The sequence below is a fragment of the Streptomyces sporangiiformans genome (genome assembly GCF_005768555.2).
GTDB classification, from domain to species: domain Bacteria; phylum Actinomycetota; class Actinomycetes; order Streptomycetales; family Streptomycetaceae; genus Streptomyces; species Streptomyces sporangiiformans.
The window spans coordinates 1-56,877 of sequence record NZ_VCHX02000168.1 but is presented as its reverse complement, the minus strand read 5'-3'; the positions used below and the strand labels follow the sequence as shown (position 1 = coordinate 56,877).

General features: G+C 70.6%; 48 protein-coding genes, 1 tRNA gene and 1 pseudogene (1 of these 50 only partly in view). 24 read left to right on the top strand and 26 right to left on the bottom strand.

Annotated features, from left to right (window positions below; translation table 11 throughout):
- The 3 genes from FGD71_RS28960 to FGD71_RS28950 all read left to right on the top strand — a co-directional run.
- A protein-coding gene (locus FGD71_RS28960) for an ArnT family glycosyltransferase (protein ID WP_119103488.1) crosses the window boundary here: on the top strand, nucleotides 1-2,061 show its 3' portion. It extends 135 nt beyond the left edge of the window; 2,061 of the gene's 2,196 nt are visible here — the last part of the coding sequence; its start codon lies beyond the left edge, outside the window; it ends in the stop codon at nucleotides 2,059-2,061.
- Nucleotides 2,062-2,194: 133 nt separating this feature from the next.
- Nucleotides 2,195-3,703, top strand: coding sequence for an MFS transporter (locus FGD71_RS28955; protein ID WP_119103487.1), 1,509 nt, complete (start codon nucleotides 2,195-2,197; stop codon nucleotides 3,701-3,703).
- 94 nt (nucleotides 3,704-3,797) lie between these two features.
- Complete coding sequence (locus tag FGD71_RS28950; protein ID WP_119103486.1) at nucleotides 3,798-4,571, top strand: TetR/AcrR family transcriptional regulator; 774 nt, start codon at nucleotides 3,798-3,800, stop codon at nucleotides 4,569-4,571.
- A gap of 184 nt (nucleotides 4,572-4,755) precedes the next feature.
- Here FGD71_RS28950 and FGD71_RS28945 read toward each other — a convergent pair whose 3' ends face one another.
- The 4 genes from FGD71_RS28945 to FGD71_RS28930 all read right to left on the bottom strand — a co-directional run bounded on the left by FGD71_RS28945 (nucleotide 4,756) and on the right by FGD71_RS28930 (nucleotide 9,198).
- Entirely contained in the window at nucleotides 4,756-5,226 is a 471-nt protein-coding gene (locus FGD71_RS28945) for a PPOX class F420-dependent oxidoreductase (RefSeq protein ID WP_119103485.1), read from the bottom strand.
- Between the two features lie 48 nt (nucleotides 5,227-5,274).
- On the bottom strand, nucleotides 5,275-6,096 hold the full coding sequence (locus FGD71_RS28940) for a YceI family protein (RefSeq protein ID WP_119103484.1): 822 nt from the start codon (nucleotides 6,094-6,096) through the stop codon (nucleotides 5,275-5,277).
- Nucleotides 6,097-6,175: 79 nt separating this feature from the next.
- Nucleotides 6,176-8,581 carry an MFS transporter gene (locus tag FGD71_RS28935; protein ID WP_478131569.1) on the bottom strand — a complete coding sequence of 802 codons (2,406 nt, stop codon included), beginning with the start codon at nucleotides 8,579-8,581 and terminating at the stop codon, nucleotides 6,176-6,178.
- 98 nt (nucleotides 8,582-8,679) lie between these two features.
- A complete protein-coding gene (locus FGD71_RS28930; protein WP_119103482.1) occupies nucleotides 8,680-9,198 on the bottom strand; it encodes a MarR family winged helix-turn-helix transcriptional regulator in 519 nt (172 codons plus the stop codon).
- A gap of 224 nt (nucleotides 9,199-9,422) precedes the next feature.
- On the opposite strand from FGD71_RS28930, the gene FGD71_RS28925 reads away from it, so the two are divergent.
- Nucleotides 9,423-9,620: a hypothetical protein gene (locus FGD71_RS28925; RefSeq protein ID WP_119103481.1), complete on the top strand. Its 198-nt coding sequence runs from the start codon at nucleotides 9,423-9,425 to the stop codon at nucleotides 9,618-9,620.
- Nucleotides 9,621-9,636: 16 nt separating this feature from the next.
- Here FGD71_RS28925 and FGD71_RS28920 read toward each other — a convergent pair whose 3' ends face one another.
- From FGD71_RS28920 to FGD71_RS28885, 8 genes are all read right to left on the bottom strand, one after another.
- Entirely contained in the window at nucleotides 9,637-10,425 is a 789-nt protein-coding gene (locus FGD71_RS28920; protein ID WP_119103480.1) for a hypothetical protein, read from the bottom strand.
- Between the two features lie 38 nt (nucleotides 10,426-10,463).
- Nucleotides 10,464-11,354, bottom strand: coding sequence for an RNA polymerase sigma factor SigF (locus tag FGD71_RS28915; protein WP_119103479.1), 891 nt, complete (start codon nucleotides 11,352-11,354; stop codon nucleotides 10,464-10,466).
- 244 nt (nucleotides 11,355-11,598) lie between these two features.
- Nucleotides 11,599-12,594 carry an RNA polymerase sigma factor SigF gene (locus tag FGD71_RS28910; RefSeq protein ID WP_119103512.1) on the bottom strand — a complete coding sequence of 332 codons (996 nt, stop codon included), beginning with the start codon at nucleotides 12,592-12,594 and terminating at the stop codon, nucleotides 11,599-11,601.
- Nucleotides 12,595-12,747: 153 nt separating this feature from the next.
- Entirely contained in the window at nucleotides 12,748-13,041 is a 294-nt protein-coding gene (locus FGD71_RS28905; protein ID WP_119103478.1) for a Dabb family protein, read from the bottom strand.
- A gap of 31 nt (nucleotides 13,042-13,072) precedes the next feature.
- Complete coding sequence (locus FGD71_RS28900; protein WP_119103477.1) at nucleotides 13,073-13,252, bottom strand: hypothetical protein; 180 nt, start codon at nucleotides 13,250-13,252, stop codon at nucleotides 13,073-13,075.
- A gap of 156 nt (nucleotides 13,253-13,408) precedes the next feature.
- Nucleotides 13,409-13,493 (bottom strand) — tRNA-Ser (locus FGD71_RS28895).
- A gap of 106 nt (nucleotides 13,494-13,599) precedes the next feature.
- Complete coding sequence (gene tadA / locus FGD71_RS28890) at nucleotides 13,600-14,031, bottom strand: tRNA adenosine(34) deaminase TadA (protein ID WP_119103476.1); 432 nt, start codon at nucleotides 14,029-14,031, stop codon at nucleotides 13,600-13,602.
- Between the two features lie 47 nt (nucleotides 14,032-14,078).
- Nucleotides 14,079-14,621 (bottom strand): tRNA adenosine deaminase-associated protein, encoded by a 543-nt coding sequence (locus FGD71_RS28885; protein WP_119103475.1) that lies wholly within the window; start codon nucleotides 14,619-14,621, stop codon nucleotides 14,079-14,081.
- 822 nt (nucleotides 14,622-15,443) lie between these two features.
- On the opposite strand from FGD71_RS28885, the gene upp reads away from it, so the two are divergent.
- The gene (upp, locus tag FGD71_RS28875) at nucleotides 15,444-16,079 is read left to right on the top strand and encodes a uracil phosphoribosyltransferase (protein ID WP_119103510.1); all 636 of its coding nucleotides are present in this window, start codon (nucleotides 15,444-15,446) and stop codon (nucleotides 16,077-16,079) included.
- A 14-nt stretch (nucleotides 16,080-16,093) separates the two neighbouring features.
- Here the strand turns inward: upp and FGD71_RS28870 are convergent, their stop codons facing one another.
- The 4 genes from FGD71_RS28870 to FGD71_RS28855 form a co-directional block, all read right to left on the bottom strand.
- Nucleotides 16,094-16,741, bottom strand: a complete 648-nt coding sequence (locus FGD71_RS28870; protein ID WP_240436821.1) for a LytR C-terminal domain-containing protein — start codon at nucleotides 16,739-16,741, stop codon at nucleotides 16,094-16,096.
- 102 nt (nucleotides 16,742-16,843) lie between these two features.
- Nucleotides 16,844-17,140 (bottom strand): type II toxin-antitoxin system VapB family antitoxin, encoded by a 297-nt coding sequence (locus FGD71_RS28865; protein WP_003949502.1) that lies wholly within the window; start codon nucleotides 17,138-17,140, stop codon nucleotides 16,844-16,846.
- A gap of 267 nt (nucleotides 17,141-17,407) precedes the next feature.
- Nucleotides 17,408-18,070 (bottom strand): HdeD family acid-resistance protein, encoded by a 663-nt coding sequence (locus FGD71_RS28860; RefSeq protein WP_119103473.1) that lies wholly within the window; start codon nucleotides 18,068-18,070, stop codon nucleotides 17,408-17,410.
- A gap of 96 nt (nucleotides 18,071-18,166) precedes the next feature.
- Nucleotides 18,167-18,787 carry an HhH-GPD-type base excision DNA repair protein gene (locus FGD71_RS28855; RefSeq protein ID WP_119103472.1) on the bottom strand — a complete coding sequence of 207 codons (621 nt, stop codon included), beginning with the start codon at nucleotides 18,785-18,787 and terminating at the stop codon, nucleotides 18,167-18,169.
- A gap of 111 nt (nucleotides 18,788-18,898) precedes the next feature.
- Between FGD71_RS28855 and FGD71_RS28850 the strand changes: the two are divergent.
- The 4 genes and pseudogenes from FGD71_RS28850 to FGD71_RS28835 all read left to right on the top strand — a co-directional run.
- Nucleotides 18,899-19,522, top strand: a pseudogene (locus FGD71_RS28850) (penicillin acylase family protein); the annotation flags it as partial.
- A gap of 142 nt (nucleotides 19,523-19,664) precedes the next feature.
- Nucleotides 19,665-20,147: a cupin domain-containing protein gene (locus tag FGD71_RS28845; RefSeq protein WP_240436824.1), complete on the top strand. Its 483-nt coding sequence runs from the start codon at nucleotides 19,665-19,667 to the stop codon at nucleotides 20,145-20,147.
- A gap of 56 nt (nucleotides 20,148-20,203) precedes the next feature.
- On the top strand, nucleotides 20,204-21,007 hold the full coding sequence (locus FGD71_RS28840; protein WP_119103509.1) for an SDR family NAD(P)-dependent oxidoreductase: 804 nt from the start codon (nucleotides 20,204-20,206) through the stop codon (nucleotides 21,005-21,007).
- Nucleotides 21,008-21,121: 114 nt separating this feature from the next.
- On the top strand, nucleotides 21,122-22,966 hold the full coding sequence (locus FGD71_RS28835; protein WP_119103470.1) for a copper resistance CopC/CopD family protein: 1,845 nt from the start codon (nucleotides 21,122-21,124) through the stop codon (nucleotides 22,964-22,966).
- Between the two features lie 78 nt (nucleotides 22,967-23,044).
- On the opposite strand, the gene FGD71_RS28830 is transcribed toward FGD71_RS28835, so the two are convergent.
- A complete protein-coding gene (locus tag FGD71_RS28830) occupies nucleotides 23,045-23,791 on the bottom strand; it encodes a TetR/AcrR family transcriptional regulator (RefSeq protein ID WP_119103469.1) in 747 nt (248 codons plus the stop codon).
- A gap of 93 nt (nucleotides 23,792-23,884) precedes the next feature.
- Nucleotides 23,885-24,610, bottom strand: coding sequence for a GntR family transcriptional regulator (locus FGD71_RS28825; RefSeq protein WP_119103468.1), 726 nt, complete (start codon nucleotides 24,608-24,610; stop codon nucleotides 23,885-23,887).
- Nucleotides 24,611-24,760: 150 nt separating this feature from the next.
- Between FGD71_RS28825 and manD the strand changes: the two genes are divergently transcribed.
- The 7 genes from manD (at nucleotide 24,761) to FGD71_RS28785 (ending at nucleotide 33,484) form a co-directional block, all read left to right on the top strand.
- Nucleotides 24,761-25,969 carry a D-mannonate dehydratase ManD gene (gene manD, locus FGD71_RS28820; RefSeq protein WP_119103467.1) on the top strand — a complete coding sequence of 403 codons (1,209 nt, stop codon included), beginning with the start codon at nucleotides 24,761-24,763 and terminating at the stop codon, nucleotides 25,967-25,969.
- A gap of 5 nt (nucleotides 25,970-25,974) precedes the next feature.
- Entirely contained in the window at nucleotides 25,975-27,522 is a 1,548-nt protein-coding gene (locus FGD71_RS28815; protein WP_119103466.1) for a mannitol dehydrogenase family protein, read from the top strand.
- Between the two features lie 86 nt (nucleotides 27,523-27,608).
- Nucleotides 27,609-29,027 carry an MFS transporter gene (locus FGD71_RS28810; RefSeq protein WP_119103465.1) on the top strand — a complete coding sequence of 473 codons (1,419 nt, stop codon included), beginning with the start codon at nucleotides 27,609-27,611 and terminating at the stop codon, nucleotides 29,025-29,027.
- The gene (locus tag FGD71_RS28805; protein WP_240436820.1) at nucleotides 29,024-30,082 is read left to right on the top strand and encodes an L-idonate 5-dehydrogenase; all 1,059 of its coding nucleotides are present in this window, start codon (nucleotides 29,024-29,026) and stop codon (nucleotides 30,080-30,082) included. The genes FGD71_RS28810 and FGD71_RS28805 overlap by 4 nt, the downstream gene beginning before the upstream one ends.
- A gap of 177 nt (nucleotides 30,083-30,259) precedes the next feature.
- Nucleotides 30,260-31,219 (top strand): SMP-30/gluconolactonase/LRE family protein, encoded by a 960-nt coding sequence (locus FGD71_RS28800; RefSeq protein WP_119103464.1) that lies wholly within the window; start codon nucleotides 30,260-30,262, stop codon nucleotides 31,217-31,219.
- Between the two features lie 200 nt (nucleotides 31,220-31,419).
- Nucleotides 31,420-32,190 (top strand): carbonic anhydrase, encoded by a 771-nt coding sequence (locus FGD71_RS28790; protein WP_181359297.1) that lies wholly within the window; start codon nucleotides 31,420-31,422, stop codon nucleotides 32,188-32,190.
- Nucleotides 32,191-32,377: 187 nt separating this feature from the next.
- The gene (locus tag FGD71_RS28785) at nucleotides 32,378-33,484 is read left to right on the top strand and encodes an NAD(P)/FAD-dependent oxidoreductase (protein WP_119103461.1); all 1,107 of its coding nucleotides are present in this window, start codon (nucleotides 32,378-32,380) and stop codon (nucleotides 33,482-33,484) included.
- 79 nt (nucleotides 33,485-33,563) lie between these two features.
- Here the strand turns inward: FGD71_RS28785 and FGD71_RS28780 are convergent, their stop codons facing one another.
- Together FGD71_RS28780 and rutA are read right to left on the bottom strand one after the other, a co-directional pair.
- Complete coding sequence (locus FGD71_RS28780; protein ID WP_119103460.1) at nucleotides 33,564-35,213, bottom strand: hypothetical protein; 1,650 nt, start codon at nucleotides 35,211-35,213, stop codon at nucleotides 33,564-33,566.
- Between the two features lie 241 nt (nucleotides 35,214-35,454).
- Nucleotides 35,455-36,537 carry a pyrimidine utilization protein A gene (gene rutA / locus FGD71_RS28775; protein WP_119103459.1) on the bottom strand — a complete coding sequence of 361 codons (1,083 nt, stop codon included), beginning with the start codon at nucleotides 36,535-36,537 and terminating at the stop codon, nucleotides 35,455-35,457.
- A gap of 212 nt (nucleotides 36,538-36,749) precedes the next feature.
- On the opposite strand from rutA, the gene FGD71_RS28770 reads away from it, so the two are divergent.
- The 5 genes from FGD71_RS28770 (at nucleotide 36,750) to FGD71_RS28750 (ending at nucleotide 45,616) form a co-directional block, all read left to right on the top strand.
- Nucleotides 36,750-39,767 carry a SpoIIE family protein phosphatase gene (locus FGD71_RS28770; protein ID WP_119103458.1) on the top strand — a complete coding sequence of 1,006 codons (3,018 nt, stop codon included), beginning with the start codon at nucleotides 36,750-36,752 and terminating at the stop codon, nucleotides 39,765-39,767.
- A gap of 602 nt (nucleotides 39,768-40,369) precedes the next feature.
- Nucleotides 40,370-41,695, top strand: a complete 1,326-nt coding sequence (locus tag FGD71_RS28765) for an NAD-binding protein (protein WP_240436819.1) — start codon at nucleotides 40,370-40,372, stop codon at nucleotides 41,693-41,695.
- A 58-nt stretch (nucleotides 41,696-41,753) separates the two neighbouring features.
- The gene (locus FGD71_RS28760) at nucleotides 41,754-42,827 is read left to right on the top strand and encodes a medium chain dehydrogenase/reductase family protein (RefSeq protein ID WP_119103456.1); all 1,074 of its coding nucleotides are present in this window, start codon (nucleotides 41,754-41,756) and stop codon (nucleotides 42,825-42,827) included.
- Nucleotides 42,828-42,847: 20 nt separating this feature from the next.
- Nucleotides 42,848-44,755, top strand: a complete 1,908-nt coding sequence (locus FGD71_RS28755; RefSeq protein ID WP_119103455.1) for a glycoside hydrolase family 15 protein — start codon at nucleotides 42,848-42,850, stop codon at nucleotides 44,753-44,755.
- Between the two features lie 72 nt (nucleotides 44,756-44,827).
- Nucleotides 44,828-45,616 (top strand): Fpg/Nei family DNA glycosylase, encoded by a 789-nt coding sequence (locus FGD71_RS28750; protein ID WP_119103454.1) that lies wholly within the window; start codon nucleotides 44,828-44,830, stop codon nucleotides 45,614-45,616.
- Nucleotides 45,617-45,666: 50 nt separating this feature from the next.
- Here FGD71_RS28750 and FGD71_RS28745 read toward each other — a convergent pair whose 3' ends face one another.
- Together FGD71_RS28745 and FGD71_RS28740 are read right to left on the bottom strand one after the other, a co-directional pair.
- On the bottom strand, nucleotides 45,667-46,560 hold the full coding sequence (locus tag FGD71_RS28745) for a phosphorothioated DNA-binding restriction endonuclease (RefSeq protein ID WP_119103453.1): 894 nt from the start codon (nucleotides 46,558-46,560) through the stop codon (nucleotides 45,667-45,669).
- 41 nt (nucleotides 46,561-46,601) lie between these two features.
- The gene (locus FGD71_RS28740; RefSeq protein ID WP_119103452.1) at nucleotides 46,602-49,964 is read right to left on the bottom strand and encodes an AfsR/SARP family transcriptional regulator; all 3,363 of its coding nucleotides are present in this window, start codon (nucleotides 49,962-49,964) and stop codon (nucleotides 46,602-46,604) included.
- Nucleotides 49,965-50,074: 110 nt separating this feature from the next.
- Here FGD71_RS28740 and FGD71_RS28735 point away from each other — a divergent pair, with 110 nt between their 5' ends.
- Both FGD71_RS28735 and FGD71_RS28730 read left to right on the top strand, forming a co-directional pair.
- Nucleotides 50,075-51,097 (top strand): NADP-dependent oxidoreductase, encoded by a 1,023-nt coding sequence (locus FGD71_RS28735; protein ID WP_205571153.1) that lies wholly within the window; start codon nucleotides 50,075-50,077, stop codon nucleotides 51,095-51,097.
- The gene (locus FGD71_RS28730; RefSeq protein ID WP_276147163.1) at nucleotides 51,094-51,801 is read left to right on the top strand and encodes an NAD(P)H oxidoreductase; all 708 of its coding nucleotides are present in this window, start codon (nucleotides 51,094-51,096) and stop codon (nucleotides 51,799-51,801) included. Before FGD71_RS28735 ends, FGD71_RS28730 begins: the two co-directional genes overlap by 4 nt.
- Here the strand turns inward: FGD71_RS28730 and FGD71_RS28725 are convergent.
- From FGD71_RS28725 to FGD71_RS28715, 3 genes are all read right to left on the bottom strand, one after another.
- A complete protein-coding gene (locus tag FGD71_RS28725) occupies nucleotides 51,775-53,196 on the bottom strand; it encodes an ATP-binding protein (protein ID WP_119103451.1) in 1,422 nt (473 codons plus the stop codon). The genes FGD71_RS28730 and FGD71_RS28725 overlap by 27 nt on opposite strands.
- Nucleotides 53,197-53,315: 119 nt before the next feature.
- Nucleotides 53,316-53,525 (bottom strand): hypothetical protein, encoded by a 210-nt coding sequence (locus FGD71_RS28720; RefSeq protein WP_140935964.1) that lies wholly within the window; start codon nucleotides 53,523-53,525, stop codon nucleotides 53,316-53,318.
- 320 nt (nucleotides 53,526-53,845) lie between these two features.
- Nucleotides 53,846-54,808, bottom strand: coding sequence for an NAD(P)H-dependent flavin oxidoreductase (locus FGD71_RS28715; RefSeq protein ID WP_119103505.1), 963 nt, complete (start codon nucleotides 54,806-54,808; stop codon nucleotides 53,846-53,848).
- 235 nt (nucleotides 54,809-55,043) lie between these two features.
- Between FGD71_RS28715 and FGD71_RS28710 the strand changes: the two genes are divergently transcribed.
- A complete protein-coding gene (locus tag FGD71_RS28710; protein ID WP_140935963.1) occupies nucleotides 55,044-55,376 on the top strand; it encodes a hypothetical protein in 333 nt (110 codons plus the stop codon).
- A gap of 679 nt (nucleotides 55,377-56,055) precedes the next feature.
- Here FGD71_RS28710 and FGD71_RS28705 read toward each other — a convergent pair.
- Nucleotides 56,056-56,736, bottom strand: coding sequence for a GOLPH3/VPS74 family protein (locus FGD71_RS28705; RefSeq protein WP_162931245.1), 681 nt, complete (start codon nucleotides 56,734-56,736; stop codon nucleotides 56,056-56,058).
- Nucleotides 56,737-56,877 lie beyond the last annotated feature (141 nt).

The following is a 56,877-nucleotide window of genomic DNA, read 5'->3' as shown; positions in this document are numbered from 1 at the left end:
GGCAGCCCCAAGCAGCCCTTCGTGCGCCGCGCCTGGCGCGGGCGGCCCGAGGACCACCGCTGGGTGCGCCCCGCGTTCCTCGGCACGCTGCTGCTGATCGGCGCGCTGTACACCTGGAACCTCACGGCCTCCGGGTACGCGAACTCCTTCTACTCCGCGGCCGCCCAGGCCGGCTCCCAGAGCTGGAAGGCCTTCTTCTTCGGCTCTCTGGACTCGGCCAACGCCATCACCGTCGACAAGCCTCCGGCCTCGCTGTGGCCGATGGCGCTGTCGGTCAGGGTCTTCGGCCTCAACTCCTTCGCGATCCTTTTCCCGCAGGTGCTGATGGCCGTGGCCACGGCCGGTGTGCTGTACGCGGCTGTACGGCGCCGGTTCTCCGCCTCGGCCGGCTTCATCACCATGGCGGTCTTCGCGCTCACGCCCGTCGCCGCTCTGATGTTCCGCTTCAACAACCCGGACGCGGCCCTCGCGCTGCTGAGCGCCGCCGCGGTCTACTGCACGCTGCGTGCCATGGAGAAGGCCGAGACGAAGTGGCTGGTGTGGGCGGGCACCGCGATCGGCCTCGCCTTCCTGGTGAAGACCCTCCAGGCCTTCCTGATCCTCCCGGTACTGGCCCTGCTGTACGTGGTCTTCGCGCCGACGGGCCTGAAGAAGCGCATCGGCCAGGTGCTGCTCGCCGGGCTCGCGATGGTCGTCTCGGGCGGCTGGTGGGTCGCGATCGTCGAGCTGTGGCCGGCCTCGTCCCGCCCGTACATCGGCGGCTCGCAGAACAACTCCTTCCTTGAACTGACCTTCGGTTACAACGGCCTCGGGCGCATCAACGGCGAGGAGACCGGCAGCGTCGGCGGTGGCGGACAGGGCGGCGGCTGGGGCGAGACCGGCTGGGACCGGATGTTCAGCTCGTCGATCGGCGGTCAGATCTCCTGGCTGATCCCGGCGGCGCTGATCCTGCTCGTCGCGGGCCTCGTGCTCACCCGGAAGGCCCGGAGGACCGACACGGCCCGTGCCGCGTTCCTCGCCTGGGGCGGCTCGCTGCTGATCACCATGGTGATCTTCAGCTTCATGCAGGGCATCTTCCACGAGTACTACACCGTGGCCCTGGCCCCCTACATCGCGCCGCTGATCGGCATGGGCGCGGTCGTGCTCTGGGAGGAGCGCGGAAAGACATGGGTGTCGCTGACGTCGGCGGGCGCGATGACGGCGACCGCGGTGTGGGGGTACGTCCTCCTCAGCCGTTCCTCCGACTACCTGCCGTGGCTGAAGTGGCTGGTCCTCGTCGGTGGTCTGGTCGCGGCGCTCGGCCTGACCTTCGTCAACAAGCTCGGCCGCCGACTGGCCATGGGAGTGGTCGGACTGAGCTTCGTCGCCGCCCTCGCGGGCCCGACGGCGTACACGATCACCACGCTGCAGGAGGGTCACACCGGCTCGATCGTCACCGCCGGTCCTGCGGTCGCGGGCGGTCGCGGCGGGCCCGGTGGCGGTGGCGGCATGGGCGGCGGCCCCGGTGGCGGCGGTATGCCCGGCCAGAACCAGCAGCAGAACGGCAACGGGCAGGGTGGGGCGGCGGGCCGGCCCCCGACCGGCGGCTTCCCCGGTGGCGGCCAGAACCAGCAGAACCAGCAGGGCGGCCCCGGCGGTCAGATGGGCGACGGCGGCGCTGGTGGTGGCGGTGGCGGTGGCGGCATGGGCGGCCTGATCGGCGGCACCTCGGTCAGCGACGAGGCCAAGAAGCTGCTGGAGACGAACTCCGGCGACTACACCTGGGTCGCCGCGGCCATCGGCTCCCAGAACGCCGCGAGCTTCCAGCTCTCCACCGGCGAGCCGGTGATGGCGATCGGCGGCTTCAACGGCACCGACCCGTCCCCGACGCTCGCCGAGTTCAAGCAGTACGTGGCGGACGGCAAGATCCACTACTTCATCGGCGGCGGTGGCATGGGCGGCCGCGGAGGCAGCGACAGCGGCAGCTCCTCCGAGATCAGCTCGTGGGTCCAGGAGAACTTCAAGGAGGTGACGGTGGGCAACGCCACGTTCTACGACCTGACGCAGCCCACGAGCAGCTGACGGTTCCCTCAGGGGAGGGGCGGCCGAGGCGAGAGCGCCTGGGCCGCCCCTTCCGCTTGTCCGTTGTACAGCGTATGGGAATTGCTCTACGGTGTAGGCCGACCACCTTCCCATACGCCGTAAAGGGGCACCCATGACGGCCGAGGCGACCGCCGTAACCGCCCAGGCACCTCCCCAAGGACACCCCCAGCGCTGGCTGATCCTCGGTGTCATCTGTCTCGCGCAACTCACCGTGGTGCTGGACAACACCGTCCTGAACGTCGCGATCCCCTCCCTCACCGAGGAGTTGGGCGCGGCCACCGCCGACATCCAGTGGATGGTCAACGCGTATTCCCTCGTGCAGTCCGGCCTGCTGCTCAGCGCCGGCAGCGCCGCCGACCGCTACGGCCGCAGGAAGATGCTGATCTCCGGGCTCGCGCTCTTCGGAATCGGGTCGCTGGTGGCCGGACTCGCCGAGTCCACCGCGCAGTTGATCGCCGCACGGGCCGGGATGGGCGTGGGCGCGGCGCTGCTGCTCACCACGACGCTCGCCGTCGCGATGCAGATCTTCACGCCTGACGAGCAGCCGAAGGCCATCGGCATCTGGGCCGCCGTGAACGCCCTCGGCTTCGCCGGCGGGCCGCTGATCGGCGGTGTCATGCTCGACCACTTCTGGTGGGGCGCGATCTTCCTGGTGAACCTGCCGGTCGTGGCGCTGGGTCTGTGCGCGGTAGTGGCGCTCGTACCGGAGTCGAAGAACCGGCGCGGGGACCGTCCGGACCTCCTGGGCGCGCTGCTCTCCACGATCGGCATGGGGTCGCTCGTGTTCGCCATCATCTCCGGCCCCGACCACGGCTGGACCTCCGGCCGGGTGCTGGGGACGGCCGCGGTGGCCGTGGTGGTGCTGGCCCTCTTCGCGTACTGGGAGAGCCGGATCCCGTACCCGATGCTCGATCTGCACTTCTTCAGGGACCGCCGCTTCACGGGTGCGGTCGCCGGGGCGGTGCTGATCACCTTCGGTATGGGCGGGGCGCTGTTCCTGCTGACGCAGCACCTCCAATTCGTCCTCGGATACGGGCCGTTGGAGGCAGGTCTGCGTACGGCACCGCTGGCCTTGACGGTGGTGGCCCTGAACTTCACCGGCCTGGCGGCCAGGTGGACCGTCAAGTTCGGCGCGCCGCTGTCGATCGGGCTCGGCATGGTCATGATGTCCGGCGGGCTGGTGTCGATCGCCACGCTGACGGAGCTCGGCTATACGGGGACGTTGCTCGGGCTGCTGTTGATCGGTGCCGGCTGCGCCGTCGCCAACCCCGCCATGGCACACGCCATCATGAGGGCGATTCCGCCGGAGAAGGCGGGAGTGGGGGCCGGGGTCAACGGAACGCTCGCGGAGTTCGGCACCGGTCTGGGCGTGGCCGTGCTCGGTGCGGTTCTCAACTCCCGCTTCGCCGCGCTGATTCCGATGGCGGCGGCTTCACTGCCCGCCGCGCTGGCTTCGGCCGGGTCGGCACAGGAGCGGGAGCGGATCAGGGACGCGTACTCGTCCGGGCTCGAGACCAGTCAGCTGGTGGGGGCGGTGGCGGTGCTGCTGGGCGGACTGCTGGCCGCGGCGTTGCTGCGGCGGGCCGATCGGGCAGACTCCGCGGTGGCGGCATCGGCGTGACGATGCGCGGGTGGGGCACGCATAGCATCACGTACGCGCAGTACTGGTACTGAGCTGAGTTCCGAGGAAGGTGCGCCATGGTAAGGGCAGCGGCATGGTGAGGTCGGCCGACCGGGCCGAGCGTCCGGCGCGGCACAGCGTCTGGCTGGAGGACAAGGGGCCCCGCGGCGGTGCGTCCCGCGGCGGGGGCCAGCCGTCCGGGCTCGATCGTGACCGCATCACCCGGGTCACGGTGCGGCTGCTCGACGCCGAGGGCCTGGCCAAGTTCTCCATGCGCCGGCTGGCTGCCGAACTGAACGTCACGGCGATGTCGGTCTATTGGTACGTGGACACCAAGGACGACCTGCTGGAACTTGCCCTCGACTCGGTCTTCGGCGAGCTGGAGCTGCCTGATCCGGAGTCGGGCGAGGACTGGCGCGATCAGCTGCGCGCGCTGGCGAGCGCGTACCGGGGCGTGCTGGTGCGCCACCCCTGGGTGTCGCCGCTCCTCGGGACGTTCCTCAACATCGGGCCGAACTCGGTCGCCTTCTCACTCGTCGTGCAGCGCGTGGTCCGCGCGACCGGGCTGCCGCCGCACCGGCTGGCGGGGGCGATCGCGGCCGTCTTCCAGTTCGTGTACGGGTTCGGCACGATAGAGGGCCACTTCAGCCTGCGCAGCGCGGCTGTCGGGTTGAGCCCGGACGAGTACTTCCAGCAGGCCCTGAGCACCCTCAAGACGGCCCCTGAACTCGACGACGTCGTCCAGGAGTCCGTGGACCTCATGGCGGCCCGCGGAGGCGATTCGGTCGCGGAGATGTACGACCGCGATTTCCAGTTCGCTCTGGACCTGGTGCTCGCGGGCATCGAGGCGATGGTGGAGCGCGCCTGACGCTGCGCTGTGCTGGGCAGGCCGGTGAGTGGGGGCGCGCCCCTTCAGGGGCGCGGGGCGCGACCAGCCACGACCGACCCGCACCCGAAACACGAACCCCGGGGAGTCTTAGGGCGCAGCCCTCAGGGATGGGAACGGGTAGGGGCGGCGGGGGCGAAGAACCTCTGGGCAGCGGAAACCCCCGCTACTCCTGCGGAGCAAGCCGTGCTGGGAAGCCCCCCGTGGCAACGGGCCCCCAGCGGTCAGGGGTGATGCGGATGATGGACTTGCCCTGCTTGCGCATCGCCTCGCGGTACTCGTCCCAGTCCGGATGCTCACCGGCGATGTTCCGGTAGTACTCCACGAGCGGCTCGACGGAGTCGGGCGCGTCGATGACCTCGGCCGTCCCGTCGATCTGCACCCAGGGCCCGTTCCAGTCGTCGCTCAGCACGATGAGGCTGACACGGGCGTCCCGCTTCGCGTTGCGGGTCTTGGCGCGGTCCGGATACGTGGAGACGACGACGCGGCCCGCGTCGTCGACGCCGCAGGTGAGCGGCGACCCCTGAGGGCTGCCGTCGGCGCGGCGCGTGAGCAGGATGGCGCGGTGGCGGGGACGTACGAAGTCGAGCAGCTCGTCCAGGGAGACGGAGGTGTTCGTAGCGATGTTTGGTGCCATGGCGGCAGCCTAGGCCTTGAGGTGGCGCGGAGCCTGGTCCTGTCGTTCCTACGTTCGCGGCAGTGTCTCGCCCTGTACCGCCTGGATGTCCAGCTCCACCTTGAGGGTCGCCCCGATGGCCGCGATGCCTGCCTGGACCACTTGGTTGTAGTTCATGGCGAAGTCCTCGCGGCGCAGCTCGGTCGTGGCCCGGAAGGCCGCGCGGGTGCCGCCCCAGGGATCCGCGCCGGTACCGAGGTGGGCGAGGTCCAGGTCGACCGGTCGTACGACACCGTGCAGGGTCAGTTCGCCGTGCACCGTCCAGCGGTCGGAGCCTGCGGGTGACAGTCCCGTCGAGCGGTAGGTGATGTCCGGGTACGTCTCCACGTCCAGGAAGTCCGGGGACTTGAGGTGCCCGTCGCGCATGCCGTTGCCGGTGTCGATCGACGCGGCCCGGATGACCGCCTCCACCCGGGACTTGGTCACCTCGTCCGGGGCGATCTCGATCCGGCCGGAGAAGTCGGTGAACCTTCCGTGCACGCTGGAGATGCCCAGATGCCGGGCGACCGCGGACACGGAGGAGTGGGCCGGGTCGATGGTCCAGGGGCCGGAGGGCGGGAGTTCGGTGCCGCCCTGCCGTGCCAGGGTCACGGTCCCGACCTCCGCGCGCCCGCTCGCCGTGACGAGCGCGCTGTGGGCGGCGGGGGCGTAACCGACGGCCGTGACGATCACCGTGTACGCCCCGGGTGCGAGGTCGGTCCCGTTCCGCACGACCCCCTCTGCGTCGGCCTCGGCGCGCATCACCTGCGTGCCGGTCATGTCGGTCACCGTGACGACCCCGTGCGACACGGCCCAGCCGTCCCGCGTACGGATCTTCGCGGTCAGTCCCATTGCGTGTAACTCCTCTGCGGGGGAACCGGCCCCGAGGCGCGCCCGAGTTCCGGACGCGCCCCGACGGGCCGGGGTTCGACTACTCGCCGGGGTGGGCGAGTTCGATGTCGTGGCCGTCCACGCCGCCGCCGTTCACCGTCAGCGCCGTGGCCACCGGCGGGTAACCGGTCGCGATGACCGTGTACTCCCCGCTGTCCAGGTCGGCGAAGGCGTACGCCCCGTCCGGCCCCGTGGTCGCCGTGCCGACCACGTTGCCCGCCACGTCGACGAGCGTGACCCGCGCGTCGGACAGCGGGCCGTGCGGCGCCCGTACCGTGCCCTGCAGATGCGCGCCGGCGCTGAGCTCGATGTCGACCCGGGTGACCCCGGTGCCGCCGACCTCGACCGGGAGGGCGAGCGGGCGGTGGCCCGTGGCGTTCACCGCCACGGTCACGGTGCCCGGGACCAGCTCGGCGAAGGTGAACTCGCCCTGCTCGCCGGTGGTCCCGGTGGCCAGCACGTCGCCGCGCACATCGGTCACGATCACCATGGCGCCCAGGACCGGCTTCCCGCTGTCCGCCGCCCTGACCGTCCCGCCGAGCCCGCTCGTGCCGCTCAGCAGGATGTCGTACGTGAGCGGTTCGCCGTTCACGACGACCGTGGAGGCCTGCGGCTGGAACCCGTCGGCCGACGCGATCAGGACGTACGAGCCCGTGCCCGGCGCGTCCACCGCGTAGCTGCCGTCGGTCTGCGCGACCGAGCGGCCCAGCTGACGGCCGGTGAGGGAGATCAGCGTCACGGCGGCCCGGGGGACGGGCGCGCTCTCGGCGCCGCGTACGTGGCCGCGCACCGGGATACCGGGGTCCGGGCTGGAGGGCGCGCTCGGGACCTTCTCCTCGATCGGGGCCTGCTCCCCGGCCGGGGCGGGAGCCTCGGCCGGAGCGGGAGCCTCGGCGGCGGCCGGAGCCGTGGCGTGGGTCGTCTCCTCGGCGGCCTGCGCCAGAGCGCCCTTGGTGCGCAGCGGGACCTCCTTGATGAACAGGGAGAAGAGGAAGGCGAGTACCGCGACCGGCGCGGTGTAGAGGAAGACGTCGGCGATGCCGTGGCCGTAGGAGCTCTCCACGAGCGTGCGGACCGGCCCGGGGAGCGAGTCGACGTCGGGGATGCTGTCCGAGGAGCTGGAACCGGTGAGCGCGGACGCGTACTTCGGGTCGAGGGACGACGCGCCCTCGGTGACGTAGTGCGTGATCCGGTGGCTCAGCACGGCGCCCAGCGCGGAGATGCCCACGGTGCTCCCGAGGGAACGGAAGAAGTTCACCGTGGAGCTGGCGGCGCCGAGGTCGCTCGGGGCCACCTGGTTCTGCGTGCACAGCACCAGGTTCTGCATCATCATGCCGACGCCGAGGCCCAGCAGGGCCATGAAGATCGCCACGCGCCAGTACGGGGTGTCGTACCGCATCGTGCTGAGCAGACCGAGGCCCGCGGTGAGCAGGACGCCGCCGGCCAGCAGCCAGCCCTTCCACCGGCCCGTCCGGGAGATGAACTGCCCGGAGACGGTCGAGGCGACGGCGAGGCCGCCGATCATCGGGATGGTCATGACGCCGGACATGGTCGGCGACTCGTCCCGGGCCAGCTGGAAGTACTGGCTGAAGAAGATGACGCCCGCGTACATCGCGGTGCCGACGAAGAGGGCGGCGATGGAGGCCAGCGTGATGGTGCGGTTGCGGAACAGCCGCAGCGGGATGATCGGCTGGGTCGCCTTCGTCTCGATGAGGATGAAGATCGCCAGGAGCACGATCGTGCCGCCGACCATCGAATAGGTCTGCCAGGACGCCCAGTCGTACTTGTCGCCGGCGAAGGTCACCCAGATCAGCAGCAGGCAGACCGCGGCGCTGATGAAGAACGCGCCGGCCCAGTCGACCTTGACCTTCTGCTTGGCGACCGGAAGGTGCAGGGTCTTCTGCAGCACGATCAGGGCGATGACGGCGAAGGGGACGCCGACGTAGAAGCACCAGCGCCAGCCGAGCCAGCTCGTGTCGGTGATGACACCGCCGATCAGCGGGCCGCCGACCATCGCGGTGGCGAACGTGGCGCCGAGGTAGCCGCTGTAGCGCCCGCGCTCACGCGGGGAGATCATCGCCGCCATGATGATCTGGGCCAGCGAGGTCAGACCGCCCATGCCGATGCCCTGGACCGCCCGGAAAGCGATCAGCATGCCGGGGTTCTGGGACAGTCCGGCCGCCGCCGAACCGCCCACGAAGATGACCAGGGCCAGCTGCACCAGCAGCTTCTTGGAGAAGAGGTCGGCGAGCTTGCCCCACAGGGGGGTGGACGCCGTCATCGTCAGAAGCGACGCGGTCACCACCCAGGTGTAGGCGCTCTGGCCGCCGCCGAGGTCGTTGATGATGTCGGGCAGGGCGTTGGACACGATCGTCGACGACAGGATCGCGACGAACATGCCGAGCAGCAGCCCGGTCAGTGCCTCCAAGATCTGCCGGTGCGTCATCGGAGCGCCGTCGGAGGGCCCTCCTCCGTGCTTGGCGTGTGAGCCCCGCACACCGGCTGGTGTGGTCGTTGCCATGGGCTTCCTTCTCTTACGTTGCTTTATGCGGGCGTACGGGTGGTCGCCGGTGGCGTCGAGGGTGACGCCGGCGGCGGGGACGGGGACGGGGACGGGGGCGCGGCCGCGGCCGGTCGGCAGTCGTCGAAGCTGGTGCGCAGCCGGCCGAGCAGAGAGTTGAGCTGGTCGACCTCGTCGTCGGACCAGTCCTCGAGGTAGTGGGCGAGCGCGTGTGTGTAGCGCTCGGAGATCTCGGCGAGCATGTCCCGTCCGGAGGGGGTGAGCCGGAGGATGCGTGACCGCTTGTCGGCGGGGTCGGGGGACCGGTCGATCCAGCCGCGCTCCGCGACCTGGGCCACATGCCGGCTCGTCACCGACATGTCGATGGCCAGCAGCTCCGCTAGGCGGCTCATCCGCATCTCGCCGTGCCGCTCGAGCAGCGTGAGCACGGCGGCGGAACCTCCGGGGCACTCCTGCGGAAGCACCCGCCCGAGACCCCGTTTCACCGCACCGATGGCACTGAGCTGCCGAGCCAGCTCCTCGTACTGACGCTGAGCGGCCATCGGCCCCCCTCCTTCGTTGCTTAGGGCAACCATAAAGATGATTGGTTGCTGCAGGCAAATGAGAGAGGGGGGTGAGCCGCTAAAACCTTGGCAAATTGGCAAAGGGGGCGCCCTGCAGGGGCGCGGGGAACTGCGCGACCAGCCACCCAAGAACGGACAAGCAACACCAGAAGAGGGCACCCGGCACTTGGGCGAGCCGGAGGCATTCGCTAGGGTCCTGGCCCATGGCAAACACCCAGGGCCCCGAGGGCAACTACGACCCCGCGGGTAGCACCCAGATGTTCCGCGCTTTCGTCGACGAGGGCCCCCAGGGCCGCAGGCAGCAGCCCGCCGCCCCGGCCGGACCCCGCATCGGCCTGATCGTCGGCGTCGTACTCGCCGTGGCGGTCGTCGCCGCGGTCGCCTGGCTCGCTTTCAAGTAGGCGTCCGCTCCTTCCGCTACTTCCACTGGACGGACACGTCCTGTGTCTCGATGTGCATGCCCAGCGGCACGCGCCACTCGTCCACGCACACCGTCCAGGTCTTCTCCTTCCGCGCGCCGGCGGCGATCGGCGCGGGAAGTTTCTCGGCCGACTCGATGGTCGCCCAGTCGATGCCGAGCGCCCCGATGATGTGCGTGCCGAAGGTCACGGTGCCCGAACGCACTGCCGCGCCTCCGGTGTTGTGGAAGTCGAGGGTGACCTTTTCGCACCAGCGTGCCGCGGCGGGCTCGCGTTCGGGATCGCTGACGGTCAGCTTCGCGGGCCCACTGGGCGCCGTGCTCCCGTCCGCCGGCGTACTGCCGCCGGACGTCGGTGGGGAGGGCTGACCCCCACCGCCCCCACTCGTGCGACCGGACTCGGTGCCGCCCCCCGACGCGTCCGATGCATCCGATGAGTCTGATGCGTCGGTCCCCGGGGCGCCCGGTGCGTCCGACGGGCCGCCCTCCGAACGACCGCTCCCGTCGGGCGGGCCGCCCCTCGCGGCGGGGTTTCCGGGCGCGGAAGGTCCAGGGGCGGGGGTGCGGGAGCCGGATTCCGCACCGTCGAGCGGGATCAGCGTCACGTCGCCCGTCGGAGCCGCCGCCGTCCCGGCTGGTCGAGGGGTACCGCCGGCCGGTCCGACCGCGACGTATCCGTCACCGCCGCCGCCACCTCCGCAAGCGGCCAGCAGTCCACCCGCACAGACGGCGGTCGCCGAGGCGGCCACAAGGGCACCTCGGCGACCACGTATCAACCCTCGACGCATCGCGCCAGTGTGGCTGACGACCCGTCAATTATGAACCCTCAGTCCGAGATGAGTCCTTCCCGCAGCTGCGCCAGCGTCCGCGTCAGCAGCCGGGACACGTGCATCTGCGAGATGCCGACCTCCTCGCCGATCTGCGACTGGGTCATGTTCGCGAAGAAGCGGAGCATGATGATCTGTCGCTCTCGGGGCGGGAGCTTGGCGAGGAGGGGCTTCAGGGACTCCCGGTACTCGACGCCTTCGAGGGCCATGTCCTCGTAGCCGAGGCGGTCGGCCAGGGAGCCCTCGCCGCCGTCGTCCTCGGGGGCCGGGGAGTCCAGCGAGGACGCCGTGTACGCGTTGCCGACCGCCAGGCCGTCGACCACGTCCTCCTCGGACACGCCCAGCACGGTGGCGAGTTCGGTCACCGTCGGGGAGCGGTCCAGCTTCTGGGAGAGGTCGTCGCTGGCCTTGGTGAGGGCCAGCCGCAGCTCCTGGAGGCGCCGCGGGACCCGGACCGACCACGAGGTGTCCCGGAAGAAGCGCTTGATCTCGCCCACGACCGTCGGCATCGCGAACGTCGGGAACTCCACGCCCCGTTCGCAGTCGAAGCGGTCGATCGCCTTGATCAGGCCGATCGTGCCGACCTGGACGATGTCCTCCATGGGCTCGTTGCGGCTGCGGAAGCGGGCGGCCGCGTAGCGCACGAGCGGGAGGTTGAGTTCGATGAGGGTGTCCCGAACGTAGGCGCGCTCCGGGCTGTTCTCGTCGAGTGCGGCGAGCCGCAGGAACAGGGAGCGGGACAGGGTGCGGGTGTCGATGGCTTCCGAAGTCGAGAGGGCCGGGGCTTCCGGAGCCGGAAGGGCCGGGACATCGACGCTGTGAAGCACGTCGGGCGCGGACTCGCTCTTTGTGAGCGTGAGCACCTTCGAGCTGCCCTGGTCTGCGGACATGCCACCCCCTTTGGGTCGCGGACGGACGCGGCGGACGCTCCCGTCGAAGGAACGCAGCCTCCACCTGAATACCGGAGGCAGAGCTGCGGCAAACGCGCTTCCGGAAGAATGTCACATGTCGGCAACACGCTGTAGTGACATGTCGACACACATAGGGTGGATCGGCCCTGGAAAAGAAGGGTCTGGCAGTTTTTCAGCCCAGAACTGTCGGGAAATTGCCTTACGAGCGATTCGCTCTCGCGAGTTACGCCTCGATCCTGTTTGCGGATCGAAGCCGGGCGAAACTCCTGGCGAGCAGCCTTGACACATGCATCTGCGAGACACCCAGCTCGGCGCTGATCTGTGACTGCGTCAGATTGCTGTAGTAGCGCAGGAGAAGGATGCGCTGTTCTCGCTCGGGGAGCTGGACGAGGAGGTGGCGTACGAGGTCGCGGTGCTCGACGCCGTCCAGCGCCGGATCCTCGTAGCCGAGCCGGTCGAGCAGGCCCGGCATCCCGTCGCCCTCCTGGGCCGCTTCCAGGGATGTCGCGTGGTACGAGCGTCCGGCCTCGATGCAGGCCAGGACCTCCTCCTCGGTGATCCGCAGCCGTTCGGCGATCTCGGCGGTGGTGGGCGAGCGCCCGAAGGCCGTCGTGAGGTCCTCGGTCGCGCCGTTCACCTGCACCCACAGTTCGTGCAGGCGGCGCGGTACGTGGACGGTGCGGACGTTGTCGCGGAAGTACCGCTTGATCTCGCCGACGACGGTCGGCATCGCGAAGGTGGGGAACTGGACGCCCCGGTCGGGGTCGAAGCGGTCGATCGCGTTGATCAGGCCGATCGTGCCGACCTGGACGATGTCCTCCATGGGCTCGTTGCGGCTGCGGAAGCGGGCGGCCGCGTACCGCACGAGCGGCAGGTTGGCCTCGATGAGCGCGCTGCGCACGCGATCGTGCTCGGGGGTCCCCCGCTGCAGGTGCTTCAGCTCGGCGAAGAGCACCTGCGTGAGCGCCCGGGTGTCGGCACTGCGCCGCTTCTCGGGGGATGGGGCGGGAGCGGGCTCTGGTGCGGCAGCGGGGCCTGGAGCGGCGGCGGGACTCGGGGTGGCGGCGGGATTTGGGGCAGCAGTGGAGCCTGGGGTGACGGCGGGACTTGGGGCTCGTGCGGGATGAGGGGCAGTGGCGGTGGCGGGGGCGGGAGTGGGCGCCGGGGCCGAGGTGGGCGCCGGGGCCTCTTCCTTGGGCGGCGCAGTACTGGCCGACACGGTCAACGCCACCTCTTCATGAGCAACCCATCCGTCAACTCATCCGTCAAAAGCGGTCATAGCATCACAAGACATGTGCACTGTGTGCAAGCACCGCAAAGACTCGTGTTGGTGACAAGTGTGGGCATAAGGGGCAGCGCGGCTCCGCGCGGCTCAGAACTCGTAGTCGGCGATCACCCACGTGGCGAATTCGCGCCACAGCACGACGCCGGCCTGATGTGCGGGGTGCTCGAGGTAGCGCTTCAGCGCGTCCGTGTCCTCCACCGCCGAGTTGATGGCGAAGTCGTACGCGATGGGGCGGTCGGTGATGTTCCAGTCGCACTCCCAGAACTTCAGCTCCGGGATCTGTCCGCCCAGCGCCCGGAAGGCCGCGACCCCCTCGACGACCCGCGGGTCGTCGCGCTCGACGCCCTCGTTGAGCTTGAAGAGGACCAGGTGGCGGATCACGGGCACTCCCAGGAGGTGTGGTGGCCGCCGATCAGTTCGGGGCCCCGTCGGCGACCCACGTCATGAAGTCACCGACGGCTTGGGCGGCGTTCGAAACGCCCTCGAACCCTATCTGCACGTAGTCGGCGGCCTGTTGCGGGTCGGTGATGATCACGTAGAGCACGAAGACCACGAGCGCATACATGGCGATCTTCTTCGAATTCACCGCCACCGCGGCCTCCCCTGTGCCTGCTGTGCCTACTGGGATCCTGTTGCCGGCGGTGAGTGTATCTCGGCCACTTGTGCCCCCATCGATCCTGTGAGCGACGGCCCGGTCGCCGAGGGGAACGCATGAAGGGCCCCGTCTGTCGACGGGGCCCTTCTGAAGCGGTAGCGGAGGGATTTGAACCCTCGGTGACTTGCGCCACACTCGCTTTCGAGGCGAGCTCCTTCGGCCGCTCGGACACGCTACCGGGAGAGATCCTAGCCCACGATGGGCCGTGGTCTGAAATCCGTATTCGGCCGACGGTTCAGCGGTCAGAGGCCCACCTCCGCCGTCGTGGTTCGGCGGTCTGCGGTTCAGCGGCTCTGGAAGAAGTCCGTGAGCAACCGGGCGCACTCCTCGTCGAGTACGCCGCCGATCACTTCGGGGCGGTGGTTGAGGCGCCGGTCGCGTACGACGTCCCAGAGGGAACCCGCCGCGCCGGCTTTCTCGTCGCGGGCGCCGTAGACGAGGCGGTCCACGCGCGACTGCACGATCGCGCCCGCACACATCGTGCAGGGCTCCAGCGTGACGACGAGTGTGCACCCCGTGAGCCGCCACGATCCGAGTTCCGCGGCGGCCCGGCGCAGGGCGAGCACCTCGGCGTGCGCCGTGGGATCGCCGGTCGCCTCGCGTTCGTTGTGGCCCGTGGCGAGCGCCGTCGTCCCGTCCGGGGACAGCATGACGGCGCCGACGGGGACGTCCCCGCCCCGGACGGCCAGTGAGGCCTCGTCCAGGGCGAGCCGCATCGCCGCCCGCCAGCGGTCGCGTACGGGATCCCGCTGTTCCTGAGTGCTCAGCGGACGGTCTCCAGGACCTCCGCCGCGCCCAGGACCTCGGCGATCTCATTGAGCGCGTCGGTGCTGTCCAGGGCCAGCAGTTCCTTCTCGGTCACGCCGAGGTCGACGAGAACCTCGCGGTCTCCGATGGGTCCGGACGGCACGGCGTCGCCCGCGGTGGCGCCGCCGTCCTCGTCGTCGGCGTCGTCGTTCTCGGGTTCACCGTCCTCCGTGCCGTCGAGGTCGAGGGAGTCCAGGTCGGCGACGTCGTCGTCGGGCTCCCTTCCGAGCAGTTCGTCCGTGAGCAGGATCTCGCCATACGAGCTGCGGGCAGCGGCAGCGGCGTCCGAGACGTAGATACGAGGGTCCTCCTCGCCGTCCACGCGGACGACGCCGAACCACGCGTCCTCCTGCTCGATGAGTACGAGAACCGTGTCCTCGTCGGCCGAGGCCTCGCGGGCCAGGTCGGCCAGATCCGACAGGGTCTCCACATCGTCGAGCTCTGTGTCGCTCGCTTCCCACCCGTCTTCGGTGCGCGCGAGCAGTGCGGCGAAGTACACCGTGACTCTCCCACTGGTCATAGGCGTGCCGGTTGGGGGTCCCCCCGGCGGAGGTTGCGGGCGGGGAGGGCTGCTCCGAGCCCCGCCCACTCGGAATCGTGGCAGAAACAGAGCGTTCAGGAGAGGTCTTCGGCTCGCTGTGTCCCGCTCGCGTCCTCACAACCCGCACGAGCGGGGATGTGTGTCACGTCGCCGTAGTACCTCACCAGGGCGCTCGGCGCCCGCCATCAGCGGGATCGTACGCCGAGGACGGCTCCGCCGCGCACACGGCTGTCCGGCACCGGCCCCTACGCCCCTCCAGTGGCCGTTCGGCGCAGGCCCCGCTACCAGCGGAACGTGCGCATGCGCAGGGCGTGGCGTAACCGGGCCGCCTTGGCGCGGCGCGGCTGCACCCGGTCGCGCAGTTCGCGCGCCTCCGCGAGATCCCGCAGGAACTGGGCCCGCCGCCGACGACGTTCGACGTCATTCTCCGGCGGGGGCGGCGGGGGCGGCGGGGGCGACGGGGACGACGGAGGGCCGTCGACGGCTCGCTGCGGTGAGCGGCCTGACCGGCCTCCGGCAGCCGTTTCCGTCGGAGGGCGTCCGGCGGCGGTCTGTGCAGGCGTGGCCCGGCCCGCGGTTCCCCGCCGGGGAGGCACGTCCGTCTTCAGGTCCCGTCGCAGATCCTGTTCGCGGTTCCCCATAGACCACCACCCCAGTCCGTCCCTCCCACCTTCCCTCTGACGGGTGGTTTGATGCCAGAGTCGGGTTTGCCGGGTGTGGGGCGAAGCCCGTCCCGCACGGGCGGTGTGGGCGGCCGGGGCCCCGGATACCCTGGTGCGCATGCGTCTCCACGTCGTCGACCACCCCCTGGTCGCTCATAAGCTCACCACGCTGCGCGACCAGCGCACCGACTCCCCGACCTTCCGGCGGCTCGCCGACGAACTGGTCACCCTGCTCGCCTACGAGGCGACCCGCGACGTGCGCACCGAGCAGGTCGACATCGTGACCCCGGTGTCCGGGACCACGGGCGTCAAGCTGTCCCACCCGCGCCCTCTCGTCGTACCGATCCTGCGGGCGGGCCTGGGCATGCTCGACGGCATGATGCGCCTGCTGCCGACCGCCGAGGTGGGCTTCCTGGGCATGATCCGCAACGAGGAGACGCTCGAGGCGTCCACGTACGCGACGCGCATGCCCGAGGATCTCTCCGGCCGCCAGGTGTACGTACTCGACCCGATGCTCGCCACGGGCGGCACCCTCGTCGCGGCGATCCAGGAGCTGATCAAGCGCGGTGCCGACGACGTCACGGCCGTGGTGCTGCTGGCGGCCCCCGAGGGTGTCGAGGTCATGGAGCGCGAGCTCGCGGGCACACCGGTGACGGTCGTGACGGCGTCCGTCGACCAGCGGCTCAACGACAACGGTTACATCGTGCCGGGCCTCGGAGACGCGGGGGACCGTTTGTACGGGGCTGCCGAGTAGCGGCTCGCCAGGCCCTAGCAGCCCTTCTTCGTCTGTGAGGGTGCCGGCGCCGGCTTGGCCAGGGTGGTCAGGGCCTTGTCGGCGTCCTCTTTCTTTGCCAGCTTCTTGAAGCCGGTGCCGAGGACGAGGTCGACCTCGGCGGGCTTCGTACGGGCGTCGGTCTTCAGCTCGGCGCCGGCCAGCTGGGTGGCGAGTACGGGCAGCGCGGTCTCGGCGGCCGCCTTGGCGCCGAGCAGCAGTCCGGGGCCCTTGACCTTCTTGTCGTACTCCTTCGTCGCGTTGCCCACCTCGCCGATCTTGAAGCCGCGCTTCTTGAGCTCGTCCGCGGTGGACTTGGCGAGGCCGCTGCGCGGCGTGGCGTTGAGGACGTTGACGGTGATCTGGCCGGGCTTGGGCAGGGCCTTGACCGGTTGCGTCGCGGAGGCGGACGGGGACGGGGAGGCCTTGCAGTCCGCCGCCGTGTCCGCGGCGCCGGCCTTGGCGCCGCCCGTGAACACGTCGATGAGCTGCAGCGTGCCCCAGCCGAGCAGGCCGAGCACGGCGACGGAGGCCACGACCGCGAGGGCGAGCCTGCGGCGCCCCCGGTTTTGGCGCATCCGTGGGTACTTGTCCCCCGTGATCTTGTACTTGCCGCCCATGCCAGGGGGAGTCAGCATGCTCATGAGCGCAGCGTAGTGCGCCAGGGCGATGATTCCTACTAGATGATCATTGCCCGGCGCTCAGTCCAACCCGAAAGGGTCAACGCGGGAGTGAGTGCCCGTCAGTCAGTCGAGTTCGAGGACGCGGGCGTGCAGCACCTGGCGCTGCTGGAGCGCGGCGCGGACGGCTCTGTGCAGGCCGTCCTCCAGATACAGGTCGCCCCGCCACTTCACCACGTGCGCGAAGAGGTCGCCGTAGAACGTGGAGTCCTCGGCGAGCAGCGTTTCGAGGTCGAGCTGCCCCTTGGTCGTCACGAGCTGATCGAGGCGGACCGGGCGCGGCGCGACGTCCGCCCACTGCCGGGTGCTTTCCCGGCCGTGGTCGGGGTACGGCCGGCCGTTTCCGATGCGCTTGAAGATCACACGGAAAGCCTACCGGTCATGACCTTCCGGGCGCAGCCATGGCGGCGTAGTGCGACCTCGGAAATTCGTTGTAAATCAGGCCACATGGTTCATTCTTCGAGCTCGCCTGGACGCGATCGGGCGTGCCCGGGCGCACTCGGGGGGCGCGCCAGTGCCGGGCAAAACGGGAGAAGAGGCTGAAATGACCGGCATGAGGGCCGGATCAGGGACCGATATGCCGGGGGATTCGCCTCCGGGCGCGTCGCCGGCAGGCCCCGGTGGTGGGCGTCAGAAGGATCGCGGGACGTATCGCGCGCGTTCGCGCATGCGTACGGCCGTGATGATCTCCGTGATCCCCAGGGCGAGGAGCCAGCAGCCGCCGACGACGGTCAGGACCTCGATCGACTCGAAGGGCGACACGACCAGGACGACGCCGGCGAAGAAGCTGATGACACCGAGAAGGATCTGCCAGGCGCGGGCGGGCATGGCGGGGTCGGACGCGGCCGCCAGGATCTGTGTGACGCCGCGGAAGAGCCAGCCGATGCCGATCCACAGCGCCAGCAGCAGGATCGACCGCATCGCCCCGCGGAAGCAGAACAGGCCCAGCAGAATCGACAACGAGCCACTGATGAAAGCCATGACGCGCAGGGACGCCGTCGCGTGCGTACCGAAGGCGGAGACCAGCTGCAGGACGCCGCTGAAGAGCAGATAGAGCCCGAACAGCACGCCCGCCGCGAGCAGCGTCGCCTCCGGCCAGGCCAGTGCCACGATGCCCAGTGCGAGGGCCGCGATGCCGGCCCCCAGCACCGCCTGCCAGGCGCTCCGCGCGAGACGGTGCAGAGGTCCTTGCGGACCCATGGGTCCGTCGGGCCGGTGGGTGGCCCGCGTGGCGTGGACCCGTCGGTCGTCGAACTCCGACCCCCACGGGGACCCACTCGGTACCTCGGCCATGCCCCATGCTCCGACCGGGCGCGGCGGCCCTGCCACTGGGGTGGGCCACGCGACTGAAAGCGGCGTGACGGAGCGTCGCGCGCCCTCTGGCTCCCGCTATGTCCCGGAGGCCTTCGTGGCCTTCGTGGCCTTGGCGGTCTTCGCCGCCTTCGCGGCCGCCTTCATCTCCTGTTTGTGCGCCCTGACCTTCGCCAGGGACTCGGGCCCGGTGATGTCCGCGACCGAGCGGAACGACTGCGGATCGCCGTACGGGCCGGCCGCCTCGCGCCAGCCCTCCGGCCGCACGCCGAGTTGCTTTCCCAGGAGGGCGAGGAAGATCTGGGACTTCTGGGTGCCGAAGCCGGGGAGGGCATTGAGGCGTTTGAGGAGTTCCGCGCCGTTCGCCGCGTCCTCCCAGAGCGCGGCCGCGTTTCCGTCGTAGTGCTCGACGAGGTACTGGCACAGCTGCTGGATCCGGTTGGCCATGGAGCCCGGGTAGCGGTGCACAGCCGGCTTGGTGGAGAGGATCGCGGTGAAGGCTTCGGGGTCGTACGCCGCGATCTCGTGCGCGTCGAGATCGTCCGCGCTCATCCGCTGGGCGATCGTGTACGGGCCCGCGAACGCCCACTCCATCGGAACCTGCTGGTCCAGCAGCATTCCGACCAGCGCGGCGAGCGGACTGCGCCCGAGGAGTTCATCGGCATCGGGCTGCTGAGCGAGGTGAAGGGTCACGTCCATACACCGATGATCGCCCCGGACGCCCGCGCACGCCCGCCCGGGTCCCGGTCCGTCGTCCCAGCCCACCGCCCGTGAAGGTTAGGCTCGCCTAACCCAATGAGTGGAGGGGTCATGGAAACCCGTCGCGACGCCTGGGGGATTCCGCATCTGCGGGCGGGGAGCGCGCGCGAACTCGCCTTCGCGCAGGGCCGCAACGCCGCGGTCGACCGCGCCTGGCAGATCGAGATCGAGCGGCACAGGTCGCAGGGCACCTCGGCCGCGTTCCCCGGCGCCGACGCCCTCGCCTGGGACCGGTTCGCGCGACAGGCGCGGCTCGACGACACCGCGCGACGGTGTTCCGCGGCCCTGGAGGGACGCGACCCCGAGACGGCCGCCTGGGTCCGGGCGTATGTCGACGGGGTCAACGAGGGCCTGGCCGAGGAGGCACGCCGCTCCCCCGGCCGCCGTTCTCCCGGTCGCGGTTCTCGCAGCCGCGCCCCCGAGTTCGCGGCGACCGGTCTCGCGCCGGGCCGCTGGGAGCCGTGGACACCCCTGGCGGTCTGGCTCGCCACGCACATCCTGTTCGCCGGCTTCCCCGCCAAGCTGTGGCGCGAGGAGGTCGCACGGCGACTGGGCGCGGAGGCGGTCGGGCTGTTCGCCGCCGACGGGCCCGGCACCTCCGGCAGCAACGGCTGGCTCGTCTCCGGCAAGCGCACCGCCACCGGACAGCCGGTCATCGCGGGCGACCCCCACCGCGTGGCGATCCCGGCTGCCGGGAGGGCAGCGACTTGCCTTTCTCCGTTCCTCGTGCCCCTGACGGGGCGCTCTCAGGTCACTGGGCTCCTTCGGGATGCGTCGGCGGGCCCTCGTGGGGCATGGTCGGTGGGTGGTCCAAGACATCACTCCAGAAGCCCTGGTCGCTCGCTATCAGTTGGAGCCGATCCCCCGGGAGGGCGGGCGCTTCCGCCGGACCTGGGAGGGCCCCGAACGCCCCGACGGCCGCCCCGAGGGAACGGCGATCGTCGCGCTCCTGACCTCGGAGCCCGGCGACTTCTCGGCGCTGCACCGGCTCCCGGCCGACGAGGTGTGGCACTTCTACCTGGGTGATCCGCTGGAGATGCTGCTGCTGGCCCCGGACGGTACGTCCCGCACGGTCGTGCTGGGCCCCGATGTGCTCGACGGGCGGCAGCACGTGCAGTACACCGTGCCCGCGGGCACTTGGATGGGGGCGCATGTCGTCCCGGGCGGGGCCTGGTCGTTCTTCGGCTGCACGATGGCGCCGGGCTTCACCTACGGCGGTTACGAGCACGGGGACGCCGCCGAGTTGACGGCCCGCTACCCGGCGGAGGCCGCGCGGATCGCCGCGCTGAGCCGGCCGTGACCGGGCGGGACGAGGCCGGGCGGGACGAGGCCGGGCCGGTCGAGACGCGGCCGGTCGTGAGCGTGAGCGGGTTGCTCGCGGGGCAGGTGGCGCTGGTGACCGGGGCCTCGGGCGGCCTCGGGCGGGGGATCGCACTGCGGTTCGCACAGGCGGGGGCGGCGGTGGCCGTTCACTACCGCACGGACGCGGACGGGGCGCACGAAGTGGTCGGTCTCGTCGAGGACCTGGGCGGCAGCGCGGTCGCCCTGTACGCCGACCTGACCGTCGAGGCCGAGTGCCACCGCCTGGTGCGCGAAGCGGCCGACTGGGGCGGCGGCACTCTGACGGCGCTGGTGGACAACGCGGGCGTACAACCGACCCAGGAGCTGCCCGGGATGACCGTGTCCGACTGGCGGGCCGTGGTCGACGCGAACCTGTCGAGCGTCTTCGCGTGTACGCAGGCGGCCGCGGAGGTGATGCGGCGGAGCGACGGTGGCGATGGCGGCGGCAGCGGGGGCGGCAACGGTGGGAGCATCACCCACATCGCCTCCATCGAGGCCACGCACCCCGCGCCGCTGCACGCCCACTACTGCGCGTCCAAGGCGGCCGTCGTCATGCACGCACGGTCGGCGGCCCTGGAGTACGGTCCGTACGGGATCCGCGTCAACACCGTCTCGCCGGGTTTGATCGACCGCGCCGGCCTGGCTGAGGCGTGGCCGGACGGCGTACGGCGCTGGCAACGGGCCGTACCCACCGGCCGCCTGGGGCGCCCGGAGGACGTCGGTGACGCCTGTGTGTTCCTCGCCTCACCCATGGCCTCGTGGATCACGGGACACGACCTGGTCGTGGACGGCGGGGTGTCGGCGCGACCGACCTGGTGAGAGGGAACTCGCCCTCACGTGCGTGGTGCTGAGCAAGGTGCCGTGTACATCCGTATCAAGAGGACAGAGCACGACGACGGAGAACGGAGACGCGACGTGGGCCGAATACCGCGGATGTCGGCGCCGCGCCGGGCAGTGGCCCTCGTCGTGCTGCTGGGCACCCTGTTCCTGCTCGGCGGCGCCGGAACCGCGTCCGCGCACTCCGCCCTGCGCGACACCGACCCCCGTGAGGATTCGGTCGTCAAGACCGCCCCGAAGCAGGTCACTTTGACCTTCACCGAGTCGGTCGGCCTCTCCGACGACTCGATCCGGGTCCTGGACCCCGAGAACCGCGACGTGAGCGTGGGCGAAGCGGCCCACGCGGCCGGCCGCTCCGACACCGCGCGCGTACGGCTCCGCGACGACCTGCCCGACGGCACGTTCACCGTGGCCTGGCGCGTGGTCTCGGCGGACAGCCACCCCATCGCGGGCGCCTTCACCTTCTCCGTCGGCAAGCCCTCCGCGACCGCCGCGGTGCCGGTCGGGCCCGCGGTGAACCCCGCCACGGGCGTGCTCTACGGCATCGCCCGGTACGCCGCGTACGCCGCCGCGGCCCTGCTCATCGGCGCGGCCACCTTCCTGCTCGCCTGTCGGCCGCCCTCCGCCGAACCGCTGCGGAAACCCTTCCGCATCGGCTGCTGGACGCTGCTCGCGTCCACCGTGGCCCTGCTGTTCCTGCGCGGCCCGTACGCCCGCGGAACCGGCCCCACATCCGCCTTCGACCCCTCCCTCCTGCAGAACACGATGGACAGCAGGCCCGGTTGGGCGCTGCTGGCGAGGCTGATCCTGCTCGGCGCGGTGACGGTCTTCCTCGTACGACTGGGCAGGAGCGAGCATCGGCCGCAGGAGCGTCCGAAGCCCGCCGTCCTCGTGTCGGGCGCTCTCCTCGCCGTGGCCCTGGCGGGTACCTGGGCCGCCGCCGAGCACGCGTCCGCGGGGATCCAGGTCCCCGTGGCGATGACCTCCTCCGTACTGCACCTGCTGGCGATGGCGGTCTGGCTGGGGGGCCTCGCCGCACTGCTCATCACCCTTCACCGCCCCGAGATCCCGCTCCTGGCAGCCCCGGTGGCCCGCTTCTCCCGACTGGCGTTCACCTCGGTGGCGGTGCTGGTGGCCACGGGTGTCTACCAGTCCTGGCGTGGCCTCGGCTCCTGGGGCGCGCTGGCCGGTACGCAGTACGGCCGGCTCCTGGTCGCCAAGGTGGTTGTGGTGGTGCTGTTGCTGGGGGCGGCGGCGTACTCGCGGCAATGGACGACCGGACGACTGGGGCTGGGTGCGGAAACGCAGCCGCGGGTACGTGAGTTGGAGACGGTCGGGGCAGCGGCCTCGGCCGGGGCCGGTCCGGGGGGTACGGGCGATGCCGAGGAGCCGGACGATTCCCATGAGCCCGACGAGTCCCATGAGTCCAGCGGCGGCCCTGAGACGCCGGCCCGCCGTCAGGAGCTGCGCCGCTCGGTGCTGACCGAAGTCGTCGTGGGCGTCCTGGTGTTGGTGATCACGACGGTCCTGACCGGCACCGAGCCGGGCCGGGCGGCCACCGAGACGCGGACGGACGCCACGGCGGCCGCCGACCCGCCCGTGACGTCAACGACCGTGGTTCCCTTCGACGTCGGTACCCCGGGCGGCCGCGGAAAGGTCCAGATCGTGCTGGAGCCGGGCCGTGTGGGCGAGAACAGGATCGAGGCGCTGGTCATGGCGGCCGACGGAGGTGTCTCCACGGTCCCCGAAATCCGCCTCACCTTCACCTTGCCCTCCCAGAAGATCGGCCCGATCGACGCCGAACTCACCGACCAGGGCGGCTATTGGGGCACGGACTCCCTCAATCTCCCGCTCCCCGGCACCTGGACGATGAAGGTCACCGTCCGCACGACGGACATCGACCAGGTGACCGAGTCGAAAACGGTGAAGATCGCCCCCTGAGCGGGCACCCGAGCAGGCACCCGAGCGGGGCAGTTGGGCGGGGCAGTTGGGCGGGCACCCGAGCGGGGGCTGCTGGGCTCAGGCGCCCCCGGCCTTCAGCCGGGCTTCCAGCCCGTCGAGAACGGACGCCAGCCCGTCGTCGAAGCTGTCGTCCAGGGCGCCGCCCTTCGCCGCGCGTTCACGCTGGGCGGCGTACAGCCTCTGGAGTCGCGGATACGCGTCGCGTGCGGCCTCCTCGGCCGCCGGCAGCAGCCGCTCCATCCACTCCTGTTCGCTCTGTCCGCTGCGGTTGACCGTGGTGAGCCAGGCGGCCTCGGTGATGGCGACGCCCATCGTGTACGCGCCGACGGTGGTCACCGCCTGATCGGCCTGTTCCAGGCTGAAGCCCGCGTCCTCGAACACACCGAGCATGGCGTCGGAGAACCGCATCATGTTCGGTCCCAGATAGGCCAGTCCGGCCTCGCCGAGCACGGAGGCCACCCATGGATGCCGCAGGAAAGCGGCCCGCAGACTCCGGGCACACCGCCGGACGGCCGCCCGCCACTCCACGGACTCGCCCTCGCCCGGAATCTCGATCTCCCCGAAGACCTCGTCCACGACGAGCTCGATCAGTTCGTCCTTGTTGGCCACGTGCGAGTACATGGAGGTGGCTCCCGCGTTCAGCCGAGCCCCCAACTTCCGCATACTCAGGGCCTCGAGCCCCTCCGCGTCCAGCAACTCCAAGGCGGCCTTCACGATCTGACCCCGACTCAGCACGGGCTGCTCCCGCCGCTCTTTGCGGGGCCGGGTCCAGACGGAGGGGAAGGCCTGCTTGTCGGGTGTCATGCGGTGTCCTCTTCGATTGCGGCGTCTGACTCTCGGCGATGGCTCCGCGCCTGCTCCCCGGCCACTGTTTCCCCGACCACTACTCCCAGACCACTACTCCCAGACCACGACGTTCCGCCGCACCGGCACCGTCTGGGAGTTCGTGGCGAAGAGTTCCGGTGAGCGCGCCCGGATGCGCTCGACGTCGTCGAACACCGCGCGCAGATGGGTGCGCATGGCCGTGCGGGCCGATGCGGCGTTCCCGCCGAGCACCGCGTCGAAGATCTCCGCGTGCTGGGCGGCGAAGCGGGCCGGCGAGGCGTTCTCGTAGAGGCCGAGGCGACGGGCCCGGTCGAGGTGGCCCTTCGCCGCGACCACGGTCGCCCACGCGTTCCCGTGTCCGCTCAGGCGCAGAAGCCCCTGGTGGAAGGCCTCGTCGAGCGCGAAGAACTCCTCCAGGCCCAGGTCGGGACGGCGCTGCTCCTCCAGATTGGCCCGCAGATCCTGGACCAGGTCGGGGGCGAGGTCGGCGGGAAGGTCCTCCAGGGAGGCCAGCTCCACGGCCTCGCGGATGAACTGCGCGTCGGCGACCTTGGCCGGGTCGACGCGTGAGACGAAGGAGCCGACCTGTGGAAAGACCTGGACCAGGCCCTCCTGGGACAGCAGGATCAGGCTCTCCCTGACCGGTGTGCGGCTCACACCGAGAGATGCCGCGAGCTCGTTCTCGGACAGGGCTGCGCCCGGGGGCAGTTCCAGCGTGAGGACCTTCTGCCGCAGCGTCTCGTAGACGGTGGTGCGACTGGTCCGCTCCCGGCTCGGCTGCCGGTTCGATCGAGCCATGGACTCATCGTATCGGGGGCCCGTACAGACCGTTGCCCACTGCTGACGCAGGTATTGCAACTCTGCCCGACCGCTGCTTGTATACCAGTACTGATAGACCAGTAGCCGGACCAATCGCGGCGAGCGGGTGGCCGCCGAGGAGTGGGATCTGTGAGCACGATCGAGCGAGCCGAGGTGTTCGTCGCCTCCCCGGGGCGCACCTTCGTCACCCTGCGCATCACGACCTCGGACGGGGTGACCGGACTCGGCGACGCCACACTCAACGGCCGTGAGCTCGCCGTCGCCTCCTACCTCCAAGACCACCTCGTGCCCCTGCTGATCGGCAAGGACCCGGCGCGTATCGAGGACATGTGGCAGTACCTCTACAAGGGCGCGTACTGGCGGCGCGGTCCGGTCACCATGACCGCGATCTCCGCCGTCGACACGGCCCTGTGGGACATCAAGGGCAAGGTCGCGGGCCTGCCCGTCTACCAGCTGCTCGGCGGCCGCTCGCGCGACGGCGTGATGGTCTACTCGCACGCCAGCGGCACCGACGTCCCCTCCCTGCTCGACGACGTCCAGCGCTACCTCGACCTGGGCTACAAGGCCGTGCGCGCCCAGGCCGCCGTCCCGGACGTGGGCGGTACCTACGGCGTGCGCAAGGGCACGGTCTACGAGCCGGCCGCGAGCACGCTGCCCGACGAGCAGCCCTGGGACACCGAGGCGTACCTCAGGTTCGCGCCGACCTATCTCGACGCGGTCCGCGAGCGCTTCGGCTTCGGCTTCCACCTCCTGCACGACGTGCACCACCGGCTCACCCCGATCGAGGCCGCCCGCTTCGGCAAGCGGGTCGAGGACGCCCAGCTGTTCTGGATGGAGGACCCGACGCCCGCCGAGAACCAGGAGGCGTTCCGGCTGATCCGGCAGCACACGACGACACCTCTCGCCGTCGGAGAGGTGCTGACCTCGATCTGGGACGTGCAGCACCTGATCACCGAGCAGCTCATCGACTACGTACGCACCACCGTCGTGCACGCCGGAGGGATCACGCATCTGCGCCGGATCTTCGACCTGGCCGCCCTCTACCAGGTCCGCACCGGCTCGCACGGCGCGACGGACCTCTCGCCGGTCAGCCTCGCCGCCGCCGTGCACATCGACATCGCGGTCCCCAACTTCGGCATCCAGGAGTACATGGGGCACGTCGACGAGACGGCGGAGGTCTTCCGCAGCGGGGTGACCTTCGCCGACGGCATGCTGCACCCCTGCGAGGAGCCGGGCCTCGGGGTCGAGTACGACGAGAAGGCGGCCGAGCGCTTCCCCTACGAGCCCCGCTATCTGCCCGTGGCGAGGCGGCTCGACGGCTCGGTGCACGACTGGTGAGCGCCGTGACCGACACTTCGACGCCTCCGCCCTGGTTGAACCTCGCGGCGCTCGGCGGACTCGCGGCGGAGCGGCGCCCGGCCGTCGACCCCCGTGAACTGCGGCCCCGCGTCGTCCACTTCGGCCTCGGCGCCTTCCACCGCGCACACCAGGCCGTCTACACCGAGCACGCCGCCGCCCGCTCCGGCGAGCCGTGGGGCATCGCCGCCGTCGCCCCGCGCTCCGTCGACGCGGTCACCGCCCTGCGCGCCCAGGACTGCCTCTACTCGCTGACCGAGCGCCGCCCCGCGGGCACGGTCACCCGCGCGGTCGGGTCGGTCGTCGAGGCCCTGGGGCTGGGCCCGGACACCGCGCGCGTCGACGCACTCCTCGCCTCTCCCGACGTCACGGTGCTGACCCTGACGATCACGGAGAAGGGCTACCACCGCCGCCCCGACACCGGACGGCTGGACCTCACGGCACCGGGGATCGCCGCGGACCTCGCCGCCTGCGGGAGCTCCTCCGGCGGGAGCGGCGACGCCGGAAGCACCGTCACGGTGATCGGGCGGATCGCCGCCGGGCTCGCCGCGCGGATGCGCTCCGGCGGCGCCCCGCTCACCGTCGTGTCCTGCGACAACATGGCGGCCAACGGCGCCGCGCTCGAGACGGTCGTCCGCGGCTTCGTGGCGGCCTCGTCCTGGCCCGACCGCCAAGCGGTGCTCGACTGGATGACCGACTCCGTCGCCTTCCCCGCGACGGTCGTCGACCGCATCGTGCCCGCGACCACCGAGGCCGACCGGGCGGCGGCTCACACCGCGCTCGGCGTACGCGACCGGATGCCGGTCGTCGGGGAGCCGTACCGGAGTTGGGTCCTGGAGGACTCCTTCGCCGGACCGCGCCCCCGGTGGGAGCTCGACGGCGCCCTGTTCGTCCCCGACGTCGTGCCGTACCAGCTCACCAAGCTGCGGATGCTCAACGGCTCCCACTCGGCCCTGGCCTACCTCGGCGTCGCGGCCGGTTGTACGACCATCGCCGACACCATGGCGGCTGGCTGGGGCGAGCGGCTGGTCGAAGCGCTGTGCGCCGAGGTCGCGCCGACCCTGCCGCCGGGCGGCCCGGACCCGGCGGCGTACGCGGGCGACCTGGTCGAGCGGTTCGCCAACCCCGGCATGCGGCACCTGCTCCGGCAGATCGGCTGCGACGGTTCCCTGAAGGTGCCGGAACGGTGGCTCGACGCACTCCGCTCGCTGCGCGCGGCCGCCGCGTCGGCTCCGGTGCTCGAACTGGCCCTCGCGGCCTGGGCGAACGCGACCCGCCCCGCAGCGGACGGCGGCCAGCTGTTCGGCACGACCGACCCTGCCGCCACCGAACTCGCCTCCTGCTGGGGCCGGTTACCGGAAGGCCCCGAGGGCGAAGACGCCAAGGGCGAAGACTCCAAGGCCGGAGACTCCAAGGCCACGGTGCGACGTCTGCTCCGTGTCCTCGGCGCCGCTGATCTGGCGGAGGACGGCACGCTCGTCACCGCCGTCGCCGCGCGGCTGCCCGCCCTGCGGGCCGGCCGCATCGAGATCTGACGTCCCCACCTCCCCAGCTCACCTCCCCGCATCCCACATCCCCACATCCCCCTCCCCAAGTACCGCCCCGAACAACGGAGTTCACCATGTCGGACAGCAGGACGGCGGAGCCAGAGACCGCCGTGAGGAGGACGACACGCGACCTCACCAGGGCAGCCGCCTCCGGCTGGCTCGGTACGGCGATGGAGTTCATGGACTTCCAGCTGTACTCCCTGGCCGCGGCCATCGTCTTCAACAAGATCTTCTTCCCCGACGTCAGCCCGGCGATCGGGCTGATCGCCGCGATGGCGACGTACGGCGTCGGATACGTCGCCCGGCTCGCCGGCGCCGTCTACTTCGGGCGGATGGGTGACCGCATCGGCCGCAAGAAGGTGCTGTTCCTGACGATCCTGCTGATGGGCGCGTCGACCACGCTGATCGGCGTCCTGCCGACGTACGCGACGATCGGCATCCTCGCCCCGGTGCTGCTGGTCGTGCTCCGTCTCATCCAGGGCTTCGGCGCCGGCGCTGAGATCGCCGGGGCCACCGTCATGCTCGCCGAGTACGCCCCCGTCCCCCGCCGCGGCCTGATCTCCTCGCTGGTGTCGCTCGGCACCAACTCCGGCACGCTGGCCGCGTCCGGCCTGTGGGCGATCCTGCTCGCCACCCTCAGCGACGAGCAGCTGCTCGCCTGGGGATGGCGTCTGCCGTTCCTGCTGAGCTTCCTGCTCATGCTCTTCGCGGTCTGGCTGCGCCGGAACCTCAAGGAGAGCCCCGTCTTCGAGGAGCGGGCCGACGTCGTGGACGGGGTCGCGATGACCCGTACCGAGATCGAGCAGGTCATCGAGGGGACGCCGGTCCAGAAGTCCCAGGAGAAGGCCGACGAGAAGCGCGAGAGCGTTCTGGAGGCCGGGATCCGGCAGCGCAAGGGCAAGGCGTTCTTCCTCGCCCTCGGGCTGCGGTTCGGTCAGGCCGGCAACTCGGGCCTGATCCAGACCTTCCTCGTCGGTTACATCGCCTCCACGCTGGACGCCGAGAAGTCCGTCCCGACCAGCGCCATCGTGTACGGCTCCTTGCTGGGTTTCGCCACCGTGCCCCTCATCGGCCTGCTCGGCGACCGTTTCGGCCGCCGTCCGATGTACATCGGCCTCTCCCTGCTGACCATCGCCTTCGCCTTCCCGATGATGCTGCTCGTCACGTCCGACAGCACGTTCGCGCTGACGCTCGGTATGGTCCTCGGCCTCAACATCGGTGTCCTGGGCCTGTTCTCGCTGGAGAGCGTCGCGATGGCCGAGCTGTTCGGCTCCCGGACCCGCTTCACCCAGCTGGCGCTGGCCAAAGAGATCGGCGGCATCCTCGCCACGGCGATCGGCCCGGTCCTCGCGGCGACGCTCACCGCCGTCACCGGAAGCTGGTGGCCGATCGCCGCGATGCTCGTCGTCTACTCGCTGATCACCCTGGCCTCCGCGCTCCTCGCTCCCGAGACCCGTGGACGGGACCTGGTCCGGCTGGAGGACGCGGTATGACACCGGAGGCGGGCCGCACCATGCGGGCGGTCGTCGTCCACGGCCCTAAGGACGTCCGGGTCGACGTACGCCCCTGTCCCGTACCGGGGGAGGGCGAGGTCCTCCTCGCCATGGAGTGGGGCGGGATCTGCGGCTCCGACGTCGCCTACTGGAAGCACGGGGCGTCCGGGACGGCCGCCCTCAGGCACCCCCTGGTCCTCGGGCACGAGGTCGCCGGTCGCATCGCCGCGGTGGGCGCGGGAGCCGGCGGCCTGGAGACCGGGCAGCCGGCCACGGTCCATCCCGCCGAACCCGTCGGCGACGGCCGCCTTCCCGACCGCATAGCCGGCCGTACGAACCTCTGCCCCGAGGTCCGCTACTTCGGCTCGGCCGCCTTCGACCCGCACACCGACGGGGGGTTCAGCGAGTACCGGGTCGTCCGCGCGGACCGGATACGCCCGCTCCCGGAGGGCGTGAGCACCGAACACGGCGCCCTCGCCGAGCCGTTGGCCGTGGCCATGCACGCGGTGCACCGGGCCGGTGACCTGCGCGGCAGGACCGTGTTGGTCAACGGCGCGGGCCCGATCGGTTCGCTGGTCGTGGCGGCGGCGAAGTACGGCGGGGCGGCGGCGGTGATCGCGGCGGACCTGTCGGCGCCGTCGCTCGCGGTCGCCCGGGCGATGGGCGCGGACGAGACGGTCGACATCGCCGCGGGCGAGGTCCTGCCCACGGACGTGGAAGTGGCCTTCGAGGCGTCAGGTGCCCCTGCCGCCCTCGGCCCCGTCCTGCGGTCCACCGCGCGAGGCGGCACGATCGTCCAGGTCGGCAACCTGCCCGGGGCGGCCGTCTCCGCCGCCCTCGGCGATCTGGTGACCCGGGAGATCACCTGGATCGGCTCCTACCGCTTCGTCGAGGAGATCGACGACGCACTGCGCGCGATGCGCGAGGGCCTCGACGTGTCCCCCCTCATCACCCATCGCTTCCCCCTCGCGGCGGCGCACGAGGCCCTCTCCGTCGCCGCTGACCCGGCGAGCGGGAGCAGCAAGGTGCTGTTACGGCTCGGCGGCGGGGAGTAGTCCGGACCGGACAGCGGGCCGCCCCAGGCGGAGCCAACAGGAGGAATTCCCCGACGAGTTGATGCCTGAAGCCGAACTCGGCCAACTTCGCGCGAAGTTCATGGAGTTCTCACGGTTCGCTGGGTTAATGAGGTCGCAAAGCTCCGCCCCCAACTCTCGTCCCGGAGGTCTGGAACCATGACCCGGAGCCACCCCCAGCCGTCCCGCCGCACCGTTCTCGGCGGTGCCGCCCTCACCGCGCTCACCGCCGTGGCGGGCGGCGCCGGGACGGCGAACGCCGCCGCCTCCTCCGCCTCGGCCGCCACCTGGCCGACCGAGTTCCCGCTGCCCGACGGTTTCCTCCCCGAGGGGATCACCATCGGCCGGAAGCCTTACGCCTACATGGGCTCGCGGGCCAACGGCGCCGTCTACCGCACCGATCTGCGGACCGGCGAGGGCGGAGTCATCCACGAGGGCGTCACCGGCACGGCGTCCATCGGGCTGAAGGCGGACCACGACGGCCTGCTCTACATCTCCGGAGGCGGCGGAGGAACCGCGCGGGTCGTCGACTCCCGCACCGGCCGGCTCGTGACGACGTACCAACTGACCGGGGCGACGGGGCACTTCATCAACGACGTCATCCTGCTCGGCGACCGCGCCTGGTTCACCGACTCGCGCGACAGCGTGCTCTACGGCGTACCGCGCGGGCGCGCGGGCGAGGTCCGCGGCCTGCCGCTCGGCGGCGACTGGGTGCAGACGCCCGACGTGAACAACGCGAACGGCATCGTCTCCACTCCCGACGGCCGAGGGTTGATCGTCGTCAGCAGCACGCCGGGCAAGCTCTACCGCGTCGACCTCCGGACGGGGCACGCCACCGAGATCGCGCTGGACGGAGCGGACGATGTCGCGTTCGGCGACGGGCTCCTCCGTATCGGCCGGACGCTGTACGTCGTGCAGAACCGGCAGAACCTCATCAGCGTGTTCGACCTCGACGCCGAGGTCCGCTCCGCCACGCTGCGCCGCACGATCACCGACCCCCGCTTCGACGTCCCCACCACCGTCGCCCGCTGGGGCGACCGCCTCTACCTCGTCAACGCCCGCTTCACCAGCCCTCAGACACCCGACACCACGTTCAACGGGGTGGCTGTCTCTCTCTGAGTCATGTGACGCGACGTCACATCGCATGGCCCCTTCGTGTTTTGGATCGGCGCTTCTCCCGCGCTTCATCAGCGCTGTACGGGCGCTAACCGACCTCTCGCCACAGTGGCACCACCCGCTCTCCCCGGGAGAGCGGGCCGGCGAGTCGTCGCACTCGACGCCTCGGGCGAATCCTGCACGAGACCGAAGGGGAATGATTCATGCGTAGTGCTGTGCCACCGCAGCGCAGGGCCATACTCACCGGCGGGCTGGCGGCCACCGCGGCCCTGCTCACCGGCTGTTCGTCGAAGTCGGACGGCGCCGAGACGCAGAAGACGGCGCCCGCGGGGGCGGCGAAGACGCCCTCACCCTCCGCGGGCCCGCGACCGGACTCGCCCTGGGCGGCCTTCGCGCGGCTCATGGACGGCAACAAGCGGTGGGTGGACGGGACTCTCCAGCACCCCGACCGGGACCCCCGCCGACGCGAGTTCGTCGCCGAGGAGCAGAATCCCTTCGGCGTGATCCTCTCGTGCATCGACTCCCGGGTGCCGCCCGAGCTGCTCTTCGACACCGGGCTCGGCGACCTGTTCGTGATGCGCACCGGTGGCCAGGTGGTCGGACCGGTGGTCACCGGTTCCGTCGAGTACGGGCCCATGACGTCGGGGACCCCGCTGATCGTCGTGCTCGGGCATCAGCGCTGCGGCGCCGTCAAGGCGGCGTACGAAGCGATGCGTGACGGCAAGGAGTTGCCCGGCAACCTGCAGGCGATCGCCGACGCCCTGCGGCCGGCGTACGAGGAGACGGTCAAGGAGAAGGCCAAGGACCCGGTCGACGCGATGATCCGCATCCACGTCAAGCAGACCTCCGCCGAGCTGCGGGCGAACCAAGACCTCGGCCCGCTGGTGAAGAAGGGTGACTTGGCCGTGGTCAGCGCCTACTACTCGCTCGACACCGGCCAGGTGGAGGTCCTCACGGGGGCGCCTTCCGCCTGACGGCGGGAGTGACCGGGCAAAGCCCCTGGCCCATGGAGGCCTGTCCGCGCCGTCACTTCACAGGACCCACACGAAGTCGCGGCTAAAACTTTAGGTTTCAAGCGTTACGCTCCCCGGCATTCGAGAGGCCGGGAGCGGCTCAGCCGCCGCGGCACTCGCACCCCCCACAAGGCACAGGAGAATGAGTGTGCGTGACGGCGATGTAGTAGTGATCGGCGGCGGCTACGCGGGCGTCCGTCTGGCGAAACGACTGGACGGGATGGCACGGGTCACGCTAGTGGACCGCAAGGAGGTCTTCTTCCATCGCATCGCCTCCCTGCGCGCCGGCGTGCACGCGGATTGGACGGCCACCCCCTTCATTCCATACGACCGGCTGCTGCGCAATGGTCGCGTGGCCGTGGGCAAAGCGGTTCGCATCGACACCACCGAGCGGCAGGTGATGCTCGCCACCGGCGAGCGGCTGCCGTACGACGTGTTGGTGATCGCCACCGGCGCCGACTACCCCGAACCGGCCCGCTTCACCGGCACCACCACCGAGGAGGCGGCCAAGTCGTTCGCCGCGCACCAGCAGAAGATCGCCACTGCCGATCAGGTCCTGGTCGTCGGCGGCGGCCCCTCCGGCGTCGAGCTCAGCGCCGAGATCCGCCTGGCACGGCCGGACGCCCGGGTGACGCTGGCCCACTCCGGTTCGGCGCTCCTCGACAACACGGGGAGCGCGCGGGCCGGGCACAAGGCCCGCGCCTGGCTGGAGTCCCACGGCGTGGAGGTGCGGCTCGACTCCTTCATGTCCCCCGGCAACGACTTCGGCACCTATCGCGACGCCCGCGGCAGCGTCATCGACGCCGACCTCTCCTTCTGGGCGACCGGTACCACGCCCAACACACTCTGGCTGCGGCTGGCCGGGCACAGCGACTGGCTGAACCGTGCCGGGCACGTGAGAGTCGACCGGATGCTCCGGGTCGAGGGGCGGCTGGACGTCTTCGCGGTCGGCGACGTGAACGACGTCACCGAGCTCAAGATCACACCCGTCGCGATCGCCCAGGCGGACCTCGCCGCCCACAACATCCGCGCGTACCTGCACAGTTCAGGCAAGCACCGCAAGGAGCCCCGCTTCTACCGGCCGATCCACCGCACCCCGATCATCGTGCCCTTCGGCCCGGCCAACGGACTGACGGTGCTGCCCGTGCCGGGGGGCGAGACCGCGGTCCTCGGCAACCGCACCACCACCCTCGCCAAGGCGAAGACCCTCATGACCCCGTACATCAGGCGTCAGCTCGGCTACACCGCGGCCTGAGGACGCCGGCGGCACAGCCCCCGTCCCGCCCGGTGGTCGCCGGGCGGGACAGGGACTCCCCGGAAGGTGCGGGAGCGGATCAGCTCTCCGCGCTGATGAACTGGCTGGTCGGTGCGTCCGGTGACCGTCGGACAGCGTCGCCTTCGCCGTCCCCTCCCTCGGAGTCGAGGTCGAGGAACCGGCTGTGGCCGTTGTCCTCAGCGAGGGCGTAGTCGTCCCCGGCCACCGCAGTCTCGAAGCCGTTGTCGGACTGCCTCATGTAGGGGATGGCGTAGACGTTCCTGCGGTGGATCTGCCGGCGGTTCTCCGCCGCCTCCGCCTCGGTCGCCATGTCCGAGGGCGGCCCGTCGGTCGGGGGCGAGTACGGGACGACGCTGCTCAGCCAGGCGATGATCTGGGCGCCCGGCACCGTGATCGTCGTTCCGTCGAAGGTGGACGCGAAGCGGCGGGTCGAGGAGCTGTTGGAATAGCTGCCCGACAGGGAGAACGGTCCCCATCCGACGGAGGCGCCGGCCGACGTCGCCTGGGACGCGAACTGGAGATCGCTGGTGCTCCAGTTACCGCTGATCTTGATGTCGCGGGCGACGATGAAGGACGTCGTCAGGAGCGGGAAAACCCCCTCGTTCTTGTCCACCTGGCCGGTCGAGTAATCACCGGGCCGGCGGCCTGCCGTGCTCCAGCCGTGCAGGGAGGCAAGCGCCGTGTCCAGCCACCGACGGCGGACTTCGACCCTGCCGTAGCGGAAGGAAATGGTGATATTGCTCGTCGAGGTGCTGAGGTCGTATTGGCGCCTTTCGCTGGAACCTGCGGCACCGACCCGCCAGAGCCCGAAATTCACGCCGCCGCCCGCACCGTAGCGGGAGAACCGCGAACTTTCGTTGATGCGTATACGGCTGGACTGAATGGTCTGCGAGGCGAAATTCGCCGCTCCGGACTCGGTGAACCAGTTGCCCGGGAATGCCTCGCAGGCGTGCCAGAAGAGCCCGGGGCTGCTGAGGCTGCCCTTTCGTGTCTGTTCGTACGTCTGCCGCGCCCTGGCGAAGATGTTCGCCAGAGTGGACTGCTGGTACTGGCCGAGGGTGGCCACCGCGTTCTCGACCACACCGGGACGCGCCGCCTGGAGATCCCGGTAGGCCATGTCGACGGGAGCCTGGAGGACGGGGGCGAGGACCGCCCACTTCCGGGCGTCCTCGGGCTTGCTGAGGTCGTACTGGAGGTAGTTGGTCAGGTAGCTGGTCAGGGCCGCGGTGTAGGCCAGCATCTTGTTCTTGTAGTTGCGGTACAGCGGGGAGTCGACCTTGACGATGATGGGCTGGCCGTTCTCGTCGAAGTCCTGGCCGTCGACGTAGAGCAGGTTGAACGCCTTGTTGTACGCCTCCTCGCCGGCCGGGTCGGGGGGCGGGGGCTTGACGTTCGCGCGGACGATCTCGCCGTACAGGCCGTCGATGCTGGCGCCGCTGGGTGCGTAGCCCGGGCTGAGGACGGGGACGGGATCCACCAGGGTGGCGAAGTTCTCCGCCGTCGCGATCGAGCCGTTCGGGTTGGTCGGCGACCAGGGGTTCGCGAACTGCGCCGGATCAATGGGATTTCCGGGCAGCTGGAACGACATGAAGGTCGTCGCCTTCGGGAGGATCGGCCTGCCCCCGCCGATTGGCGGAGGCGTGGTCGTCAACGCGTCGAAAATAGCGTCGTAGACCGCCTGCATCATTTGTTTCTGATTGATCGCCATGCATTCTCTCCCAGAATCGGATCACTGTCCCACAGGTGCTCGAGGAACTGTCTATAGCGTCCTACGCCCGGGAAGAGGAGCAGTCAACGAGGAATGAGCGCTACCGCAAGCGGAAAATCGCAACGGCTGGAAAAAGGCGTCGAGTTCGTTCTCTTTTCTATGTTCTCTGTTGCGCGAGAGATGACGCGAACCACAAGTGGTGCTGGACCCGTTGCCCTGCCCGTCCAGGACCGACGGGGACTCAGGCCACAGTCGAGTGGTCGGGCCTGGACTTCATCAGCGGCTGCACGCGCGTACCGAAGTTCTCGATGCCTTCGAGGAAGTCGTCGAAGACCAGCATGATTCCCTTGGTGCCGGACACCTCGGCGACCTCGTCGAGCATCCTCGCGACGGTCTCGTACGAGCCGACGAGCGTGCCCATGTTGAAGTTCACGGCGCCCTCGGGCAGCGAGATGGTCCTGGCGGTCGAGGAGTCGTCGGCCGCCTTGTCCGTGGCCGATTCACCCGCCATGTACGCCAGCGCCGCGAGATCGGCGTTGTCGTGGTAGTCCTTCCACTTCGCCTGGGCGGCCTCGTCGGTCTCGTCCGCGATGACCATGAACAGCGAGAGAGCTCCGACGTCGCGGCCGGTCTTCTTCGCCTCGTCCATGAGCGTGGCCGTGGAGTTCGAGAGCGCGAGCGGGGTGTTGACCCCGCTGCCCAGGATGAAGCTGTAGTCGGCGTGCTCGGCGGCGAACCTCATTCCGGTGCCGCTCTGCCCGGCGGCAACGATGTCGATGTGCCCGCTCTCCGGCCGGGGAGACAACACGCAGTCGTCCATCTCGTAGAACTCGCCCTTGAAGTCGCTGACGCCCTCGCTCCACAGCTCCTTCATCACGGTGACGTACTCGGCGGCCCGGGCGTAGCGGTTGCCGAAGTGCTCGTCCCCGGGCCACAGGCCCATCTGGGAGTACTCGCCGGGCGCCCAGCCGGTGACGATGTTGACGCCGAACCGGCCGGGAGCGATCGAGTCGACCGTCACGGCCATGCGCGCGACGATCGCCGGTGGCAGCGCGAGGATGGGTGTGGAGGCGTACAGCCTGATCCGGTCCGTCGCGGCGGCCAGGCCCGCCATCAGCGTGAACGACTCGAGGTTGTGGTCCCAGAACTCCGTCTCGCCGCCGAACCCCTTGAGCTTGATCATCGACAGCGCGAAGTCGAGCCCGTGCTCCTCGGCCTTCCGCACGATGGCCTTGTTCAGCTCGAAGCTCGGCATGTACTGCGGAGAACTCTTCGATATGAGCCAGCCGTTGTTGCCGATGGGGATGAATACGCCGATGTCCATGCCGCTCCTCAGGGGTTGTGGGAGTCTCGCGGGGAAGAAGTGCACTACGAAGTGCACTACCGGTGGGCCGTACGGAGGCGTCGGCCCGCACGTTCAGGGCAAGTCGGCCTCGATTCCGGGCGGTTGAGCCTCGTGGGCCGCGGGGCCGAGCGGAGGACAGGATTCCTGCAAGGCACGATCTCGGCCGAGGCAGGAACGTTAAAGTTCGTCGTATGAACGCGCGGCTGGCCTTGCTCGGCACGGTGGAACCCGGTGTCGCGGAAAGTGAGGTCTTCCGGCTGGCACTCCAGCATGCGGTGGGAGAGCTGGGGGCCCTGGGCGGAACGATTCATCTGCGCGGCCCCATGTCCGCGCTGCGCCTGGTGTCGGCGACCGGGCTCCCTCCCGTCCTCACCCGCTCCTGGGACATCATCGACCAGGAGGGCCCGCTGGCTCCGGCCCGCGCTCTGCACCAGGGCAGTGGCGTATGGGTGCCCCTGAACTCCGCCGGGCACACAGATCCGGCCGGGTCCTCGGAGGAAACGGCGAAAGCGGCGGAAGCGGCGGATGCCGCGAAAGCAGCGGATACCGCGGAAGCCGGTGAGGCGGCGGACATCATCTGGCCCGGCACCGGTCTGGCCGCGCTACCGGTGCTCAACGGGGACCGGAGCATCGGCGCGCTCACGGTCCTGACGGGCGAACACGGCAAGCCCACCCCGCAGCAGTGGGACTTCCTCCGGAGCGTCGTCGACTGGACCGAGGAGCGCATGGTCCAGGCGCCGCCACCGTCCGGACCCGCGCAGCCGGAGCTGAACGGTGAGCACCTGCGGCAGGCCCTGAAGGAGGTCAGTGTCGGCTCGTGGGACTGGAACATCCGCACCGGCGACCTGATCTGGGACGACGCGGCCCTGGAGCTGTACGGCACCAGACCGGACGACTTCACCGGCAAGGTCGAGAACTGGATGAGGATCGTCCACCCCGACGACTTGGCGCCGACGTTGGCTGCGGCGGAGAGGGCCATACGCGACCACTCCGTCTTCGAGGCCGAGTACCGGGTACGCCGCCTGGACGGCACGTACGGCTGGACGCAGGCCCGTGGCAGGGCGACCTACGACGAGCAGGGCGAGCCCCAGCGCATGATCGGCGTGGGGTGGGAGAGCAACGAGTCCCGGTCCGCCCGCGACGCGCTCAGCCGGGCCCTGCGCCATATGAGCGACGGCTTCCTCGCGGTGGACGACGAGTGGCGGATCACCTTCGCCAACCTGCAGGCGGAACGCACGCTGGGCTTGTCCGAGGAGGAGTTGTTCGGGCGCGTGCTGTGGGATCTGCCGTCCGCTCGTCAGGTACCCGGCCTGGAGAGCCGCTGCCGGAAGGCCGCGTCCGAGGGGAAGCCGACCGGCTTCGACGTGCACACGTCGGACGGCGGGCACCGCTACCACCTGCGGATGGTCCCGGGACCCGACGGCCACACCCTCTATTTCGCCGACGTCACCGAGAGACGGCGCCTGGAGGAGGAGCGCCGGGCGGCAGAACTCGCCGCGTCCGAGCGCTCGGACCGGATCGCGGAGCTGACCGCGGCGCTCGCCAAGGCGTCGACCTCACAGGATGTGGTGGACGCGGTCGCCCGGCGGGTGCTGCCGCCGTTCGCCGCCGCCGGACTCCTGGTACAGGTCATCGAGGGCGACCGGCTCTGCAACGTCGGAGCCGTCGGCTACGCGGACGACTTCCTCGACCTCGTGAACGGCCGCTCCCAGACAGCGTGCAGCCCGGCGTGGAACGTGATCACCTCCGATACACCGGTGTTCCTGTCCTCGCCGCAGGAGTACGCCAAGTACGCGCCCGACCATGCCGGCCTGCCCGCACGCGCCGGCAAGCAGGCATGGGCGTTCCTGCCGCTGACCGCGTCCGACCACACCTTCGGGGTGTGTGTCGTGGCCTTCGACCAGCCGCGCCGCCTCACCGACGAGGAACGCACCCTGCTCACGACGATCACGGCCCTCGTCGCACAGGCCCTGGAACGGGCCCGGCTCTACGACGCCGAGCACACCCGGTCCCGGGAACTCCAGCGCAGCCTGCTCCCCCGGGGCCTGCCCGAGCTGCCCGCGTGCCGGGCCGCCGCCCGCTACCTCCCCGCCGGACAGGGCATGGACGTGGGCGGCGACTGGTACGACATCATCCCGCTCTCCAGCGGCCAGGTCGCCTTCGTCGTCGGCGACGTCATGGGGCACGGCCTGCCCGAGGCGGCCACCATGGGCCGCCTGCGCACAGCCGTCCACACCCTGGCCGACCTCGAACTGCCGCCCGACGAGATCATGAGCCACCTCAACCACATCGTCGGCGGCATGGGCGAGGATTCGTACGTCACCTGCCTGTACGCGCTCTACGACTCCACCACCCAGCTCTGCTCCATCGCCCGCGCCGGGCACCCGCCCCCGGCCCTGGTCCACCCCGACGGCACCGTGCACTTCCCGGAGCTGGCCCCCGACCCGCCGCTGGGCGCGGCGGAGCCGCCGTTCGAGACGGTCGAGGTCACGGTGCCCGAGGGAAGCCTGCTCGTGCTCTACACGGACGGACTCGTCGAGTCGGCGAAGCGCGACATCGACGAGGGCATGGCGGACCTGGCCCGGCTCCTGCACACCGCCCACGACGACGGCACCGGCGCGGACCTGGAGCACCTCTGCGACACCCTGACGGACGGCCTGCTGCCCGCGGAGCACCAGGCAGCCGACGACGCGGCGCTCCTCGTCGCCCGCCTCCAGGCCCTGACCGGCGACAGGGTGGCCTCCTGGCCGCTCGCCGAGGACCCGAGGGCGGCCGGCCAGGCCCGCCGTCATGTCCGCGAGCAGCTCTCCGTCTGGGGCCTGGACGACCTGACACCCACCACGGAACTACTGGCCAGCGAACTGGTGGGCAATGTCGTACGCCACGCCAAGGGCCCGGTCAGCCTGCGTCTGCTGCACAGCACCGAGCTGACCTGCGAAGTCTTCGACGGCAGCCACACGATGCCCCGCATCCGCCGCGCCACGGACACCGATGAGGGAGGCCGCGGCCTGCAACTGATCACGGCACTCTCCCAACGCTGGGGAACGCGCTACACGGCGACCGGAAAATGCATCTGGGCCGAGCAGGCCCTGCTCGGCCCGGACAGGCGCGGGGACCAGCCGTCCGATGCCCTGGAGCTGATGTTCCTCTCCACTGAGGGCTTCGACGGAGACCTGGACGCGCTCCCCTTCGGGGACCAGGACCAGTAGGGACCCGTCGCCGGCACCACGAGCCTGCTTGAGCATGTGTCGGAACCAGGGGGGCCGGGAGTCTGACATCTGTCCATGGTGCGGCGGGAGAGAGCTCTCTACGTTCGGAGGACGCGAGATTCCGCGTCGGGTGACCCCCGGCGTTCTTCGCCGGCCGGCCGACCCCTTCGTGACGGACGAGCCCTGACTCCCGTACAGCTCCCGGCCTCCTGCGCACCCCGAGTTCCGTGTTCGGGTGGCTCATCGAGGCGGGCGGGACGGCCGTGCCCGCGCCGGGCCTCATGCCTGCGCCAAGCCTCCCGGCCACCGTCCCTCATCTGATCGGAGGACACCCATGAGTGCTGCAAGCAGTCGTTCCGCCGAGCCCGGTACCGCCCTCATCCGCCGCCAGGCGGTCGTGGAGAAGAAGCCCGGTGATCCGGGCGACCTCAGGTGCCACTGCGGCCGGTCGTTCGTCCGATGCGGTGGCTGCCAGACCCCCCGTTGCCTCGACTGCGACCCCTACCGGTCCGATGACTGCGCCTTCGATCTCTGAGCAGGCGCCGGACGCGTCCGGTGATGCCCCGCCCCCCGGGGACGAAGCACCACAGAGGTACTACGTCGTGATCGGCGGCGACGTGGCGCGCAGAGTCTGCGGTTTCCTCCAGTCGGAGGGACACCTCGTGTGCCATCTGACGCACCCGACGGACCAAGATCTGCGCCGGGCCCTGAACCGGGAGGTGGCCGGCGTCGCGGTCCTTTTCGACGACGATGCCGAATCCTTGCGCTACGCGCTCGCCGTCGAGCACATCCTTCCCAACGTCACCCTGGTCGTGTCGGTCTTCGACCGTACGGTTGCCGAGCAACTCGCGCGCGTGGTCCCGAACTGCCAGGTCACCTCGTCGGCCGATGTCGCTGCCCCCGTCCTGCTGGCCGCCTGTCTCCATCCCGGCCTGCTGGCACTCGACCGGACACCTTCCGGGCAGCACGTCGGCGCCCGCTGGGAGGACGGCGAAGTGCGCCTCGAAACGTACCGGCCGCCACGCTCCCTGAGATACCAGGCCCTGCTGGGCAAGATCAGGGGCCAGTTGCGACCGCACGACGGCAGCTCACGGATCATGCTGACCGGCCTTGCCGGGCTCTTCGCGGTGCTCCTGGCCGACTGGATCTGGTCCGTGACCCTTAATCACCGGCCGCCGGTGGAGGCTCTCTTCGAAGCGGTACGAACGGTGTCGGCCGTCGGCCCCGCGACCGCGCACGGATCAACCCTCTACCTGGTGTTCGCCAGCATCGCGATGCTGACCACCATCGCCTTCACCGCCGTCTTCACCGCCGGAATGGTCGACCGCCTGCTGGCCCCACGCTCGATCGGCATGATCGGCCCCCGGACACTTCCCCGGACGGGCCACGTCGTGGTCGTCGGACTCGGACAGATCGGGCTCCGGCTGTGCACCAGGCTGCAGGACCTCGGCTTCGGCGTGATCGCGGTGGAACGCGACCCCGCGGCCCCCAACCTCCGGCTGGCCAAAGCGCTGGGGATCCCCGTCGTCCTGGCCGACGCCAGGGACAAGTTCGTCCTGCGCAAGCTCGGCCTGCACACGGCCCAGGCGATGGCCGCCGTCGCCTCCGACGACCTGGACAACATCGCGGTCGCCGTGGCCGCACGAGCCGTCGCACCCGATCTGCGGGTCGTCATCCGGGCGGGCGACCACGAGGCCATCGCCGAGACCCAGTCCCTGTTCAGCATCGGCATCGTCCGCGACCTCGCCAGCCTGACCGCCGCGTACACGACGGCGAGCCTGACCGGACTACAGCCGAGCGGAGTGCTCGCACACGGCAGACGGCTCCTGGTGCGGAGCGCGAACGGAACCTGCACCCAGTGGCCGCACGCCGTCCGCTGCGACCACCATCAGGACAGGCGTCAGGCACCGCGAGAGGCGATCGACTGACCGAAGGCCGCGGGACGCACGCGATGCGTGGGGCGCGCGCCCCGCATAGCCTGAAGGAGTGAAGCGCGTTGTCGTCGATCATTTCGGCGGGCCCGAGGTCTTGAGGGTCGTGGAGGACGACGATCCCCGACCAGGACCGGGCGAAGTGTGCGTCAGGGTTCTGGCCGCCGGCGTGTCGTTCACCGATGCCCAGCTGCGCGCGGGCACGTATCTCGGCGTACCGAAGCCGCCGTTCACGCCTGGCTACGAACTCGTCGGCGTCGTCGAGGAACTCGGCCCGGGCTGCTCGAGGCTGCGCGAGGGAGACCGTATCGGCGCGCTGACGGTGTGGGGCGCCGACGCCGAGCGCGTCTGCGTGCCGGAGGCGGAGGCGGTCGAGGTGCCCGAGGACCTCGACCCGGCGGAGGTCATGAGCCTGGTCTTCACCTACATGACCGCCTACCAGCTGCTTCACCGTGTGGCGAAGGTGAGGAGCGGGGAGACGGTGCTCGTGCACGGTGCGGCCGGCAGGGTGGGCACCGCGATCCTCGAGCTCGGGGCGGAGGCCGGCCTTCGCCTCTACGGGACCGCTTCGGCACGCGACCGCGCCGCGGTCGAACGGCTCGGCGCGGAGGCGATCGACTACCGCGGCGAGGACTTCCTGGCGCGGGTGCGCGCGCTCCCCGGGAAAGGCGTGGACGTCGTGCTCGACGGGCTCGGCGGCGCGGTGTCGCTGCGCTCCTTCCGCGCGCTGCGGCCCGGCGGAAGGCTTGTCCTGTACGGCCACTACGCCACGCTCTCGCACGGGCGCAAGAGCCGGCGAGCGTGGGCGGAGTGGTACGCGGCGACCGCGACCCTCTGGCTCTGGGGCCTGCTCTCGTCCCGCCGGCGAGTGCTCGCCTACCGGATCCAGAAAATGCGCGACCGTCACCAGGCGCTTCCCATGGCCGGCGGCCATCGAGCGCTTCCCGTGGGGGGAGGCCCCCGCGACCCGGACGGGTTCCGGGAGGATTTCCGCGCGCTGCTCGAGCTGCTCCGTGAGGCCAGGATCCACCCGGTCGTGGCCGAGCGGCTGCCTCTGTCCGACGCCCGTCGCGCGCACGAGATGCTCGGGCGCTCGGCGGCCAAGGGGAAGCTCGTGCTCGTGCCCTGAGCCGAGGAGGACACTCGCCGATGGTGCGCGACGGCCCTGCCGGCCGGGTTGCCGGGGGCGTGTCCGGTGAAGCTCAGCGAGCGTCGCGGACGCCCCGGCCCTCGCCGACGCGCCGGCCCTCCCGGGCGCGCTACCTGCCTATCGCCGAGCACGGCCTGATCGGCGACCTGCACACCGTGGCGCTCGTCGGCACCGACGGGACGATCGACTGGTACTGCTGCCCGCACTTCGACTCGCCGAGCGTCTTCGCCGCGATCCTCGACGCCGACCGCGGGGGCCTGTTCCGCATCTCGCCCGACTGCGAGGGCTGGAGCTCCAAGCAGCTCTACCTCCCCGACACCAACATCCTCATCACCCGCTTCCTGATGCCGGACGGAGTGGGGGAGCTGCAGGACTTCATGCCCCCACCGCGCACCGGCGAGGCGGCGCACCGCCACCGCATGATCCGCCGGGTGGTCGCAGTGCGCGGGCAGATGAGCTTCGTCGTCGACGTCGCCCCGCGCTTCGATTACGCGCGCGCCCGCCACGAGGTCGCGCCCACCCCGCACGGCGCGCTCTTCCGCTCTCCCGACCTGGCGCTCAGCCTCTCGACGCGCTGCCCGCTCGAGATCGTGGGCGGCGGCGACGTCCGCACCCGTATCGCCCTCCGGGCCGGGGAGACGGCCACCTTCGTACTCGACCGTGTCGAGCCCGGCGGGACGCGGACGCCGTACTCCGATGCCGACATCGACGCCGAGTTCGACGCCACCGTGTCGTTCTGGCGGCGCTGGCTGCGCCGCTCGCGCTACAGCGGGCGCTGGCGCGAGACGGTGCACCGCTCGGCGCTCACGCTCAAGCTGCTCACGTACGAGCCCACCGGCGCGATCGTGGCCGCACCCACCACCAGCCTGCCGGAGGAGCTCGGCGGCGCGCGCAACTGGGACTACCGCTACACATGGATGCGCGACGCCGCCTTCTCGCTCTACGCGCTGCTCAGGCTCGGGTTCACCGAGGAAGCCGACGCCTTCATGGGATGGCTGGAGGGACGCTTCCGCTACACGGCCGACCGCGAGTCGGGGCCACTGCAGATCATGTACGGCATCGACGGGCGCGAGGACCTGCCCGAGGAGGAACTCCCGCACCTGGAGGGCTACATGGGCTCGGCGCCGGTCCGGATCGGCAACCGGGCGGCGACCCAGCTGCAGCTCGACATCTACGGCGAGCTGATGGACTCCGTCTACCTCGGCAACAAGTACGGGACGCCCCTCTACCACGACGGCTGGATGGGGCTCACCCGCAACCTCGAGTGGCTGATGGACCACTGGGACCAGCCCGACGAGGGGATCTGGGAGACGCGCGGCGGCCGCCGGGACTACACGTACTCCCGGCTGATGAGCTGGGTCGCGGTCGAGCGCGCGATCCGGATCGCCCGCCAGCGCGGCCTGCCCGCCGACCTCCCCCGCTGGATGACGGTCCGGGACAGCATCTACCACCAGATCATGGAGCGCGGCTGGCACCCCGCCCGCCGGGCGTTCGTCCAGCACTACGACACCGACGTGCTCGACGCCTCCCTGCTGCTCATGCCCCTGTGCAAGCTGGTCGCGCCCACCGACCCGCGCTGGGTCTCCACGCTCGACGCCATCACCGCGGAGCTGGTGTCCGACAGCCTCGTCTACCGCTACAACGTGGAGGCGTCGCCCGACGGGCTCACCGGAAAGGAGGCGACCTTCTCGATGTGCTCCTTCTGGTGGGTGGAGGCGCTCGCCCGGGCCGGCCGGCTCGACGAGGCACGGCTGGCCTTCGAGAAGATGCTCACCTACGCCAACCACGTCGGGCTGTACTCGGAGGAGATCGGGCCGACCGGAGAGCAACTCGGCAACTTCCCCCAGGCCTTCACTCACCTGGCGCTGATCAGCGCCGCCTACAACCTGGACCGCCGGCTCGGGTGAGCGTCGGCGAACTCGCGCTCGTGGGCCGCGCGGTCGTCACGGGCCGAGCCGTCCCTTCCCGCGGAGGTGCCCATGCCTGAACTGCCAGACGTCGAGGGATTCCGGAAGGTGCTCGAGTCCTGCGCGAAGGGCCGGGTCATCCAGCGTGTCGACGTGCGCGACACGGGCGTACTGCACGGCGTGAGTACGCGGCGGCTGCGCGACGCGCTGGAAGGCCGGCGCTTCACCGAGCCGGAGCGGCACGGGAAGTGGCTGCTCGCTCACACCGGCGGCCCCACCCTCGTGCTGCACTTCGGCATGACCGGTCAACTGCTCTGCGCCCATCCCGACGACACGGTCGAAGCCCACGACCGCGTCCTGTTCACCGTGGGCGCCGAGCGTCAGCTCCGCTACCGCGACCAGCGCAAACTCCAGGGCCTCTGGCTGGCCGACGACGAGTCCGAGGTCACGCGGCTGCTGGACCGCCAGGGCCCCGACGCGATGGCCGTGGACCGCGAGGAGTTCGAGGCCGCGCTCTCCGCACGCCGCGGCAGCGTCAAGACCGTCCTCACCGACCAGACCGTCCTGGCCGGACTCGGCAATCTGCTGGCCGACGAGATCCTGTGGCGGGCGAAGCTGCGCCCCACCAGCCGGGCGAGCGAACTCACCGAGGCCGACCGCCGTCGCCTGTACACACACATGCGCCGCACCCTGCGTTCCGCGGTCACCGCCGGCTGCGTCCCACCGCGGAACTCCTGGCTCACCGGTCGCCGCGACGCCCCCGTCCCGACCTGTCCGCGCTGCGGCACCCCCCTGCGCCGGTCCCGTATGGCAGGCCGCAGCACGGTCTGGTGCCCGCAGTGCCAGTCGCACGGGTCTTGAGCCACGTCGGCGGACCGGACAACGAGAAATGATCCCGAGTCGGCCTACGGTCAGGCGGCGTTGGCGGGGCGTGGGGTGCCCTGGAAGACCTGACTGGTGTGCCAGGAACGGTGGGCCGCCGCCACGGGGCGGACGCCCGCCTGGGGACCGATCAGCGGGCGGCCCGCAAGGGCTGTCACGTGCTCGCGGGCCGCTGGGCTCTGCCCGACGAAGCGCTGCGAGACGAGGACGCGGTGGCCGTCACCGACGCCGAGGACGCCCTTGTCTAGGAGTTTGTGGTGCAGCGAGCACAGGCACAGCCCGTTGTCGACGTCGTCCGGGCCTCCGAACGCCCACCAGCGCACGTGGGCCGCCTCCAGCCCGACCGGAACCGCGCCGATCCTGCCGTCGTAACCACAGAAGGCACACTGGTACTCGTAGGCGGTCAGCACCAGTTCCCGCATCCGCCGATCCCGCTGCTGACGCCCCGCCGGCAGCGGTTCCGTCTCCGCCAGCTCCAGCTCCAGGCCGACGGCCTCGCAGAGCTCGCTGTGGAGGGAGGGCGGAAAGTGCAGGTCGAGCAGCACCCGCGCCATCCGCCCGAGCAGCGAGGGCTGTCGCCGCAGCGCTCTCCGCAGCTCCGGTGCCAGCCGTCCCGCGGCCTCCGCCGCCCGCAACTCCCGTACGCCACTGCCGGGACTACCGGGTCCGTGGGCGGTGCGCACCTCCCACACACCGTCGCTGACCAGGTGGTGGAACGGGTATGCGGGCGTCGTCTTGTGGGGCGGACCGTACTCGGCCAGCAGCCGCTTCAGGTCTTCCTCCACAGCGCTGTACCGCAGCTCATCGTCGTCGTCCTGCTGGAACCGGCCGAGGGCGTACAGGAGGAGAAGAGGTTTGTGAGGGGCGCGCACCCCGCTTCTGGTCCATTGCCTCAGCTGCGCGGTGCGCTCGAGCCAGTCCATGACGGGCGATCGTAGTGTCCGGTTCTGACGTGAGGCATGGATCATGCCTCGCAGTCATACTGCACGGCCGAGTCGAGGAGACGTATCTGGTCGTCGGCGGTGAGTGCCCGGCCATGTGCGAACGCGGCCGCGAAGCCTTCCTCGCCCAGGGTTTCGCGTGCCCGGTCGGCCGCTCGGTCCACGTCGGCGCGTTCGGCCCGTGGCAGGGGCGCGTCGACGGAATCCCGGATGGTGGCTGCCGTGCCGAGCAGGGACGCGGCCTGTTCGTGCCGGGAGGCAGCCGACCGCGCGCCGGCCAGACCCTCCAGTGCGAGAGCCAGGGCGCGAGGGTCCCCGGTTCCCAGCGCCGCCGCGAGTCCGTCTCGGTGGAGTGCCTCGGCGAGCCGCGCATCGCCCCGCTGTTCGGCGACGTAGCCGAGTTGCGCGAGGACCAGTGCGGTGCCGGAGTCCACGCCGAGGCGGCGGTTCCACTCCAGCCAGGGGGTCAACAGAGCCTCGGCGGTGTCCAGATCGCCCCTTCGGCGGGCGCCGAGGGCCAGGCCGGTCTCGGCGAACTGTTCCGCGGGGCCGTGCGACTGCTCGGCGGCGAGGCGCCTGGCGTGCTCGTGAAGCTCCGTGGCACGTGCGTCATCGCCGGTCAGCAGCGCGATACGGCCGAGCCGGGACAGCCGGAACGAGACGTGCGACCAGAGCTGGAGCTCCTGCGCACTCCGTACGCCGTCGCGGTGCAGGCGGGCTGCCGCCTCGTAGTCTCCGGTGACCTCGGCGATGACGCCCAGCTGTTCCGACGCCTGCAACTGGCCCCAGTGGTCGCCGAGTTCGGTGAAGAGCGCCGCGCTCCGCTCGGCGTTCCACCGAACTGCCGCGAGGTCGCCCTGGTAGAGAGCCTGAGTGGCACGGGTGCTGAGTGTGGCCGCTTCACCCCAGCGGTCACCGTGCGTCCGGAACTCGTCGGTGAGCCTGTCGTAGAAACTCTCCGAGCTGTCCGAACTCTCCGAGCTGGCCGAACCCTCCGGACCCTCCGAATTCTCTTTCGCCTCGTCCCAGAAGCCGCATCGTGCGAAGGCGAGCAGCCACCTGCCTCGTGCGTCGGCATCGTCGAAGGGCTCGTCGAGCCATGAGCCGTCTCCGGTGAGCAGGGCGAGCGCGGCTCGTCGCACGCGGGCCGCGGCATGGGCGGGCTGCTGGGCGGGGGCCTGGGAGGCAACACGCCCCGCGTTGTCCGCGCACTCCAGCGCGCGCCCCAGTGACCGGATGGCCTCGCCCATACGGCCACGCAGGAACCAGTACCAGGTCAGGGCGTTGGCCAGACGCAGTCCGAGACCAGCGGCGCTCTCCCTCGCGGCGTCGTCCATCGCGGCGCTCTCCCTCGCGGCGTCGTCCGCCGTGGCGTGGTCGAGCGCGGCGCGCAGGTTGAGCGCTTCGCCATCGAGGCGGCGCAGCCAGTGGCGCTGGTCCCGGCCGTGCAGCAGGGGCGCCGCGTGCTCGGCGAAGTCGGTGTAGTGGAGAGCGTGCCGCCGCCTGATGCCTACCGTTTCGCCGGCTTCGTCGAGCCTTTCCAGCCCGTAGGCGGCCACCGATTCGAGCATCCGGTACCGGGTGCCGTCCCTTCCGTCAGTTCCGTACGCCGCTACGAGCAGGGAACGGTCCACGAGCCGGCTGACGGCGTCGAGCACGTCGTCGGCTCGTACATCCGGGTTTCCCTCGTCCGCGTTTGCCCCGCGTACATCGTGGGCGGCACAGACCGACTCCGCGGACTCCAGAGTGAACCCTCCGGCGAACACGGCGAGCCGGCGCAGAACCGTCTGTTCGACCGGGGACAGCAGCTCCCAGCTCCAGTCGATCATCGCGCGCAGGGTGCGCTGCCGTGCCGGGGCGTCCCGGCGCACCTGGCCCAGCAGCCGGAAGCGGTCGTGCAGACGGTCGGCCAGAGCGTGTACGCCGAGAGCCCGTACCCGGGTGGCGGCCAGCTCGAGGGCGAGGGGAATGCCGTCGAGGCGACGGCAGATGAGGGCGACGGCCTCGGCGTTCCCGGGGCCAAGGGTGAATCCGGGGGCGACGGCCGCGGCCCGCGTGGCGAAGAGGTCCATGGCCTCGGCCTCCGTCAGCGGCGCGACGGTGTGGAGGACCTCGCCGGAGAGTGCCAGGGGTTCCTGGCTGGTGGCGAGGATGCGTAACTCCGGAGCCCGGCGCAGGAGGTGGTCGGCGAGCGCGGCGACAGGCCCGACGACGTGCTCGCAGTTGTCGAGGACGAGGAGCAGCCGACGCGGCCGGAGCGCATCGGCGAGCCGGTGCAGAGCCGTGTCGCCCTTGCTGCCGCCCGTGTCGTCGGTGCCGAGCGGCTGCGTGGCGTCGTCGCGTACGTCGAGGGCGGCTGCCACCGTTTCGGCCACCCCTCCGGTGGCTCCCGCGAGTTCGACGAACCAAATGCCGTCGGCGTGGGTGATCCCGTCCCTCTGCGTCAGCCGGGCTGCCGCCTCCAGCGCCAGTCGGGTCTTGCCGACGCCACCGGGCCCGGTGAGCGTGACCAGACGTCCGGTCTCTACGAGTGCGCACACCCGGGCGACCGCGTCCTGCCGTCCGACCAGTGAACTCACCGGCGTGGGCAGGTTCGTCCGCGGCAGGTCCCCTGGGGCGGCAAGGGGCGGAAGGGGGGCGAGTACGGGGTCCTGCCGCAGCATCGCCTGGTGGAGTTCGGCGAGTTCGGCGCCCGGGTCGATGCCCAGCTCCTCGGCGAACCGCCGTTTCAGGTCGCGGTAGGACGCCAGCGCCTCGCTCTGCCGCCCGGCGCGGTAGAGAGCCCGCATGTGTGCGGCCCGCAGCCGCTGACGCAGTGGACTGCCGGAGACCAGTCGGCCCAACTCGTCGGCCAGTGCCTGGTGTTCACCGAGCTCGAGGCGCAGTTCCGCGAGATCCTCCTGCGCGGTGAGCCGCTGTTCCTCGAGGCCGGCGATCGCCGCCTGCGCGAACCCGGCGTCCCGGAAGTCGGCAAACGCCTCCCCGCGCCACAGTCCCAGAGCGTCCGACAGCAACGACACCTTCGTACGCGGGTCGGTCTCCTGCCGCGCACGTGCCGTCAGCCGCGTGAACCGGCCGGAGTCCACCGCTTCCTCCGCCACCCGCAGCGCGTAGCCCGCCGGACCGTATTCCACCAGGGCGCGGGCACCGGCCTCGGCCTTCGCCAGGGTGCGGCGCAGCTGGGAGACCTTGGTCTGCAGGGAGTTTTCGGGGTTGCCCGGCACCACCTCGCCCCACAGGTCGTCGATCAACCGGTCCACCGGCACCGGATGTCCGTGGTGCACCAGCAGATCGGCGAGCAGCGCACGGACCTTGGGTTCGGGAACGGATACGGGGTCCCCGTCCTCGGTGCGTACCGCCAACGGGCCCAGTACCTCGAAACGCATGCCACCACGCTAATGCGTGCCTCGTCGGCAGGCCGTGCGCGGACCGTCAGCCTCCCGTGCGCGAGCCCGTGCAACGTGTTCCCGTGATCGTTACCGAGGAAGGAAACGCCATGACCACCATGACCGTGTCCCGCGAAATCCGTCTCGCCTCGCGCCCCGTCGGTGAACCGGTGCCGGAGAACTTCGAGTTGGCCACGACCGAGGTCCCGGAGCTCGGCGACGGCCGGATACTGGTCCGCAACACCTGGATGTCCGTGGATCCCTACATGCGCGGCCGCATGGACGACGTGCCCTCCTACATGCCTCCCTTCGCACTAGGCACCGTCCTGGAAGGCGGTGCGATCGGTGAAGTGATCGCCTCCCGTGCCGAGTCCGTGCCGGTCGGGGCGACCGTCGCGCACTTCCACGGCTGGCGCGAGTACGCGGACCTGGACGCCGCGTCGGCCACTGTCGTCGACACCTCTCTCGCTCCGGCGGAGGCATTTCTCGGTCCGCTGGGCACCCCGGGCCTCAGCGCCTACGTCGCGCTGACCCGGACCGCGCCCGTACGGGAGGGCGACGTCGTCTTCGTCTCCGCCGCGGCGGGCGCGGTCGGCAGCGTCGCCGGGCAGCTGGCCAGGAAGCTGGGGGCGTCCCGGGTGATCGGCTCGGCGGGCGGACCGCTCAAGACCAAGAAGCTCATCGACGACTTCGGTTTCGACGCGGCGGTCGACTACCGCCAGGGGAGGCTCGCCGAGCAACTCGCCCAGGCCGCGCCCCAAGGCATCGACGTCTACCTGGACGCCGTGGCAGGCGACCACCTCGAGGCGGCCATCGACGCGATGCGCACGGGGGGAAGGATCGCGATGGTCGGGGCGATCAGCGGCTACAACGCCACCGGGCCGGTGCCGGGACCCGACAACCTCTTCCTGGCGGCCGCCAAGGAGGTGACGCTGCGCGGGATGCTGGTCAGCAGCCACTACGACCTCTTCCCCGAGTGGATCGGCAAGGCCTCGGGCTGGCTCGCCGACGGCACACTGCACACCGAGGTGACCGTCGAGGAGGGCATCGAGCGGGCGCCCGACGCGTTCCTGGGCATGATGCGCGGTGCCAACACGGGCAAGATGCTGGTCCGTCTGGGGGAGACGCGATGACGACCGGGAACGACGGCGCACAGCGGATCATGACCACCCTCTCGCCGCATCGCGCGCCCTCCGCAGGCAAACGCGCACTGCTCGTCCTTGGCCACCCCCGTGCGGACTCCCTGACCGGGCAGCTCGCCCGCCGTACCCGGGCGCGGCTGGTGGCAGACGGTTTCGCCGTCGACGTACTCGACCTGCATGCCGAGGGCTTCGACCCCCGGATGAGCCCGGCCGACGAGCCGGACTGGGCCGACCGCGACAAGGTGTACTCGGCCGAAGTACACGCCCACATGCGGCGCATCGAAGCCGCTGACGCGATCATCGTGGTCTTCCCGCTCTGGTGGTTCGGCCTGCCGGCCATCCTCAAGGGCTGGATCGACCGGGTGTGGAACCACGGCTTCGCCTACGGCAGCGCTCAACCCCGGCTGCGTGCGAAGCGGATGCTCTGGATCAGCCTGGTCAGCTATACAGGGGACCAGTTCGCCGAGTTGGGCTGGGACGAGTCGGTCGCCCGGACTCTCCGGGTGGGGATCTCCGGGTTCTGCGGCATCGAGAACGCGGCGGTGCACTTCGTGTACGACTCCCTGAACGTGGGCGAGGCGGCCTTCGCCTCCGTGGAGCCCGCACTCGACGCGTTCGTCTCGCAGGACCGGGGTGCTGTGGAGAGGGGCGTCGCGAACAGCGACCGCTCAGGCTCTGTTCCAGGCGCTCAGTAGTTCCTCGGGGCCGTAGGTCGCCTGGAGCCCGGAGCAGCTGACCCCGTTGCGGGAGACCGCCACGAGCGGCACGGGCTCCTCGGTGATCGCCGCGCGGTGCTTCTGCAGTGCGGCAAGGTCGTGGTTGTCGAACGCGGAGTTCTCCAGCCACTTGACCGAGCCGAGGAAGTGCAACTGTTTGGCCACCGGCTGCCGGTCGGCGCCCACCAGGTCGATTTCGACGTCGTTGCTGCGGGTCCAGTACCCGCCGATCGCCGGTGTGGCGGGCAGGGGCCCGTCCGGCAGGAGACGGGCGAGGGATTCCCGGACCAGGGGCTCGATCGCGCGGCCCCGCCAGCTCGTCCACCGCTCCTTGATCCGGCTCAGAGTGAGATCTCCCCGCATCCGCTCGATCTCCGCCATATGCGGATCCAGGAACGCGAGCCAGAACCGCACATAGGGGTCGGCCACTCGGTAGCGGCGTTCCTTCGACGGCCGCAGGGAGAGCGGCAACTCCGCTGCCACCACCCGTTTTTCGGTCAGGACCTCCGTGGCTCGGGTGAGAGTGGTGTGGGCGATGCCGCCCGCGGCGCGCGCGATGTTGGTGAAGGTTCGCTCCCCGGTTCCGATGGCCCGCAGGACCTCCCTGCTCATCGCCTGCGGTGGGAACTCCGCGGCCAGTGAGCGCTCGGCGGAGACCAGCAGCGCCGAGATCGGGTTGTCCAGCGAGTCGCGGAGGAACTCCCAGACGTCCGCTCCCGCCCGCCACTCCGCGCAGATCAGCGGGAGGCCGCCCGTGATCAGGGCGGCGTCGAAGGCGGCCGCCGGCGGAAGTCCCAGCATCTCGCCGATGTCGGCCGGGTTCAGCGGCCCCACGACCATTTCCCGGCCGCGCTGATGGAAGGGGCGGTCGTAGCTGTTCAGCGCCTCCATCATCGACAGGTCGGATCCGACCAGGAGGAGGAGTACGGGCTTGCGGCTCAGCAGGCGGTCCCATGCCCGCTGGAGCATGCCCTCGAAGGCGTCGACGCGGTCCATGAGATACGGGACCTCGTCGATGACGACCACGCTAGGGCTGTCGTCGGGCAGGATCTCCGCAAGCAGCCTGAATGCCGCATTCCACTGCTCCGGGGTCTCCTCCGAGAACAGTCCCCGCTCCGGCAGGGTGGATCTGGCGACGGCGTCGAGCAGCTCCGTCAGTTCGTCCTCCGCCGTGCCGCCCGCCGCGGTGAAGAAGAGGTACGGCGCCTCGGAGCGCCGGAGAAACTCCTCGACGAGGCTGGACTTGCCGACCCGCCGCCTCCCTCGCATGAGGATGCACTGCCCTGGCTTCGCCGAACCGGCGGCATCGTGAACCGCTTGCAAGGCGCTGCGGAGCACATTCAGCTCGTGGTCCCGCCCGATGAAACGACGCATGGAGGCACTCCTGCAGGCAATAGTCTCGGTAGAGATACTATCGCCATTGTTACCATCCTGCCCCTGCGAGGGTTGCTGTGATCTGGCAGTGCGGCGCCGGCGCGCGCCCGCCCGAGGACCTAGAACTGGTCTCGCCACCATGGCACGCCGAGGTTGTCGACCTGGATGGCGGACTTGGCCCTTCTCAGAATCTTGTCATCGAGGGCCGCCACGAGGGCGCGCAGCTCGCGTGCGCTCTTCTTGGGCAGGGCGTGCAGAACGGCTTCGAGGTGATCGCGGAAGCAGCCCACGTCGCAACAGCCGGGGATACCGCATCGCTGGGCCGTCACCGGGTCCGCGATCAGTCTGAGCGGGCCGTGGGCAAGGGCCTTCCAATGCCAGAACGCTTCTGCCGTTTCCTCGGGCCGGAAGCGGGAGCGTTCGAGCCGGCGGAGATCGGCCGTGCAGGATCCGGAAAGGCGGTCGATGGACGGGTACCGTCGCCGCCTCGCGGCGCGGACCGGGAGCTCGCCCCGCAGGGCTGATGGGCGCCTACGCGGCATTGCCCTTTCGGTTGTCGGTCATGGGGGCAAGCTACAGAACCACGCATCAGCCGGCCACTGGGTATCCGGCAGCCGAAGATGGTGAGGACTCATCGACATACTCCCGGTCAGTGCCTTCCCGCCCGCGTCAGGGCCTCCTCGGCCTGCGCGGCCAGGCCGGCAACGAGGTCGGCTGCGCCTGGCAGGTCGGTGATGAGATCGACGGCCTCGCCGGCCCATACCGGCAGCGGGGGCACCTCGCCTCGTGCCACGTCGTCCTGATAGGCCTGCTGCGCCTGCGGATTCGCGGCGAGTTCCGCTTCCCGGCCTCGCCATCGGTCAAGGTAGCGATGGCCCAGGGTGCGTGCGGTGTACCGGGAGGGCCAGCGGGAGCCGCGGGCGATGTCCAGGACGCGGTTGCGCTCGGTGTCCTGCCCGCGTCCCTCGATGATCGCGGCGACGACGGACGGGTCGACCAGGGCCTCGGCCGTGGCCTGGAAGCGGGTGCCGATGAGTGCTCCCGCGGCCCCCAGGGCGAGCGCGGCCGCCAGACCGCGGCCGTCGGCGATCCCGCCTGCCGCCAGCACCGGCACGGGCGCCGCCAGGTCCACCACCAGCGGCACGAACGGCAGCGTGGACCGTCCGTGCCGGGCTCCATGTCCGCCGCTCTCGGTGCCCTGCGCCACGATGACGTCGGCGCCCAGGTCCACCGCCTGCCGGGCCTCCTCCAAGTCGGTGACCTGAAGGATGAGTGTCACGCCGGCCTGGCGGACGCGTTCGGTGAACGGGCTCGGGTCCCCAAAGGACAACATCACCGCCCTGGGACGGTGTTCCAGCGCCCGCTCGACCGTGCCGATGTCGATCGCCCAGGTCTGAAAGCCGATGCCCCACGGCTTGTCCGTACCCGACGCGACGAGAGGCAGCTCGCGGGCCAGCCAGTCCGGATCCCCGTTCCCTGAGCCCAGCAACCCGAGCCCGCCGCCGCGCGAGACGGCCGCCGTCAGCGCACCACCGGCAGAACCGCCCATGGGCGCAAGCGCGATCGGATGCCGCAGACCGAACAACTTCGTGAACGCCGTCGACAAAGCCATGGCCGCCATCATCGCTCAGCTCCCCGGCGAGTGGCCGCGGTCCTGCGAGATTCGAACTCGTGAGGGGTTGCCCCCAACACGTTTTCCAAATGTTCGTCTGGCGGTTCGGCGGTGCTCGGAGTCGACTCGGACGCCACCAGCTCGCACTTCCTCGCCGTCCCTGCTGCCCGCCCTGGAGGAAGGGGCCAAGGACAGGGACACCCGCTGCCGCGTCGCGACCGTCGTCCATGTCGCGGTGGAGCGCGAGGGACGGGACCCGCACGTGCTCGCGCACACGGCCGCCTCTGGGCACCTCACCACCGACCACTACACGGACATGCTGCGCCGGGCCGGTGTACCCGCCGATCCGGCCGACCCGGTGGCCGGTGCCGCCGCCCTGGTGGACAGCGGCACGTACGTGTTCGGCTCGGCCGACCACATCGCCGGCCGGCTCGAGGAGTTCCGGGACGCCGGCGTGGACGAGGTGATTCTCAACTGCGCCGGAGTGCTGTTCACCGAGGGGCAGGCAGCGGCGTTCCGGGACGCCCGGGAGATCATCGAGGCGGTCGGGCGACGGCACAGTGGCTGAGCCGTCCACCGGTTCGCCGGCACCGCCCGCCGGACCGCTGGTGGCGGTACAGCCCTCGGAGACGGAGCCCGTCACCGTACGCGAGTACGGCACCCGCTATCTGCGGATCACCGTGCGTTACCACGGGGAAACGGGATTCAGCTGGCTGCGCGCACCCGGATGCGCGCAGTTCGTGCAACTCGCCGAGGACCCAGCCACACCGCCCTGCTCACCGGCGAGGTCTCGCCGCTCCGCAGCACCTCCCGGAGCGGCGACCGGACACTTGTCAGGTGGACCTGACCGTGGGACTCCCTCCTCCGGGTGGCGCAGATCCGCCAGCGCGTCGACCGCCCCGGAAACAGCACCCATCTTGAACGGCGGTTCCCGGTGCCGTCCCAGTCCGGTTCCAGAAGCCGGGCGGCCTGGGGACGACCTGGGTGAAGATCTGCCGCGACACCGAGCACACCGACTGCAGTCCCATCCAGTACCTGCGCTGAGGCGGGCCGCCGGAGGCCAGGCGCCTCCCGCGGATCCGCCGGGAATCCGGCTGCGCCCCCGACAGTCCCCCTTCGGGCCGAGCAGGCGGACCGGCCCCGCTGTTGACCCCCGTGACAGCCAGGGCCACGACAGCCCCTCCTCGTCGACCCGAGGAGGGGCTGTCGACTGTCGTCAGCCGTCGCCTGTCGCCGTCGGCTGACGTTCAGCTGTCGGCGACGACCGTCGTCGTCACCGACACAGCGATGATCACCGCCAGCGCCTCCTCCGCTGCCCGCACCACATGGCGCACCGCCGTCGCGGACCACTGGCCCTGTGAGATCGACTTCATGGCCGCCTGGACCTTGCGCGCGTCGGCGTCCGGGAAGGCCAGCCGGTGCAGTTTCGCTCCGTGCAGCAGGGCCACCAGGCACTCCGTACGCTCGTCCGGCGCCGCGCCCCGGAGGACGACCGCGTCGAGCCGCTCCCGTACCGCCGCCTCCACCGAGCCGTCCGCCTCCGGGTAGCGGCGCACGGGGAAGAGACCGAGCACCTTCTTCTTCTCCTCCCGGACCAGCCCCTTCTCGATCAGGCCCCGGTTCGCCCCGGCCACCGCGTCCGCCTTCAGCCGGGTGATCCAGTCCTTGGTCCTGCCCGGCTTGTCCCTGCCGTCGATGTCGGCGAGTGCGGTGTCGAGGGCGGGATCGCCCAGCGGTGTCGCGTCGACGACGGTCACCTTGTCGTCGGTCACGTCGATCCGGCCGACCAGCGCGAGTTCCACCAGCGAGGCCGCGGAGATCGCGAAGGCCACCTTCGCCGACTCCTTCGCGGTGCCGGTCTCGTCGTCCAGCGAGAGGAGCAGGAGCTGCTCGCCCAGCGTGGTGGGGGTTTCCGTGGGGGGTTCCATCGGTGTGTGCATTCCTTCAGTTGTCCGGGTGGGGCCGGTCGTTGGTGATGAGGAGTTCCGTACCGCTGTTCTCTGTGACGCCCTTCCCCGTAACCGCAGTTCCGCGCACTGTCGTTCATCGTCGGCGGGGGCGCGGGGGCG

What these genes read in the sequence shown, in the direction of transcription:
- FGD71_RS28825 (WP_119103468.1), bottom strand. Translation starts at nt 24,610, where the DNA reads ATGGCTCGATCGAACCGGCAGCCGAGCCGGGAGCGGACCAGTCGCACC.
- FGD71_RS28935 (WP_478131569.1), bottom strand. Translation starts at nt 8,581, where the DNA reads ATGACGCACCGGCAGATCTTGGAGGCACTGACCGGGCTGCTGCTCGGC.
- FGD71_RS28770 (WP_119103458.1), top strand. Translation starts at nt 36,750, where the DNA reads ATGAACGCGCGGCTGGCCTTGCTCGGCACGGTGGAACCCGGTGTCGCG.
- FGD71_RS28805 (WP_240436820.1), top strand. Translation starts at nt 29,024, where the DNA reads ATGACACCGGAGGCGGGCCGCACCATGCGGGCGGTCGTCGTCCACGGC.
- FGD71_RS28835 (WP_119103470.1), top strand. Translation starts at nt 21,122, where the DNA reads ATGTCGGCGCCGCGCCGGGCAGTGGCCCTCGTCGTGCTGCTGGGCACC.
- FGD71_RS28715 (WP_119103505.1), bottom strand. Translation starts at nt 54,808, where the DNA reads ATGGCTTTGTCGACGGCGTTCACGAAGTTGTTCGGTCTGCGGCATCCG.
- FGD71_RS28755 (WP_119103455.1), top strand. Translation starts at nt 42,848, where the DNA reads ATGGTGCGCGACGGCCCTGCCGGCCGGGTTGCCGGGGGCGTGTCCGGT.
- FGD71_RS28870 (WP_240436821.1), bottom strand. Translation starts at nt 16,741, where the DNA reads ATGAGCATGCTGACTCCCCCTGGCATGGGCGGCAAGTACAAGATCACG.
- FGD71_RS28750 (WP_119103454.1), top strand. Translation starts at nt 44,828, where the DNA reads ATGCCTGAACTGCCAGACGTCGAGGGATTCCGGAAGGTGCTCGAGTCC.
- FGD71_RS28705 (WP_162931245.1), bottom strand. Translation starts at nt 56,736, where the DNA reads ATGGAACCCCCCACGGAAACCCCCACCACGCTGGGCGAGCAGCTCCTG.
- FGD71_RS28930 (WP_119103482.1), bottom strand. Translation starts at nt 9,198, where the DNA reads ATGGCCGCTCAGCGTCAGTACGAGGAGCTGGCTCGGCAGCTCAGTGCC.
- FGD71_RS28945 (WP_119103485.1), bottom strand. Translation starts at nt 5,226, where the DNA reads ATGGCACCAAACATCGCTACGAACACCTCCGTCTCCCTGGACGAGCTG.
- FGD71_RS28830 (WP_119103469.1), bottom strand. Translation starts at nt 23,791, where the DNA reads ATGACACCCGACAAGCAGGCCTTCCCCTCCGTCTGGACCCGGCCCCGC.
- FGD71_RS28915 (WP_119103479.1), bottom strand. Translation starts at nt 11,354, where the DNA reads ATGTCCGCAGACCAGGGCAGCTCGAAGGTGCTCACGCTCACAAAGAGC.
- FGD71_RS28730 (WP_276147163.1), top strand. Translation starts at nt 51,094, where the DNA reads ATGACGACCGGGAACGACGGCGCACAGCGGATCATGACCACCCTCTCG.
- FGD71_RS28855 (WP_119103472.1), bottom strand. Translation starts at nt 18,787, where the DNA reads ATGGACGTGACCCTTCACCTCGCTCAGCAGCCCGATGCCGATGAACTC.
- upp (WP_119103510.1), top strand. Translation starts at nt 15,444, where the DNA reads ATGCGTCTCCACGTCGTCGACCACCCCCTGGTCGCTCATAAGCTCACC.
- FGD71_RS28860 (WP_119103473.1), bottom strand. Translation starts at nt 18,070, where the DNA reads ATGGCCGAGGTACCGAGTGGGTCCCCGTGGGGGTCGGAGTTCGACGAC.
- FGD71_RS28735 (WP_205571153.1), top strand. Translation starts at nt 50,075, where the DNA reads ATGACCACCATGACCGTGTCCCGCGAAATCCGTCTCGCCTCGCGCCCC.
- FGD71_RS28740 (WP_119103452.1), bottom strand. Translation starts at nt 49,964, where the DNA reads ATGCGTTTCGAGGTACTGGGCCCGTTGGCGGTACGCACCGAGGACGGG.
- FGD71_RS28810 (WP_119103465.1), top strand. Translation starts at nt 27,609, where the DNA reads ATGTCGGACAGCAGGACGGCGGAGCCAGAGACCGCCGTGAGGAGGACG.
- FGD71_RS28745 (WP_119103453.1), bottom strand. Translation starts at nt 46,560, where the DNA reads ATGGACTGGCTCGAGCGCACCGCGCAGCTGAGGCAATGGACCAGAAGC.
- FGD71_RS28790 (WP_181359297.1), top strand. Translation starts at nt 31,420, where the DNA reads ATGCGTAGTGCTGTGCCACCGCAGCGCAGGGCCATACTCACCGGCGGG.
- FGD71_RS28725 (WP_119103451.1), bottom strand. Translation starts at nt 53,196, where the DNA reads ATGCGTCGTTTCATCGGGCGGGACCACGAGCTGAATGTGCTCCGCAGC.
- FGD71_RS28950 (WP_119103486.1), top strand. Translation starts at nt 3,798, where the DNA reads ATGGTGAGGTCGGCCGACCGGGCCGAGCGTCCGGCGCGGCACAGCGTC.
- tadA (WP_119103476.1), bottom strand. Translation starts at nt 14,031, where the DNA reads ATGCGGCTCGCCCTGGACGAGGCCTCACTGGCCGTCCGGGGCGGGGAC.
- FGD71_RS28780 (WP_119103460.1), bottom strand. Translation starts at nt 35,213, where the DNA reads ATGGCGATCAATCAGAAACAAATGATGCAGGCGGTCTACGACGCTATT.
- FGD71_RS28940 (WP_119103484.1), bottom strand. Translation starts at nt 6,096, where the DNA reads ATGGGACTGACCGCGAAGATCCGTACGCGGGACGGCTGGGCCGTGTCG.
- FGD71_RS28955 (WP_119103487.1), top strand. Translation starts at nt 2,195, where the DNA reads ATGACGGCCGAGGCGACCGCCGTAACCGCCCAGGCACCTCCCCAAGGA.
- FGD71_RS28800 (WP_119103464.1), top strand. Translation starts at nt 30,260, where the DNA reads ATGACCCGGAGCCACCCCCAGCCGTCCCGCCGCACCGTTCTCGGCGGT.
- FGD71_RS28925 (WP_119103481.1), top strand. Translation starts at nt 9,423, where the DNA reads ATGGCAAACACCCAGGGCCCCGAGGGCAACTACGACCCCGCGGGTAGC.
- rutA (WP_119103459.1), bottom strand. Translation starts at nt 36,537, where the DNA reads ATGGACATCGGCGTATTCATCCCCATCGGCAACAACGGCTGGCTCATA.
- FGD71_RS28920 (WP_119103480.1), bottom strand. Translation starts at nt 10,425, where the DNA reads ATGCGTCGAGGGTTGATACGTGGTCGCCGAGGTGCCCTTGTGGCCGCC.